The 57,531-nt window shown below is 64.3% G+C and carries 46 protein-coding genes (2 of these 46 only partly in view); 17 read left to right on the top strand and 29 right to left on the bottom strand.

Annotation, left to right across the window (positions count from 1 at the left end; all coding sequences use genetic code 11):
* The 4 genes from QM467_RS12010 to QM467_RS11995 all read right to left on the bottom strand — a co-directional run.
* Positions 1-917, bottom strand: the 5' portion of a protein-coding gene (locus tag QM467_RS12010; protein ID WP_283366564.1) for a hypothetical protein. 82 nt of this gene lie to the left of the window's left edge; 917 of the gene's 999 nt are visible here — the first part of the coding sequence; its start codon is at positions 915-917; the stop codon falls past the left edge of the window.
* A complete protein-coding gene (locus QM467_RS12005) occupies positions 910-2,013 on the bottom strand; it encodes a glycosyltransferase (RefSeq protein ID WP_283366563.1) in 1,104 nt (367 codons plus the stop codon). Before QM467_RS12005 ends, QM467_RS12010 begins: the two co-directional genes overlap by 8 nt.
* Before the next feature lie 228 nt (positions 2,014-2,241).
* A complete protein-coding gene (locus QM467_RS12000; protein ID WP_283366562.1) occupies positions 2,242-2,640 on the bottom strand; it encodes a hypothetical protein in 399 nt (132 codons plus the stop codon).
* A 157-nt stretch (positions 2,641-2,797) separates the two neighbouring features.
* Positions 2,798-4,045: a glycoside hydrolase family 5 protein gene (locus QM467_RS11995; RefSeq protein ID WP_283366561.1), complete on the bottom strand. Its 1,248-nt coding sequence runs from the start codon at positions 4,043-4,045 to the stop codon at positions 2,798-2,800.
* A gap of 449 nt (positions 4,046-4,494) precedes the next feature.
* On the opposite strand from QM467_RS11995, the gene QM467_RS11990 reads away from it, so the two are divergent.
* From QM467_RS11990 to QM467_RS11970, 5 genes are all read left to right on the top strand, one after another.
* A complete protein-coding gene (locus QM467_RS11990) occupies positions 4,495-5,760 on the top strand; it encodes a nucleotide sugar dehydrogenase (protein WP_283366560.1) in 1,266 nt (421 codons plus the stop codon).
* A gap of 45 nt (positions 5,761-5,805) precedes the next feature.
* Positions 5,806-7,062 carry a glycosyltransferase family 4 protein gene (locus QM467_RS11985; protein ID WP_283366559.1) on the top strand — a complete coding sequence of 419 codons (1,257 nt, stop codon included), beginning with the start codon at positions 5,806-5,808 and terminating at the stop codon, positions 7,060-7,062.
* Between the two features lie 235 nt (positions 7,063-7,297).
* Entirely contained in the window at positions 7,298-8,515 is a 1,218-nt protein-coding gene (locus QM467_RS11980) for a polysaccharide biosynthesis/export family protein (protein WP_283366558.1), read from the top strand.
* A gap of 35 nt (positions 8,516-8,550) precedes the next feature.
* Positions 8,551-9,126: a hypothetical protein gene (locus QM467_RS11975; protein WP_283366557.1), complete on the top strand. Its 576-nt coding sequence runs from the start codon at positions 8,551-8,553 to the stop codon at positions 9,124-9,126.
* 61 nt (positions 9,127-9,187) lie between these two features.
* The gene (locus QM467_RS11970; protein ID WP_283366556.1) at positions 9,188-11,434 is read left to right on the top strand and encodes an AAA family ATPase; all 2,247 of its coding nucleotides are present in this window, start codon (positions 9,188-9,190) and stop codon (positions 11,432-11,434) included.
* Between the two features lie 56 nt (positions 11,435-11,490).
* Here QM467_RS11970 and QM467_RS11965 read toward each other — a convergent pair whose 3' ends face one another.
* From QM467_RS11965 to QM467_RS11915, 11 genes are all read right to left on the bottom strand, one after another.
* On the bottom strand, positions 11,491-12,630 hold the full coding sequence (locus tag QM467_RS11965; protein ID WP_283366555.1) for a glycosyltransferase: 1,140 nt from the start codon (positions 12,628-12,630) through the stop codon (positions 11,491-11,493).
* Between the two features lie 112 nt (positions 12,631-12,742).
* Positions 12,743-13,909 carry an acyltransferase family protein gene (locus tag QM467_RS11960; RefSeq protein WP_283366554.1) on the bottom strand — a complete coding sequence of 389 codons (1,167 nt, stop codon included), beginning with the start codon at positions 13,907-13,909 and terminating at the stop codon, positions 12,743-12,745.
* A 107-nt stretch (positions 13,910-14,016) separates the two neighbouring features.
* Positions 14,017-15,567, bottom strand: coding sequence for an O-antigen ligase family protein (locus QM467_RS11955; protein WP_283366553.1), 1,551 nt, complete (start codon positions 15,565-15,567; stop codon positions 14,017-14,019).
* Complete coding sequence (locus QM467_RS11950; RefSeq protein ID WP_283366552.1) at positions 15,564-17,507, bottom strand: heparinase II/III family protein; 1,944 nt, start codon at positions 17,505-17,507, stop codon at positions 15,564-15,566. Before QM467_RS11950 ends, QM467_RS11955 begins: the two co-directional genes overlap by 4 nt.
* 95 nt (positions 17,508-17,602) lie before the next feature.
* The gene (locus tag QM467_RS11945) at positions 17,603-18,988 is read right to left on the bottom strand and encodes an exopolysaccharide biosynthesis polyprenyl glycosylphosphotransferase (RefSeq protein WP_283366551.1); all 1,386 of its coding nucleotides are present in this window, start codon (positions 18,986-18,988) and stop codon (positions 17,603-17,605) included.
* Positions 18,989-19,303: 315 nt separating this feature from the next.
* Positions 19,304-20,410 (bottom strand): glycosyltransferase family 4 protein, encoded by a 1,107-nt coding sequence (locus QM467_RS11940; RefSeq protein ID WP_283366550.1) that lies wholly within the window; start codon positions 20,408-20,410, stop codon positions 19,304-19,306.
* Complete coding sequence (locus tag QM467_RS11935) at positions 20,407-21,903, bottom strand: lipopolysaccharide biosynthesis protein (protein WP_283366549.1); 1,497 nt, start codon at positions 21,901-21,903, stop codon at positions 20,407-20,409. Before QM467_RS11935 ends, QM467_RS11940 begins: the two co-directional genes overlap by 4 nt.
* Positions 21,904-22,057: 154 nt before the next feature.
* Positions 22,058-22,990 carry a class I SAM-dependent methyltransferase gene (locus QM467_RS11930; RefSeq protein ID WP_283366548.1) on the bottom strand — a complete coding sequence of 311 codons (933 nt, stop codon included), beginning with the start codon at positions 22,988-22,990 and terminating at the stop codon, positions 22,058-22,060.
* A gap of 59 nt (positions 22,991-23,049) precedes the next feature.
* Positions 23,050-23,490: a serine O-acetyltransferase gene (locus QM467_RS11925; protein WP_283366586.1), complete on the bottom strand. Its 441-nt coding sequence runs from the start codon at positions 23,488-23,490 to the stop codon at positions 23,050-23,052.
* A gap of 104 nt (positions 23,491-23,594) precedes the next feature.
* The gene (locus tag QM467_RS11920; RefSeq protein ID WP_283366547.1) at positions 23,595-24,641 is read right to left on the bottom strand and encodes a heparin lyase I family protein; all 1,047 of its coding nucleotides are present in this window, start codon (positions 24,639-24,641) and stop codon (positions 23,595-23,597) included.
* A gap of 178 nt (positions 24,642-24,819) precedes the next feature.
* Positions 24,820-25,986, bottom strand: a complete 1,167-nt coding sequence (locus QM467_RS11915) for a nucleotide sugar dehydrogenase (RefSeq protein WP_283366546.1) — start codon at positions 25,984-25,986, stop codon at positions 24,820-24,822.
* 298 nt (positions 25,987-26,284) lie between these two features.
* Here QM467_RS11915 and QM467_RS11910 point away from each other — a divergent pair, with 298 nt between their 5' ends.
* The 3 genes from QM467_RS11910 to QM467_RS11900 all read left to right on the top strand — a co-directional run bounded on the left by QM467_RS11910 (position 26,285) and on the right by QM467_RS11900 (position 30,090).
* On the top strand, positions 26,285-28,225 hold the full coding sequence (locus QM467_RS11910) for a PHA/PHB synthase family protein (protein ID WP_283366545.1): 1,941 nt from the start codon (positions 26,285-26,287) through the stop codon (positions 28,223-28,225).
* Between the two features lie 218 nt (positions 28,226-28,443).
* Positions 28,444-29,625, top strand: a complete 1,182-nt coding sequence (locus QM467_RS11905; protein ID WP_283366544.1) for an NnrS family protein — start codon at positions 28,444-28,446, stop codon at positions 29,623-29,625.
* Between the two features lie 27 nt (positions 29,626-29,652).
* Positions 29,653-30,090, top strand: a complete 438-nt coding sequence (locus QM467_RS11900; RefSeq protein WP_283366543.1) for a hemerythrin domain-containing protein — start codon at positions 29,653-29,655, stop codon at positions 30,088-30,090.
* Between the two features lie 22 nt (positions 30,091-30,112).
* Here QM467_RS11900 and trxA read toward each other — a convergent pair whose 3' ends face one another.
* The 3 genes from trxA to QM467_RS11885 all read right to left on the bottom strand — a co-directional run bounded on the left by trxA (position 30,113) and on the right by QM467_RS11885 (position 34,436).
* Positions 30,113-30,559, bottom strand: a complete 447-nt coding sequence (gene trxA, locus QM467_RS11895) for a thioredoxin (RefSeq protein WP_446737769.1) — start codon at positions 30,557-30,559, stop codon at positions 30,113-30,115.
* Positions 30,560-30,687: 128 nt separating this feature from the next.
* Positions 30,688-30,930: a hypothetical protein gene (locus QM467_RS11890; RefSeq protein WP_283366541.1), complete on the bottom strand. Its 243-nt coding sequence runs from the start codon at positions 30,928-30,930 to the stop codon at positions 30,688-30,690.
* Between the two features lie 104 nt (positions 30,931-31,034).
* The gene (locus QM467_RS11885; protein ID WP_283366540.1) at positions 31,035-34,436 is read right to left on the bottom strand and encodes an acyl-[ACP]--phospholipid O-acyltransferase; all 3,402 of its coding nucleotides are present in this window, start codon (positions 34,434-34,436) and stop codon (positions 31,035-31,037) included.
* Positions 34,437-34,620: 184 nt separating this feature from the next.
* Here QM467_RS11885 and QM467_RS11880 point away from each other — a divergent pair, with 184 nt between their 5' ends.
* Positions 34,621-35,511, top strand: coding sequence for an AEC family transporter (locus QM467_RS11880; RefSeq protein WP_283366539.1), 891 nt, complete (start codon positions 34,621-34,623; stop codon positions 35,509-35,511).
* Here QM467_RS11880 and QM467_RS11875 read toward each other — a convergent pair.
* Positions 35,469-35,951 carry a PAS domain-containing protein gene (locus tag QM467_RS11875; RefSeq protein ID WP_283366538.1) on the bottom strand — a complete coding sequence of 161 codons (483 nt, stop codon included), beginning with the start codon at positions 35,949-35,951 and terminating at the stop codon, positions 35,469-35,471. The genes QM467_RS11880 and QM467_RS11875 overlap by 43 nt on opposite strands.
* Before the next feature lie 131 nt (positions 35,952-36,082).
* Between QM467_RS11875 and QM467_RS11870 the strand changes: the two genes are divergently transcribed.
* Together QM467_RS11870 and menA are read left to right on the top strand one after the other, a co-directional pair.
* Positions 36,083-36,526 carry a type II toxin-antitoxin system RatA family toxin gene (locus tag QM467_RS11870; RefSeq protein WP_283366537.1) on the top strand — a complete coding sequence of 148 codons (444 nt, stop codon included), beginning with the start codon at positions 36,083-36,085 and terminating at the stop codon, positions 36,524-36,526.
* Positions 36,523-37,428 carry a 1,4-dihydroxy-2-naphthoate octaprenyltransferase gene (gene menA, locus QM467_RS11865; RefSeq protein WP_283366536.1) on the top strand — a complete coding sequence of 302 codons (906 nt, stop codon included), beginning with the start codon at positions 36,523-36,525 and terminating at the stop codon, positions 37,426-37,428. The genes QM467_RS11870 and menA overlap by 4 nt, the downstream gene beginning before the upstream one ends.
* Before the next feature lie 26 nt (positions 37,429-37,454).
* On the opposite strand, the gene QM467_RS11860 is transcribed toward menA, so the two are convergent.
* On the bottom strand, positions 37,455-38,720 hold the full coding sequence (locus QM467_RS11860; RefSeq protein ID WP_283366535.1) for a hypothetical protein: 1,266 nt from the start codon (positions 38,718-38,720) through the stop codon (positions 37,455-37,457).
* A 296-nt stretch (positions 38,721-39,016) separates the two neighbouring features.
* On the opposite strand from QM467_RS11860, the gene hpnN reads away from it, so the two are divergent.
* The 3 genes from hpnN to QM467_RS11845 all read left to right on the top strand — a co-directional run bounded on the left by hpnN (position 39,017) and on the right by QM467_RS11845 (position 42,676).
* Positions 39,017-41,623, top strand: a complete 2,607-nt coding sequence (hpnN, locus tag QM467_RS11855; RefSeq protein WP_283366534.1) for a hopanoid transporter HpnN — start codon at positions 39,017-39,019, stop codon at positions 41,621-41,623.
* A gap of 37 nt (positions 41,624-41,660) precedes the next feature.
* A complete protein-coding gene (locus tag QM467_RS11850) occupies positions 41,661-41,891 on the top strand; it encodes a cysteine rich repeat-containing protein (RefSeq protein WP_283366533.1) in 231 nt (76 codons plus the stop codon).
* Between the two features lie 86 nt (positions 41,892-41,977).
* On the top strand, positions 41,978-42,676 hold the full coding sequence (locus QM467_RS11845; protein WP_283366532.1) for a DUF2147 domain-containing protein: 699 nt from the start codon (positions 41,978-41,980) through the stop codon (positions 42,674-42,676).
* Positions 42,677-42,729: 53 nt separating this feature from the next.
* On the opposite strand, the gene QM467_RS11840 is transcribed toward QM467_RS11845, so the two are convergent.
* The 5 genes from QM467_RS11840 to QM467_RS11820 all read right to left on the bottom strand — a co-directional run bounded on the left by QM467_RS11840 (position 42,730) and on the right by QM467_RS11820 (position 48,556).
* Entirely contained in the window at positions 42,730-44,013 is a 1,284-nt protein-coding gene (locus tag QM467_RS11840; RefSeq protein ID WP_283366531.1) for a phosphoribosyltransferase family protein, read from the bottom strand.
* Between the two features lie 91 nt (positions 44,014-44,104).
* Positions 44,105-44,995, bottom strand: coding sequence for a LysR family transcriptional regulator (locus tag QM467_RS11835; protein ID WP_283366530.1), 891 nt, complete (start codon positions 44,993-44,995; stop codon positions 44,105-44,107).
* Positions 44,996-45,021: 26 nt separating this feature from the next.
* Positions 45,022-46,857 (bottom strand): AsmA family protein, encoded by a 1,836-nt coding sequence (locus QM467_RS11830; protein WP_283366529.1) that lies wholly within the window; start codon positions 46,855-46,857, stop codon positions 45,022-45,024.
* Positions 46,858-46,906: 49 nt separating this feature from the next.
* Entirely contained in the window at positions 46,907-48,127 is a 1,221-nt protein-coding gene (locus QM467_RS11825) for a glycosyltransferase family 4 protein (protein ID WP_283366528.1), read from the bottom strand.
* Between the two features lie 48 nt (positions 48,128-48,175).
* Positions 48,176-48,556, bottom strand: a complete 381-nt coding sequence (locus QM467_RS11820; RefSeq protein ID WP_283366527.1) for a DUF423 domain-containing protein — start codon at positions 48,554-48,556, stop codon at positions 48,176-48,178.
* Between the two features lie 70 nt (positions 48,557-48,626).
* On the opposite strand from QM467_RS11820, the gene QM467_RS11815 reads away from it, so the two are divergent.
* Positions 48,627-49,880 carry a glycosyltransferase family 4 protein gene (locus tag QM467_RS11815; RefSeq protein WP_283366526.1) on the top strand — a complete coding sequence of 418 codons (1,254 nt, stop codon included), beginning with the start codon at positions 48,627-48,629 and terminating at the stop codon, positions 49,878-49,880.
* 13 nt (positions 49,881-49,893) lie between these two features.
* Here QM467_RS11815 and QM467_RS11810 read toward each other — a convergent pair whose 3' ends face one another.
* The 4 genes from QM467_RS11810 to QM467_RS11795 all read right to left on the bottom strand — a co-directional run bounded on the left by QM467_RS11810 (position 49,894) and on the right by QM467_RS11795 (position 54,286).
* Positions 49,894-51,066 carry an acyltransferase family protein gene (locus QM467_RS11810; protein WP_283366525.1) on the bottom strand — a complete coding sequence of 391 codons (1,173 nt, stop codon included), beginning with the start codon at positions 51,064-51,066 and terminating at the stop codon, positions 49,894-49,896.
* A gap of 46 nt (positions 51,067-51,112) precedes the next feature.
* Complete coding sequence (locus QM467_RS11805) at positions 51,113-52,411, bottom strand: O-antigen ligase family protein (protein WP_283366524.1); 1,299 nt, start codon at positions 52,409-52,411, stop codon at positions 51,113-51,115.
* Positions 52,408-53,574, bottom strand: coding sequence for a glycosyltransferase (locus QM467_RS11800; protein ID WP_283366523.1), 1,167 nt, complete (start codon positions 53,572-53,574; stop codon positions 52,408-52,410). The genes QM467_RS11805 and QM467_RS11800 overlap by 4 nt, the downstream gene beginning before the upstream one ends.
* 151 nt (positions 53,575-53,725) lie before the next feature.
* On the bottom strand, positions 53,726-54,286 hold the full coding sequence (locus QM467_RS11795) for a polysaccharide biosynthesis/export family protein (RefSeq protein ID WP_283366522.1): 561 nt from the start codon (positions 54,284-54,286) through the stop codon (positions 53,726-53,728).
* Positions 54,287-54,550: 264 nt separating this feature from the next.
* Between QM467_RS11795 and QM467_RS11790 the strand changes: the two genes are divergently transcribed.
* Positions 54,551-57,082, top strand: coding sequence for a Wzz/FepE/Etk N-terminal domain-containing protein (locus QM467_RS11790; RefSeq protein WP_283366521.1), 2,532 nt, complete (start codon positions 54,551-54,553; stop codon positions 57,080-57,082).
* A gap of 38 nt (positions 57,083-57,120) precedes the next feature.
* Positions 57,121-57,531 carry the 5' portion of a glutathione peroxidase gene (locus QM467_RS11785; RefSeq protein WP_283366520.1) on the top strand. The gene runs 69 nt beyond the window's last position, so the window shows 411 of its 480 coding nt (coding positions 1-411); it begins with the start codon at positions 57,121-57,123; its stop codon lies beyond the right edge, outside the window.

The following is a 57,531-nucleotide window of genomic DNA, read 5'->3' as shown; positions in this document are numbered from 1 at the left end:
TCCCGCGCGATCCTTTCGAACAGGATTTCAAGGTCGCGATAGAGCTGCTCGATGCTGTCCGGCGTCGGGAACGCCGGGCTGCCGCCGGGCATGAATTCCGAGCTATGCAGGGTGAACTGGATATAATCGGCGTTCACGGCCCGCTTCCTGTCCACGATCTCCAGCATATCGCCGAGATTGCCCGGCTCGGGCCGCAGCCAGATCAATCGCGGGCCCTTGCGCCCCAGAAGGAGACGCGCGAGGCTCCTGTGCCAGGGACGCTTCTGCTCGATGATCGTCATCGGGACTTCGAGCAGCGGAGAGGCGCCCGCACGAGCGATTGATTCGGGGTCTATCACGTAGGGCGCGCTGGGGAAGGCGCTGTAATCGACGCCGCCATCGCCGCCAGCAAGGCCCGGAGCGCCCGCCCAGGAAACGCCCGGCGTCACCGAGCAATCGACCTCATAGCCGAGCCGGATCAGGCTGCGCGCATAGGAAGCGCATAGCCCCCACCGGCCGGCGCGGTGGCTGGTGATCGCGGTCTGGAACCGGTCTTCGAGAAGGCGGGTCATCAACTCGGCCTTGCGATCGATCAGCTCTGGCGGATATTCGGGCGCGTAAGGCTGGTCCCACCAGTCGCGCGCGCCAAGGGGCTCAACCGGAGGCGTGTCCCAGGCGTGCATATGCATGCCGATTTCCGCCGTTCCACGCGCGAGCGCGTCGCGGGCCATTTCGACGAAGGCGGAATCATTGGCCATTTCGAAATTGGTTAGATAGGTCGGCGAAAAGCCGAATTTTTCGCACAGCGCCTGGAAGCGCGGAAGATAGCGGGCGTTCAGGGTTGTCGCCTGGCGCGGACGCGACCAGACGTCGTCGCCTTCGGTGTCGATCGCTATCAGGAAGACGGGAGGATGCGGAGGCGTCGGCGCTTCAGGCATGGTTTCGCGTGCAAAGCTTCTTGAATTCCTGCTCGTAGTCGGCGGCCATCGAGGCGGTCGAAAAGCGCTCGACGGATAAGCGCGCGTTCCGGGCCAGCCGCGCGCGCGTCGCCGGATCTTCCATGGCGATGATGTTGGCGGCGAATTGTTCGATATCGCCGGGCCGGTGAACCAGGCCATTGAAATCCGGCTTGACCAGTTCAAGGTTCCCGCTGATCGCCGAAACGAGCATCGGCACGCCCGTGGCCAGAAACTCTATCGCCGCGAGCGGAAAGGATTCCGCCGTGCTGCACAGGACGCCTGCGTCGCAGGCGTTGACGAGGCGGTCAATATCGGCGCTGACGCCGTGAAAGATCATTTGGCCCGTGAGTCCGAGATCGCGCGCCAGCGCCTTGGCTTCGTTCTGGGTCGCGCCTTCGCCGACCGCGAGGACCTTGGCGCGCGAACCTAGCGCGCGGGCGCGGGCCAAAGCGCGGATCAGGTCGGCGTGGTTTTTTTCCCGGCGGAAGGCGGCGACAATGCCGATCAGGAAAACGTCTTCGCCGAGGCCCAGTTCGGCGCGGATTTCGCTGCGCTTGCGCTCGGACGGTTGAAACCGCTCGAGATCTACGCCGTTCGGGATAACGCGGACGCGTCGCGCCGTGAGCCCGCGGCCTTCCCAGATCTTCCGCTGGCTCTCGCTCACATAGACAAGCAGATCGGCGAAGCGCGCGCAGACCCGAAACGGCCCTTCCAGATAGCGTTCAAACGGCTGCATTTCCGTCGAGTGGAAGATGCAGGCCAGAGCGGCGCGAGTCCCGAGCATCGCTTTCTCGATGAAGGAAATGATGAAGGGCGTCTGGTTGATGGCGACGATAAGGTCAGGCTTGATGCGTCGCAATAGCCGCCAGATTTCCAGCCAGCCGCCCAGTTCCGACATGCCGCGCAGGTTCAGGCGTATGGCGCGCCGCGCCACGTCCCGGTCCATCAGGGCTTCCGAACAATTTGTCCCATGCGCCACGATGGTGCAGTCGAATCCCGCCTCGATCATTTTCTCGCACAGGACAATCGCATGGATTTCCGCGCCCCCAGCCACGAGGGCCGGCAGAAAAAACAATATCTTCGGCGTTTTGGGGGGGCTCAATCCGGGCATGTTCGCAGAAACGCAAATGGGAAAACAAAATTCGAACGAATCGAGGAAGCCTGCGGCCCAAGCGTCCAGGCGACACTGGGGCTACAGAGTCCAAGAGAAAATCGGATCCCAACGTCCAGGCGGGAGCCGAACATCCATTAGACGATTGGAGGTTAGCATAATTTATCGGCAATATTATTTTTATTCGTAAGGTCACAATAGACAGCATTCCGCATAGGCAAGCATCAGTAATTCCGCCGCCAGGGCAAGGCTCGAGTGACAGCTGAGCGGGAAAAGCCGATCTTCGCCTCGGAGGCCGGCAAAAACCCAATAGTTTCGCCTTTTGCGGGCGAGCAGACCGGGTGGCCTGGAAGCGCTGGTCATGACCAGCAGCCGGATGTCGTTTGTTTCCATGCCGAAATCGGTCGGCGTGAAGGGAACGCCTTCAGCCAGCTCCGCCCACGACCAGACCCCGATCGGGGAAACATCGCGGCGTTGGTTGAGCGCGCGTGTGAGGGCGGCCAGGGTCATTGCCGAAAGACGTCCGTCGGCGGCTTTGACGAATTCGCGCGCGTCGTCGATCGGGCGGCTGCTCGAAGCGTTCTTGTTCATGGTTCCCGGACAGCCTTTCGCCGACATCTGCACAATTCATGGCGGCGATTGAACGGCGGCAGGCTTGCCGGAAGCTTTTGGGATGGATGCGCGGCGCGGGAGGCCGAGGGCTTTCAGCGCGGGCGGGCGTCTTTCGACGCCTCTCTGAGAAACGGGGTCAGGCGTTCAGGCCGAGCGCCCCAATCAGTTCCTGGTGCATGGTTCCGGCGGGGTCGATGAGCTCCATGCCGCCATAGCCCTTGTAAGCCCAATAGGCCCAGGGAAACCCCATGGCTTCCGAGGTCTGCCGGACGGCGGCGAGCCAACTCACGCGGTCCTGGCCCAGGGGGCGGCCATTGGACGAGAAAACGCATCCGAATTCGCCAAGCACGACGCGATCGGCCGGAATGGAGTTTCGCTTGGCCCATTGCGCGACTTCCTCGAAATCGCTGCGGATGCGCGCGGCGTTGTGGCCGGCGGCGAGATATTGATCGAGCAGAAATTTCGTCCGCGTCAGGGCGTCGGCCCGCTCGGCCGCGCTCAGGCGGGGATTCGCCGCCACCAATCGTTCGGCCTGGCTGTAAACCGTCGCGACATTATCGGCTCGGGCCGGCCAGGCGAGATCATGGCAATAGCTCGTGACGTCATTCTCCACGCCCTGATGGGTGAAGCTGTGAGGCTCATAATAATGGAACGTGTAAAGCACATTGCTTGACCGGAAGGGCGCGAGGTCGAGGCCGATCAGCGCCTTGCGGTCGCTCCACATGACGCCTTCGAGCATCAGCGGAAGATTGGGCGCGGCGGCGCGGGCGCTCGCATGGAGCGCCTCCAGCATCGGCTGCCAGCGGGGCGCATCCGATAATTTGTCGAGCCCGGGCTCGTTCATGAGTTCGAACACGATCCGGTCGGGCGGAAAATCCTTCAGGATCGCGGCGACCTGTCCAACCATGCGCAGATAGGCGGCGAAGGCCTCGGCCCCGGGCTGGACCAGCGCCGAGGGCTGATAGGCCGGATTGACACGGACGGGATGCAGATCGACCACGACCGCAAAACCGGCGGCGTTCAGCCGCGCGACCAGCGAACGGATTCGGTCCGCAAGAAGTTGCCGTCGGTCGCCTTCAGAGACGATGAGAATGCTGGGGTCGACCGTCACGCGAATGAAATCGAATCCAAGCGCCTTGAGCCGGCGCAACTCGTCGTCGCTGGTCTTGTGAACGTCATTCGCGAAAGGCGGCCAGACATAGTCGAGCCGGCCGTTCCGGCTCGTCGTCTCGGGCCAGTTGAGCGGATGATGGAAGTTGACGCCTCGACGCAGGAGGGGCGCCCGGACCGGGCCGGAGCCCTCCGCCGCCGCGGGAGAGGTCGCCAACGCCGCCGCGGCGGCGAAAAAACCCAGAGACTGGCGGCGTGTAAGACCCGATGTCATGTTCCAGTTCCTTGCATTATTTAGCCTCCGCGCGGGCGAAGGCCAATTGAGGCTCCATCTCGGAGAGCATATGGCGGCTAGATAACGTAAAGTTTTATTCAAAAATTATAATCTGTTCTGGAGAGACCCCTGTCATTATTATTTTATATATGTCTCAATTTTGGCACGCTGACGTGTTTTCCACATTTATGCGCTTCCTTCGTGCAAAAAGTCATGTTTTTAATCGTGCCGTTGCGCTGGGATTGTGCTAATGCGAAGGGGATTGTGCAAATGCGAGAAGGGAGCTGAAGCTTGAACATGTGAGCCACGCCTGTTCGCCTTCTGACGGCAGGGCCAAGCTCCGCCGCGGCGCTCGCGCGGCGAACCGCAGCGTATCGAACTGCGACCCTTGGCGCGGTTCGGGCGCACAGAGAAAAACGATTCTTTCGCGACCTGGACGAGAAGCTTCGATGAAGATTGCAATCTATGGATTAGGATATGTCGGACTTACGGCCACAGCTTGCCTGACGGCTGAAGGCCACAGCGTCGTCGGCGTCGATGTGAGCGAAAAGAAGGTGAGGGAGACCAATGCGGGGCTCTCGCCGATCAAGGAGCCTGGCCTTGAAGAACTGCTCAAGAAGGCCGTCGATGCGGGATTGCTGCGTTGCGTCACCGATGGTTCCGACCATCTGCGCGATAGCGACATGGCGATCGTCTGCGTCGGCACGCCGAGCGGTCCGGACGGCTCCCATAACATGTCCTATATCGCCGAGGTCAGCCGCCAGATCGCGGCCTCGATCGAGTCCGGCCGCAAGCAGCCGCTGACGGTCGTTTATCGCAGCACGATCCGTCCCGGCACGACCGAGGAACTGATTCGCCCGATCTTCGAATCGACGGTCAGGGGCGATGCCGGCAAACTGTTCGAGCTGGTCTATAACCCTGAATTCCTGCGCGAATCCACGGCCATCGAAGATTATTTCCATCCGCCCAAGATCGTTGTCGGCACCCATGACGGATTGCCGAACGCGCGCATGGACGAGTTGCACAAGAACCTCGACGCGAAGGTGTTCTACACCCAATATCGCGAAGCCGAGATCACCAAATTCGTCGACAACTCCTTCCACGCGGTCAAGGTCGCTTTCGCCAACGAGATTGGCCGCGTCTGCATGCAACTCGGCATCAGCGCCAGGAAGGTGCACGAGATCTTCATCTCGGACAGGAAGCTGAACATCTCGCCCTATTACCTGCGTCCGGGCGGCGCCTTTGGCGGCTCCTGCCTGCCCAAGGACGTTCGCGCGCTGCAGTTCATCGCCGCGGATGTCGGCGCGCATTCGCGCCTGATCGACTCGCTCCTGCGCTCCAATGACGCGCACAAGCACTTCCTGTTCGAGCATGTCACCACCGGACTCGCGCCCGGCGCCTCGGTGCTGATGCTCGGGCTGGCGTTCAAGAACGATAGCGACGACCTGCGCGAGAGCCCGAAAGTCGATATGGCGCGCAAGCTGCTCAGCGCGGGCTTTGCGTTGTCCGTCTACGATCCCCATCTGGAGCCGGACCATCTCGTCGGCCAGAATCTCGGCTATACCTTCCTTCATCTTCCGACTCTGCCGAAATTGCTTGTTTCCGCCGAGAAGATCGCGGCGACGCATTACGACGTCGTCGTCGACATGAACGGTATGGCCGGCGCCCTGACCCTCGACTGCGATCGCTTCGTCGATCTCAACTGCCTGCAATAGGAGGGACGACTCTTGGTCGGCAACTCAAGTTCTGGAAGAGAGATCATGAGCAGCGCATCCGTCGAACAGATCCGGTCGGGGGTTCTCGCGGGACGAAAGATCCTGATCATCGTCGAGAATCTTCCGCTGCCCTTCGACCGGCGCGTCTGGCTTGAGGCGCGCACGCTGAAAGAGGCGGGCGCGGAAGTGTCGATCATTTGCCCGACCGGCAAGGGCTATGAAGCGGCCGAAGAGGTGATCGAGGGCATTCACATCCATCGGCACCCCTTGCCTGTCGAGGCCGACTCCGCCGGGGGCTATCTGCGGGAATATCTCGCCGCCCTCGCCGCGGAGACCCGTCTCGCCTGGAAGATCTTCTTCAAGCGCGGTTTCGACGTCATCCAGGGCTGCAATCCGCCGGACCTGATTTTTCTGGTCGCCCTCCCGTTCAAATTGCTGGGCCGGAAATTCATCTTCGATCATCACGACATCAATCCCGAGCTCTATGAAGCGAAATTCGGGCGCCGGGATTTCTTCTGGCGGCTGCTGCGGCTTGTCGAGCGCCTGACGTTCATGACAGCGGATGTGTCAATCGCCACCAACCAGAGCTATCGCTCGATCGCGATCGAGCGCGGCAAGATGGCGCCGGAGAAGGTCTTCGTCGTCAGGTCGGGCCCCGATATCGAAAAGATCAAGCCGACGCCGCCGAATCCCGCTTGCAAGCGCGGTCGCGATTATCTCGTCGGCTATGTCGGCGTGATGGGCGACCAGGAAGGCATCGACCTGCTTCTGGAATCTGTGCGCCACATTGTGTTCGATCTCGGCCGAACCGACATCCAGTTCACGCTGGCGGGCTCCGGCCCCAGCCTGGAGGCCTTGAAGGCGCTGAGCAAGGCGCTGAAGGTCGACGATTACGTTGAATTCCGCGGCCGCATCCCCGACGCGGAACTGTTCGAGCTGCTCTCGACGGCGGACGTTTGCGTCAATCCCGACCGCGTCAACCCGATGAACGATCTGTCGACCATGAACAAGATCATGGAATACATGGCCTTCAGCAAACCGATTGTTCAGTTTGACGTCAAGGAAGGCCGTTATTCCGCGCAACAGGCGTCGCTTTACGCGGCGAAAAACGATCCGATCGACTTCGCCGACAAGATCGTCGCCTTGCTCGCCGACGAAAACCTGCGCAACGAAATGGGTCAATTCGGGCGGCGTCGCGTCGTCGAGGAACTGTCCTGGCGGCGGCAGAAGGCGCCCCTCCTTCAGGCCTATCTGACAACCGGGGCGAAAGCCGCGCCCGAGCAGGTCTTGCAGGACGTATGAGATGCGGGAGACGTCGCGCCCCGTGGACTTTCCTGCCTCCTGCGCGCGCGGGCCGGTCTTCGGTCGGCCAATTTCAAGAACTTACGCAATTCGGGGCTACCGGCTTGCGGCGCAATATGGCAAAGATACCGCAGCGCAGCAAATTGTTAACATCTCCACCGAAGCGCGGTTGATGTTGGCTCCCGCGGCGCCTGAACCGAACTCACGAGCAGTAACAGCGAAGTTGCGAGACCAGATGAATTTCCGATGGGCCTATTGGTTCGACAGAGTGATCCTTGGCGGACTCGTCTTCGCGCTTTCGGCGTGTTCGGCAGTCGCGCCGCTCGTCCCCAAGGATGGGCCGAGCGCCGATTCCGTCCGCTTTTACGCACAGGGCAAGGCCCCCGAGCCGGCGGCGAAGCCGCCCTATGTCCTGGTGGGGCTCAATCCGGCCAATGTCCAGGTCGTCAATGCGGTGGATGAAAGCGAGGGGCTGGGACGATTCTTCGGGAAGGGCTCCGGCAATTCCAAAGTGGCGATCGGCGTAGGCGACGTCCTCTCGGTCACGGTGTTCGAAGCCCAGTCGGGCGGGCTGTTCCTGCCGGCGGATTCGACTCAGCGCCAGGGCAATTACACGCCCATTCCGAACCAGCAGGTCGACTCGAGCGGCAATATCAACATTCCTTTCATCGGCCCCGTTCGCATCGCCGGAATGACCCCGGACGAAGCGTCGCGGATGATCGCCAAACGGCTCAATGGCCGGGCCATCGAGCCGCAGGTCGTCGTCAGCATGGTGGAGCGCCGGAGCAGCGCGATCAGCGTTCTCGGCGAGGTCAGCGGTCCGACGCGCTTTTTCCTCGATCCCGGCGGCATCAGGCTGCTCGACGCCATTGCGCGCGCTGGCGGCGCCAAGCGGCTTCCGTTCGAGACGGTCGTCACAGTTCAGCGCCGCGGCTCTGTCGGCAAGGTTCTGCTCAGCTCCGTCATCAAGAATCCGTCGCGGAACATCAATCTCGAGGCCGGCGACACCATCGAGCTGACCTACCGGCCCAAGGTCTTCATGGCCTTCGGCTCGACGGTGCAGGTTCAGCAGGGCGTCGGCTATTCGCGGCGCTTTCCTTTCGAATCCGAGAACATGACGCTGGCTGAAGGCTTGTCGCGGGCGGGCGGCCTCGATCAGGCGCGCGCCGACGCCAAGTCGGTATTCCTGCTGCGGCTCGAACGTCGCGACGTTCTGGCTCAGATGAACGTCGATACGGCTGGCTATCCGTCGGATCTCGTTCCGACCGTTTATGCGGTCGATCTGAGTTCCTCGGACGGCTTCTTCGAAATGAACCAGATGCAGATGCGCGGCCAGGACATGATCCTGGCGACCGATGCGCCGATGGCCGACGCGACCAAACTGCTCGCCTTCATCGGCCTGGGCACGAATATTTTCTATCAGGCCGCCTATTCGGCGCAGAACCTCCATTGATGGATCTCGAAAGCCGGAACAAAGGGAGTGTGTGTTTGCGTCAGTTCGTCCGGTCGCGAAAGCCTTTCGGAGGCGCGCCAGCCGAGATCCTGCTGGCGCTTGGCTTTGCCCTCGTTCCGGCGGCCGCGCGGGCGGACACGCCATGCGACGGCGCCATGAGCCCGCTTGCCGTTCAGCAATTCATAGACCGGCCATACAGTCTGCTTCAGGATCCCTTGCTGAGGGATCCTGAGGAATTGACCGCAAAAATCCGCAAATATGCGTTGGAGGGCGCGCCCGCCGTCGCGGCGGTCGTCAAGCTGGCGGCGTCGGCGCGCGAGGACCAGCGCAGGTCGATCGCCAGGGGGCTCGCGCGCGCCGCCACGGACTGCCGCGCCGTCAATCCGACGGTGAGCCGCCTGATCGTCGAGCAGGTCGGGCGCGCCGTCGATCCTGGATTGCGGAGGGCCTTTTTTGATGCGCTGCCGGATCGGGATCCCCCGCCGCCCTCGGGCGCCGGCGCGGAGGCCGATCGATCCAGAAAATTCTTGTCGATTTCGCCCGGATCGGACGGCAGGCCGCCTTCGCTCAGCAATCCGTTTGAACCGCTCAACCCTCTGAAACTACGCTGAACCCGTTTTCGCCGGACGTCGGACAACGCCGTCCGGTTGAAGCCCAGGAAAGCCGAAGCTGATGCTCCAGGTCACTAACTCATCCGTATCGTCATCCGAAAGGTCGAGCGATAGCCGTTTCGTCCCGCAACTCGATGCGCTGGGACTGCTGCGCATCGTTTACCGGCAATGGCCGACGATCCTGACCGGCGTGGCGATCTGCTTCGTGTTCGCCATTCTCTATCTCTTTCTCGCTCAACCGAAATATTCGGCGAGCTTCCTGATCTATATCGATCCGCGACAGGCGCAGTCTCTGGGCAAGCAGGAAATTTCGATGAGCGGCCCGCCAGACCCGGGCATCATCGAAAGCCAGGTCGAAATCCTCAAGTCGGAAAGCGTCGCATTGACCGCCGTGCGCCTTCTGGAGGAGCGCGCGAAGGCGGGCGGCGGCGCGTCCGAGGATGAAGGCCCCGGCCTCGTCCAGCGGATCGTAAGCGCTCTTTCCTTCGGTGCGTCCTCGCCGCCGCCAACCAGGGAAGAGATCCAGCACGCCGCCGCGGAAGCCTTGCTTTTGCGGCTCAAGGTCAAGCGTATCGGCCTGACCTATGTGATCGAGGCCAGCTATTGGGCGCGTTCGCCGGAAGCCGCCGCGGCTGGCGCGCAGGCGATCGCCGACGCCTATGTCGAAAGCGAGATGAGCGCCAAGTTTCAGGCGACGCAAAAGGCGACCAGCTGGATGCAGGAGCGCATCCGGGAATTGCGCGATCAGGCTTCGATCGCCGATCGCAAGCTGCTTCAGTACAAGGCGCAGCACAATATCGTCGAGACCGGCCATGGCTTGATGAATGAGCAGCAGCTTGCCGACGTCAACAGCCAACTCGGCGTCGCCCGCGCCGCCACGGCCGAAGCCAAGGCGCGTCTGGAGCGTCTCAATGCGCTCAACCGCGGCGACATCGTCAACGGCTCCGTCTCCGACGCCTTGCGCAGCGACATCATCACGCGCCTGCGCGCGCAATATCTGGATTACGAGAACAAGCAGGCCGAACTCATCACCAAATACGGCCAGGCCCACGGCGCCGTGCAGAATCTCGAAAAGCAGAAGGAGCAAATCAAGCGCACCATCGAAGCCGAACTCGACCGGATCGGCGAGAGCGCGCGCAGCGAATATGAGATCGCGCTGGCGCGCGAACGTGGAACGCAGGAAAATCTGGACAAGCTGGTGGCCCAGCAGGCGCGTACAGGCGAGTCGCAGGTGCAATTGCGCGATCTGGAAAGCTCCGCGCAAACCTATCGCAGCATCTACGACACCTTCTTCCAGCAGTTCGAAGTGGCGGTGAAGCAACAGAGCTTCCCGGTTTCCGACGCGCGCGTCGTGACCGCGCCGTTCCCGCCAGACAAACCGAACTGGCCCAAGGCGATCATCGTTCTTCCGCTGGGCGTTTTCGCCGGCGCCTTCCTGGGCTTTTTCTTCGCTCTAGTCCGCGAGTTCCTCGGCAACAACTTCCGCCTGGGCGACGACGTCATCAATTATGCCGGCTTCGACTGCCTTGGCATCTTGCCAAATCTCGCGCTCGAAACGAACAAGAAGCGCACGGCGCTGGGCCGGCCAGGCCAGTTGGGCGGCAACAACGCCTTCGTGCGGCATTCCGTGAACGCGCCATTCTCCCGTTTCACCGAGACGTTGAGAAATGTGAAGGTGACGATCGACAGCAACAAGGAGCAGGGCGGGGCGGTCGTGGTCGGCATCGTGTCCTCGGTGCCGAAGGAAGGCAAGACGACCTTCTCGGCCAATATGGCGCTGATGACCGCGAAAATGGGAACCCGCACCCTGCTGATCGACGGCGACCTTCACAATCCTTCGCTTACACGCACTTTGGCGCCGCAGGCGCAAATCGGTTCTGTCGAGGTCCTGCAGGGCGCGATTCCACTGGCGGGCGCCCTTTTGAGGGACGAAGAGAGCGGGCTCGAATTCCTGCCCTCGATCGTCCGCGTGCGCGAAAGCAATATCGTGGCGCTGCTGAACTCCGGCGCGATGGTGCAATTGCTGGATCAAGCGCGTCAGAACTATGATTATATCTATATCGATCTGCCGCCGGTCGTCCCTGTCGTCGACGCCAAGGCTTTCGCGCATCGGGTCGATCAGTTCGTCTTCGTGATCGAGTGGGGCGTCACCACGCGCGACGTCGTGCGCGACGCGCTCGAAGGGGCGGACATCTTGCGGCAGAAGGTCGTCGGCGGCGTGCTGAACAAGGCCGACCCGGCTGAACTCAAGCGCTTCGAAGCCTATAAGGGCCGCTATTACGGAAGCTATTACGTCGACGAGAACTAGCGCGCCGTCAGGCTGGAGACGGGCCTCTTACGGGCCCGTTCGCCCGGCCTATGGCTTCAATTCGCCAGAACGCGCTGGAAGAGCCGATCATATTGATCAATCATGCCGTCGAGCGAAAACCTCTCGATGGAGGAGCGGGCATTGGCGGTCAGCGCCGCGCGGCGCTCGTCCTGAGCCAGTTCAGCAATACGATCCGCGAGCTGGTCGCGCCGGCCGACTTCATAGAGCAATCCGTTGTGGCCATGTTCGACGATTTCGCTGACGCCGCCGACGTCGGAGGCGATCATGGGGCGGCCGCAGGACAGGAATTCAATCGCCGCGATGGGGAAGGTCTCCATCAGGCTGCAGAGAACGCCAACGTCGCAGGCCGCCATGAACGGCCTGGGGTCGGTTTGCTCGCCGACCATGAACACCCTGTCCTCGAGATCGAGCTCCCGCACTTTCGCCTGGACGGCGGCGAAATTCTGTCCGCCGCCGACGAGGATGACCTTGACCGGAACGCCGCGCGCCCGCAGGTCCGCGGCGGCCTCGACGATCTGGGCTTGATTTTTCTCGTCGCGGAAGGTCGCGACGACGCCGACGACATAATCCTCATCGCCGATCTTCAGTGATGCGCGGATGGTCCGCCGCGCGTCGGGCGGCGGGCCGCCCTTGCTGGAATCCACACCGTTGTAAACGACTTCGGTCGCGCGCGCGGCGATGCCGCGTTCGCTCCACATGCGCTTCTGGTTCCGGCTCACATAGACGATGGCGTCGCAGAAGGGCGACAGGCGGCGGAAGGTCGAGATCAGGTGCTGCTCGCGCTTCTGCATTTCCATCGTGTGGAAAATGCAGACAATCTTGGCCTTGGTGGCGAAGAACCAGCGACAGATGATGCCGATGATCAGGGGTGTCTGGTTGACCGCGACGATCAGGTCCGGCTGCAGCCGCCGCAGCGCCCGCCAGGTCTTGAACCAGCCGCCGATTTCCGACATGCCCTTGATGTCGAGGAAGATGGGATTTTGTGCGCCGGGAGCCCGCATCATGGCTTCCGAGCGCTTCAGGCCATGCAGGAGAAGGTCCGACGGCTGGCCACGTTGCGCCAATCCCTCGCGCAATTGCACCATGTGGGTTTCGGCGCCGCCCATCGGCAGCCCGCTGCAAAAGAACAGGATCTTTTTTCGATCGGAATGGTCGGCGGAACCCTGTACTTGCATCAAAAGTCCTCAAGCGCGGCGGCAGCCGGATTTAACAGAGCGGGCCGCTTCCAATCCACGCGATCTTGGCGGCGTTCGGCGTTTTCGAAGGGGGATCGAGCAGGGCGCGACGTCAATTGGCGTGAGAGCCGAAGCGCTTGCGCCAACGAACGGCGGGATTGTAAATGGCGACATGCGACAGCCACGCGACCAGAAAGGTCGCCGCTGCGGCCGCGATCGCAAAACCAGCGCCCCGCCATGTTCCCGCTGTCTCCGCCGCTGACGGGAACGACCATTCCATGAATTTCAGCACGTCGAGGTGCCAGAGATAGGCCGCATAGGACATGCGGCCCATCCAGCGCATTGGCCGCCAGTCCAGGGCGCTCAGGATGACATTCGCCCCTGGTGGCAGGAACAGTCCCGCGGAGAAAATCATCAGGCCCACGCCCTGAAGGGAATAACGCAGGGTTTCCCGAAACAGCTGGTGCTGGCGCAGGGCGAGCGTCAGCCCGATCAGGCCGAGGCCGAGCACGACCAGCGCCAGGTTCCGGCCCCGCAGCCATGCCGCGACGGAAGCGCCATGCGTCCACATCAGGAATGCGGCCAGACAGCCATAGGCGATGGAGTCGAGCCGGGTCTCGGTCGCGATATAGGCATATTGCGCGTCGTTGAAGCGCAGCATCACGAAGCAGCGCCAGAGCAGCGCCGCGAGACAGACCATCGTCAGGGCCGCCATGAATTTCCTTTCGCTGCGAATGGTCGAGACGACCAGCAGCGGGTAGAGCAGATAGAAATGCTGCTCGACCGCCAGCGACCAGAGATGCGGCCAGCGGATGTCCGGCGAAAAATAGCCGGAGAGGGCGAAGATCTCCAGATAATTGGTGACATAAAAAACAGCGCCGAACAGGTCCGCCGGACGCGGCAGGCCGATGTAAAGCGCCCCGGCAAGGCCCGAGACGACGATGAGGCCGAGCAATTCCGGCGCGAGACGCAAGATGCGGCGCATCAGGAAGGCGCCGATCGCAAGATGGCCGGTTCGGGCGACTTCGCGCATCATCAGGGTGGTGATGAGGAAGCCGCTGAGAAAGAAGAAGGTGGTGACGCCGAGCGCGCCGGGGACGATTTTCCCATAGCCATAATGGGAAAACATGACGAGCAGGACGGAAATGGCGCGAAGTCCGTCAAGGCCCGGCAATTCGCCGCGCGCAAGCGCAGGAATCGTCGAGGCGCGGAGAGGAGCCGCCTCAAGGGCCGCATCGCTGCCTGTCTTTGCCTTTTCGTCGTAAATGTCGGTGGTCATTCAGACTGCTTTCTTGATCGAGTCCGCGTCGGGTCGGCGTCCGTCCGGTCGACGCGGCGTTCCGGAAGGACCCCGAACGATCGCGCATCGATTCTGATTGCTCTCATTCATCCCGGAAAGGCGTCGCCTGAACTCCGGTCTGATGCTGGCGGGTCCAGCGCCAATCTGCGGCCATGCTCGCGATCCAGCGCGAGACGCTCGCGCTTTTTCTTCCAGCTCTTGGCCAGTTTCGCCTCGGCGCGAGCGACGTCGAGCGGCGATTTCTGGATCGCCATGAACATGAAAAAGGCAGAGAAGGCGATGACGCCGTCATAACCCGTCGCGATCAGGGCGGTCGCGTCGACCATCGACTGGATGGAGGTGGCGATGACGATCAGGAACATGGTTTCCAGCGCCAGCCGCTCCTTGCCGGCGACGTGCGGAATCCAGTTGGCCGCGTTTCGTATGCCGAAGAACAGCGGGATCAGGAAGAAGATCAGGCCGAAAATGCCGAGGTCGAGCCAGATTCCGAGATAGCCGTTTTCGGGGCCAAGCTCCTCGTTCGCCATCTTGAAGGTGTAGTCGCGGAATTCCTGCCCGCCGAGATTTTGGTAGCCGCCGCCAAGCCAGGGACGTTGCTGGATGAAATCGACGGCCAGGCCCCAGAGCTCGGTGCGTCCGGTCAATGTGGCGTCGCGTTCGAGCAGGGCGAAAATCGTATCGGCCCCCACATAGAAGATGGCGCCGAACAAGGCTGCGCAGAAAATGGAGATCAGCATGACAAGTGTCGGCGAGAACACTTTCAGGAGGTGGATGATGCCGACCGCGACGACGAGGAAAAAGGCGATGACGATGGACGTCGAGCTTTTGGCGAAGATGAGGCAGACGATGCCGGCAAGGCCGCCCAATGTCGCGACCCATTTTTCATAGCCGGTGAACAGCCCTCGGCCCGAAAACAGCAGGACCGATCCGAACGAGGCCCAGAAGCCCAGCGCATTCTTATGCGCGAAAATCCCGCGCCAGCGGCCGGCATGGCTGGACTGATAGGCTTCGGTGCCGGTGTGAATGCCGATGCTCGGCGCGAAGACGGCGAGCAGGAGGCTGAAAATCAGCACCCAGGCGATGATCAGCAGGGTGAGCCGCGTGACCTGGACGATGCCGAGGCGCAGGGACAGGGCCGGCAAGGCCATCCAGAGGAACAGCAAGCCGCTCGCCGAGATCAGGACGGTGCGGGTTTCAGTCGACCAGGCGGCCGAGGCGAGCGCGAGCAGGGCGAAAGGGGCGAAAAGCGCCGGGATGCGGCCGACCAGCCATCCGAAGCCCATGCGCAGCCCCAGCCCGGCCATGACCAGCATGCAGACCAGCAGGCGCACATAGGGCAGCGCCGCGCCAATGGGGTCGCTCACCTCGGCGCCGCGCTGGACATAGGTTTTGTTGAAGATGACGTCGCGGCCAAGGGAGGCGTAGGCGATGTAGATCGCGACGAACAGGGCGCTGAGAATGAGTTTCTCGGTCGGCCCCATCGTCAGGTCGAGCTTGGTGCTGGAATGTCGGAAGGCGCCGGCAAAACTGACGAAAGCCGGGCTTTGTCCTCGTCTCGCACGGCTGGAGGGAGATGCGGCCATCGCATCGGGTCTTTCCGGCCGCATACGCGTCTGCTTGGGCGTCCGGGCGGTCATTCGGGCCTCCAGCTCAAATTCGTCTCCAGCCCTTCGACCGGGATGGACCCGCGCCAGATGAGCCGATCTGCGGCAAGCTTCGTCCCGAAACAGGGCGAGACCCAGCCGCCTTCGCCGAGGGCGCCGGCCTTGATCACCCGCGTTTCGCCGGGTCGGGAGAAGGCGATGGTCACGAGCGTGACGCCGTTCCTTTGAACGCGCCATTCCTGTCCGGACCCATTGATCTCGAGATCCGGCGCGGCCTGTAGCGAGACGAGCGCGGCTGGGGGCTTCGCCGATCCAACCAGGCGATCGACGATCCGGACTCCCGCGTCCTGCGCGGAAACCTCCCGCCGATGCTCGAGGCCATAACGGCCGACATAGCCGTCATGACTTGCCGCGAGCGACCAGTTGGCGCCGCCGGCGCTTTGGTCGAGCCGCGCTCTCGCCTTGGCGCCCCAGTTGAACGGCCCTGCGATGACGCTTTGGTCGGCGCCGTCGAGGCAAAGCGTGTTATGCGCGGGCGTGCCGCGGAACCAGTCGCGCCAGGCGCCGCCAGAATGATAAAGATAGGTGCCTGGGTCGACGAAAATATCCTCATCGTCGAGCGCCAGCGTGAAGGCGTTGGCGTCCGCGTGCCCATGGGCGGCGATGGACAGATAGCCCAGCGGTCCATGATCCAGCATGAAGCGCAGCTTCTTGCCCGCGCGGGTTTCGCGCACGATAGTGTAGCCGCCTTCGGCGAAAGTTTTCAGGCCCTGTGGCTGCGGCTGCAAATTTTCCGCGTTTTTGTCGCGATAAAGGGCGTCGCGCAATTCCGGCGCGTCGCGGCCCAAAGGCGCATTCAAAGGCAAGCCGAACCGACGGCAAACAAGGCGCGCTACCGAGGCCGGATAGGCGTATTCGCGGGCTGAACAGAGCGAAAGGACGCGTCCTTCGTCGTCGTCGCCGATATTGGGAACGCCCCCGCGCGCATCGCTCATCCAGGCGATCCAGCCGGCGAAGGCGATCAGTCTTTCGCCAACTTCGGGCGCGAGCGGCCTGTCCGCGGCGCGTCCCAGCCAGTCGGCGGCCAGCAGCATTTCCGCTGTGAAGGCGCCATAGGTCGGCGATTGCTCGGCGCTGACGCCATCGGAGAAGATTTGCAGCCTCGCTTCTTTCTCCAGCACCTGCCGCGCACGCGCGTCGGCGAGATCGGGCAGGACGCAGCCGATGGCGAATTCGCCCAGGGCCTCGGCGACCAGATGGTTGTTGGCGGAAGAAAAGCGCGACGGATAGCGGGCCAGCCAGAAGAAATGGGCGCGCAGGATTTCTTCTGCCTGATCCAGCGTTTCCTTTCCGAGCGATCCGCCGCAAAGCAGGATGGCGAAAATGACGGAAAAGGCGCGCAGCGCGAGTTCGATGCCCGAATTCCAGGCTATGCCGCGAAAGGGCGGGTTGGCCTCGCGCCAGCTCGCAATCGCGCGGCGGATGGCGGCGAGGGCGGCCTTGTCGTCGAACAGGGCCGCCGCCGCCGCGAGCGGTTGAAGGAACTGGAGGCGGTTGAGATCCCAGACATATTTGACGTCGCCGAGCTTGCGCTCGTGCCGGTATGGGATATCGAAGCAATAATGGTCAGGGCCGGGCCAGAGGCCGCCGCTGACGGGATCGAGGCGCCAAAGCTCGATCGGGAAAAGATCGTCCGTGGCGCGCTTGGGCCAGGCGACGCCGTGGGCCTCGAAATGTCCATTCAGGACGTTGTCGGCCGCGGCGCGAATGGCCTGCGCCAGGTCGCCGTCCACGCCACGGATGAAATCCTGCGCTGCAGCGTGCGGCCAGCACAAGGCGCCTTTCGACGCAAAGGCCTCCCAGCCGAAAGCGCGCCGGCGCGCCGTCCGCTTGCGCTGCGCTTCGAGCGTCCGATGCAAAACCTCAGGCAGGCTCATATTGGCCAGCCGCCGAACATACCACCCGATCGACATTCCCGGTCTCCAATTTACCCCAAAAAACGGGATCGGGAGCGTCGGCTCCTCCGTTGGTCTTGAGCCTCCGATGAAAAAAGGCGTCTCAGTAGAGTTTAGAATGCGGAAGGATCGTTGATCACGAGCCAGGCCGTCCTGAAAATGATCTTGATGTCGAGCCAGGTCGACCAGTTTTCAATATATTCTATATCATGCGCTACGCGCTGCCTGACCTTTTCGATGGAGTCGAGCTGGCCACGATAGCCGCAAACTTGCGCCCAACCCGTCAGGCCAGGCTTTACCCTGTGGCGGGCCGCATATTCTTCGGCCAGTTCTTCGAGGGATTTGCCCTCGGTGCGGGTGTGCACGGCGTGCGGACGCGGCCCGACGATCGACATCGACCCCTGCAGCACGTTGAAAAGTTGCGGCAGCTCGTCGAGGCTGGTCTTGCGGATGAAACGTCCCACGCGAGTGACGCGCGGATCGTTGCGGCTCGTCTGGATCGACGCCGTGAAGTCCGACTTGTCGCTGTACATCGAGCGGAATTTCCACAGCTCGAACAGCATCCCGTTGAAGCCGGTGCGCTTCTGACGGAAAATCACGGGGCCCTTGCTCTCGAGCCGGATCGCAATGGCCACCGCCGCCATGATCGGCGCCGTGAGCAGGATGAGGGCCGAGGCGAGAACGACGTCCTGCGTGCGCTTGAGCCAGAGGCCCCAGCGGTCGATCGGCCGGTCCACGGCGGTGATGGAAACCAGGTCGCCGAATCGGCTGACGCCGAGATGATTGGCGCGGATCCGGCGCTCGTCGGCGATGACATAGACGCGCATCGAATAGAATCGCAGCTTCGAGAGTTGCTGCAGAATGAGCGGCGCATCGACCCAGAGAACGCGAATGTAGATCGAGTCGATTTCTTCGCTGACATAGGAATCGATGAGATCGGGCAATTCGTCGACGGCGTTCAGGCGCGTCGAGCGCGCGATCTTGACGATGTAATCCGTCGATTCATCGATCTCCTCGGCGGTGAGGGGATCGCAATAGAGGGACGCCGAGACGGCTTTCAGGACGTAATCGCCTGACCGCAGCCGGCTATGAACATCCGCAAGCGCGACGAGGCGGAATGCGATCATCGAAAGGAGGCTGAAAAGGGAAAAAACGTAAAACCATGCATGGGAATAGCTGAAATCGACATTCAGCGCCTTGAATACGGCCAGCATGGTGACAAAGGTGAAGGTGATCGATTTGAAAACAGTTTTGATCGAATGGCCGGTCTGGAAGATCTTGTCGCTGTCATAGGCGTCGAAGGAGCGCGCCAACAGTCCGTGCAACACCAGAAAATTGATCGCCACACCGGCCAGAGTGGCCTTGTTGATGGGGCCGGCGAATTCGAAGCCGTTTTCGACACCGGCCGCCAGAACGCAACTTGCTGCGATCAGCACGAAATCAGCGACGACAAAAAGAGCGACCCAGTTCTCTGGCGTGATGCGACGGCCAATTTTCATATTTTCGCCAGTATATGTCATCTCTGGCGACAAAGCGCCCTCCCGTTCATCGAAGGAAGGTAGAAATGACATCCGGATACCCATCATATCACCGTCCTATGCTTCGAGACATACTGAAAGAGCAGGTCGCCATTTCATGACGCCGTGCCTTGAGGCGACCTCAGGTGTGACGAGGCCAGCCGAGATGCTCCAGACTTGGTGAATAATTCGCTGACGCCTTCATACTCCTTTCTTTGCAGTGCGAAAAGTCATTTCGCTGCAATGCAAAAAGCCTTCCAGAATCTGGGTGAACGGGCCGGACACATAATATTCAGGTTAACATATTGTTATTTCAGAAAAGTTTAGCAGTCGTTCCGCGACATTGCCCCAGTCGTAGGTCGTGTCCGCCGAGGCGCGGGCGCCGGCGGCGAGGCTTTCCCGGAAGGGCCGGTCGGTCAACACGCGCTCCAGCGCCGCCGCGAGTTCGCCCGCATCTCCGGCCGGCACAAGGAGGCCGTTTACCGAATCGATGACCGAATCGGCCAGACCGCCGGCGCGCGAGGCGACGACCGGCCGGCCATTGCCGAAAGCGGCGGCGACGACGCCGCTTTGCGTTGCGTTCAGATAAGGCGTGACAACGACGTCGGCGCGCTGGAATTCGGTCGAAGCCTCGGCAGGCGTCAGGAAGGTGTTGAGGATTTCGATGTCTTGCCGGCCCTCGATTCGGGAAGCGAGGCGGTCAAGCTCCGGGCCGCGCCCGGCGATGACCAGTTTGAAGGCGACGCCGCGCCGCGCCAGCATGTCGACGGCGTCGAGCAGGATTCCGAGTCCCTTGTACGCCTCCATGCGGCCAAACATCAGGATGCGGCCCGGTTCGGGCGGTGTGGCCGGGGCGTCCGCCGGCGGCGTCAGGATGACGGCGTGGGTGGTTTCGACGATTGGCTTGCCCGCGCCCATTTCCCTGACCAATTGGTCGCGGCAAAAGGCGCCGTGCACATGATAGGCGCGGGCGACATTCCGGATCGCCGCCCGGTTCTTCGCGTTGTCGATGACATATTGCGTGTCCGCGCCGGTATGGGGCGAGGGATCATGGACCGTCAGCAGCATGGGATAGAGCCGGCCGTTCACGCGGCAAACCCAGGCTGTCAGGGCGTCGATTTGCTCTTGCACCAGCAGGACGTCCGGTCGAAACCGCAGGAGCTCGGCGGTGATCCGGGTCAGGGATTTGATCCGGTTCGAGCGACCGACGGAGTCGAAGGCGACGACCCGCAGTCTTTCCGGCTTATGACCGAACAGATCGGCGTCGATTTCGCGCTGCTGGTTCATGCGGTCGAGGAACAGCAGCACGTCGGCGCGCCCGGCGCAGGCGCATGCCAGGCGGAAGGAATATTCGGCGAAATGCGGGGCGAAAATCGCGATCCGCCGGACGGGCCGTTGACTCACTTCATGTCTCCTTGAGCAGGGAGCGGGTTGCCCTTTCGGGCGACTGCGCCGGGCCTGATGAACAGCGCGAACGCGCAGGCGCCGAAGAGCAGGCCATAGAGGCAGCAGGCGAGGAAGGTCGTGAGCAGGTCGCGTCCGCCGACCAGATCGCCCGCATATTGGGCGGCATGGGCAAGCCCAAACGCCAGCGGCGCGGGGACCAGATCGAGCCAGCGTCCGGGAACCGCCCCGGTCACGCGGGTCACAAGAATGAAGCGCGCGACATTGACGAGCGTAAAGGTGAAGGCGACCGCGCTCGCCGCCGCGATCGTTCCATATTTCGGTATGAAAAGCGCGCACAGCGCCACGAGCACGACGCCGCCGGCAGTCAGAATCGCGTTTTCGGCGCGATGGCGGCCCGTCATCGAGAGGGAATAGCCCATCGGCGCCAGCGTGGCGCTGATGACCTGGCCGAGCGGCAGAAGGAAGCAGATCGCCGCGGAAAAATGGAAGCTTGATCCGAAGACCAGATCGAGCCGCTGGCCGAAGACCGCGATGCCGCCGAACAGGAAGCCGGAGACGGGAGCGGCCTTCATCAGGTATTGATTGAGTTCGCGGACGACTCCCGCCTGATCGCCGCTGTGAAAAGCCTTTGAAATATTGGGGCCGAGCGACTGGCTCGCCGCCATGGGGAAGATGGCGGTGAGCTGCGCCACCATCGACAGGGCGGCGTATTCGCCGATGTCCTTGGCCTGGGTGGTGGCGCCGAGGAACATGATGTCCGCCGAGCGCATGAGCGAATAGACGAAGATCGACAGGCACATCCAGGCGGATTCCTGCAGCACGTCCATGGCGCCCGCGCGATGCACGGCGGCGGGAGGCGGCGCCGAGTCCGCCGCCTCGGGACGGCTGCGGCTCATGTCGATCAGGATCAGGACCGCCGTGACGACGATTTGCAGCGTGTTGATCGCCACGACGGTTTCGATGCGCGGAGAACAGACTGCCGCCAGGGGCACCAGCACGAGGCGGATGCCAGACTGGAGATAAGGCCCCATCAGGGCGTAGCGCTTCGCCTGGCCCCTGGCGCGATAGACGGCGTTAAGGATCGCCGTGTCCGTCGCGAAGGGAAGGGCGAGGAAGGTGACGATAAAGAGCAGGTTGATATTGTCGAAGCGATAGACCTTGCCCAGCAGGCCGGTTTCCGCGCCGGCGAAGACCAGCAGCGCAAGGGTGGTCGAGACCGCGAGGGCGATCAGGCGCAATCTGAGGATGACGGCGGCCTTTCCTTCGGCGTCGCCATCGTCCCTTCCGCAATATTTCAGCAGCGCCGCATCGAGGCCGAGAGGGGACACGGTCGCGACCATCATGAAGATGCTGCGCAGAAGATTGACGACGCCATAGCCGTCCGCGCTGAGCATGCGGGCGATGATCGTGGAGGTGGCGACGCCAACCGCCAGCTGCACGAGCTGGCCGCCCATGACCACCGCAACATCGCCCTTGAGCAGACGCAACATTCACAACCGCCTTATCTTCAAACTTACAAGCGCCGCGGCCGAAACACGGCCACGCCATGCTCCTCGCTCCGATTTGCGAGGCGCGGCCTCAAGAGGTCTTCCAAAATCAAGGACTGCGCCAATGTCCGGCCCAGTCGGCAAGGCAGGCGTCGATTTACGTGGGGCGCGTCTTCTCGGCAACGATCCACACGGCGTCGGCAGCGAGCAAACGCCGGGCGAGTTTGCGGAAGCGCCGCTTCTGTTCCTGAGAGCGGGCGAATTTCGATTCGAGGCGCTCGATGGCCAGCTGGTAACGAAGAAAAAGCGGCGAGGCCAGCGCGACGCCCAGCCGCCCGGAGGCCAGCACGGCGGAAACCCGGTCGAATCCCGCCCGCAGGCAGAGCGAATGCATGAGGGCGTAATCGGGCTCGCACAGATGGAGAAAGACCGCCTCGTCGAGGCCGAAGATTTCGGAAAGGTCGCGCGGGCCGCCCGATCGGTGCGGGGCGCGCAGAATATAGCGGCCGCCGCTGGCCAGGACCTTCCGCGCCTCGGAGAGATGGGTCAAGTGGTCGTCGGGATGCAGATGTTCGAAGACCTGATCGGAAAAAACCGCGTCAAAGCCGTTTTCGGCGACGAAATGCGAGAGATTGACGCCATCGGTCTGCAGCCATTCGACGCCTTCGCCGTTTGGAACGCATTTCTCGCCGCGCTCGCGGGTGACTTCCGAGCCATAGGCTTGAAACCCGCGCGCGGCGAGATGGCGGATGAGGCCGCCGCCGCCGCTGCCGATTTCCAGGATCTTGCGCGCCGGGCCGAGAAGGCGGCGCCAGATCTCGTAATCCCGGTCGTTGGCGAGCGATTCATTGGTCCGATGCCATGGCAGTTCGCTGAACAGCCGGCCATAGGCCTCCGAGAACTCCGACCAGCGGTTTTCCGGAGTCGATCGCAAAAGGCGGTCGGTCAACTCGCCTTCGAGACGCGCCTGGGCCTTCAATTCGTCGAGCCCGACATCCGGGCCCCAGACGCGCCGGTAGCGCGCGACGATTTCGTCCTCGCTCAATCTGGCAAAAAGCTGTGACCGGTCCGGCAAAGCTGTCGACTGCATGTTCCTCCTCGTCGGTCGCCCCGCGCAAACATCGCTTGCGCCGATCCAGGGCTTTCAAGTCAGTGCTGGTAGGCGTCGATTTCGATCCCGGTCCGCTTGACGACTCCTGGCACGCCGACGACCAGACTGCGCGGCGGCACGTCGGAAAGAACCACGGCGTTCGCGCCGATCACCGATCCTTCGCCGACGGTGATGGGTCCGATGATGCGCGCGCCTGCGTGGACAATGACCCCGCGTTCGAGATGCGGCGCGCCGATGATCGGCGCCCGCCCGCCCAGCACGACATGGACGCCGATCTCACAATTATCGTCGATCACCGAAGCGCCGTTGATCACAACGCCGAGGCCGCTGTGATGAAAAAATACGTTCTTGCCGATGCTGGCGCGTCCAGGCAAGGACGCCGCGAAGAGAATCCTTGAGACAAGGTCGACAATCCGCGACAAAAGCTTGAGTCCCCGCGTGTCGAGAGCATGAGAAACGGAATGAATGGCGCCGATCACTTGCAATTTAATTATCCTCATCATTCATCGTCTGAATGACATCTAGAAGACGAGTGGCGAATTCAAGTCAAGGGGCGTCGTCATTGGCCGTCCTGTGGCAAGGCTCAGCTTCCGAAGCCAACGTCCTTGAAATGAAGCTGCAAAAAGACGTTCGGCGGAGGGTCGCCCTCGAACTTTCCGGCGTAGAGGCCGAATTTGACATAGGACCCGATGAGTTGAGGACCTCCCGCGAAGGGGGTGTTCCGCAGGTCGTCCACATAGGAATAGCCTGTCGGAAGCCCCTTCTCGTCCGCGAGGACGGCGCCGTCCAGAGATACGAAGACCGCGCCCGCCCGGCCGTGACCGTCGCGAAAGCGAAATTCGATTTCATGCCATTCGCCCCGCGAAAAGGGCGCCGAGATCCCGATCTGCCTGTGCGGAGCGAAGCGCTTGATCCATTTCGGCCCATCGGGACCGTTTGACTGGAGGCCGGTTGGCGGGTCGATCTCCGGTTCGCGCATCGGGACCGCCGCGGTCTCGCCGGAAACGGCCAGTTCCTCGCCTTTCGGGCCCTGGACGATTGCGATCGCGAAAGGAGGAGACGCCTCGACAAAGGCGCCATCGGCATAGCGCATGTCGGCCTGGTGGATCTGGGCGATGATGATCCAGTCGAGGCCCGAAATCACGCTGGAGGCGTCGAGCCGGACCTTGAATTTCAGGTGGATTTCGGCGTCTTCGGAAAAACGCTCGCGGCCGCAGAATTCCGCCCGGATCTTCCGCGTCGGGTCGAACCACGCCCGGTTCCCTGCGCGCGCGGCGATCGAAACGATCCCGTCCGGCTGGATCGCTAAGCTTCCGGTCTCGCCCGGCCAGCCATGATAGCTGGTCTGGACGTTCCATCGCGCGCCGCCGTAATCGACGGCGACGCCGTCGGGCGGCGTTTGCGTTCCGTCAGCGGCGGCGATGGACGCGCAGCGCCCGGATCCGGCGGGATTGGCGCAGGCAGACGCAGATGAGCAGCCGAGCGCGGCCATTTGATCGAGGTAAGCGCGATTTTCCGTCGCAATCGCCGTTTCGCGGAAGTCTGGCGGCAGAATCGCAGCCGCCTCGATATGGAGTCCATGCGCGAGATTGACGGCGAGCATGGCGGCTTCGAGCAAGGACTGCCCCATCTGTCACCTCGCCTTTGCTGCAATGCCACACGAGCTTTCGCGGTGCAGCTAAACTCAACTTTCCAGCCAAGGCAACCAGTCGCCGGCGCGATCGCGGCGCGTCGTTAATAGCGCCAATTCCTGTCATTAACCGCGTGCGATCGGACGGGCGCTCCATTCCGTCCGGCGTCGATGGGCGTCAATCTGCGCCGAACAGGTCGCGCGTATAGATCTTGTCCGCGACATCGGCGAGAACATCGGATCGGCGATTGCAGAGGATGATATCGGCCTCGCGCTTGAAGGCGTCGAGATCGCTGACGACGCGGGAGCGGAAGAATTCAACTTCCTTCAGCGCCGGCTCGTAGACGATGACCTCGATGCCCTTGGCCTTGATCCGCTTCATGATCCCCTGGATGCTCGACGAGCGGAAATTGTCCGAGCCGGCCTTCATGACGAGGCGGTAGATGCCCACAACCCCGGGATTGCGCTGGATGATGGCGTCCGCGATGAAATCCTTGCGCGTCGAGTTGGACGCGACGATCGCCTGGATGAGATTCTGCGGAATTTCACGGTAATTGGCGAGAAGCTGCTTGGTGTCCTTGGGCAGGCAATAGCCGCCATAGCCGAAGGACGGATTATTGTAGTAATCGCCGATGCGCGGATCGAGGCAGACGCCGTCAATGATCTGGCGCGTATCGAGGGCATGCGCCATGGCGTAGCTGTCCAGCTCGTTGAAGAAGGACACCCGCATCGCCAGGAAGGTGTTGGCGAAGAGCTTGATCGCCTCCGCCTCATTGGAATTGGTCAGGAGGGTGGGCACGTCGGTCTTGACCGCGCCCTCCCTGAGCAGGTTCACGAAAATTTCGGCGCGCTCCGACTTCTCGCCGACGACGATCCGCGAGGGATGCAGATTGTCATAGAGCGCCCGGCCTTCGCGCAGGAATTCCGGAGAAAAGATGATCTGGCTGTTGCCGAGAGTCTCGCTCAAATGCTTCGTATAGCCCACCGGCACGGTCGATTTGATGACGATCGTGGCCGTGGAATTGATCGCCGTCACTTCCGCGATCGCGGCTTCGACGGACGAGGTGTCGAACACGTTCGTTTTCGGGTCGTAATCGGTCGGCGTCGCGATGACGACATAGTCGGCCCCCTTATAGGCCTCGCGCGCGTCGAGCGTCGCCGTCAGGTCGAGCGCGGCGGTCGCCAGCGCTTCCTGCAGTTCCGGATCGGCGAAAGGGGCTTCGTTGCGGAGCAGTTTCGCCACTTTTTCCGGTGAAATATCGCGCACCGCGACCTTGTGCCTTTTGGCGAGCAGGACAGCGATGGAGAGGCCGACGTAGCCCATGCCTGCGACAGCGATTTTCATGCGGGCCTTTCCAAGGTTTGCCGATCGGGCCGGGTCCGCGCCGGATGTCGGCCGCCGCCCGGTTTGCGCGTGCCTCAATACCACAGGATCGGCGCGAGGCGCCGCGTTAAAATGACGGTTTCAAACGCCGTTGACGAGCGCTTTCCCTGGAATGAAACGTCGCGTCGATGGGTCGGCGTTCTCGGAAAGGACAATTTGATCCCCCTTATTGCCGGTTCCGAATATTCATGCTGGGATCCGGGCGGTTCGCGCCATGCGGCGCGCGCGAGGTGGAGCGAGAACGATGCGGAAACCGATCATGAGCGCTGAAGCTCCGTCGCCAAATGGCGCGCGGCGGCGCGCGCGGACAAAGGCCCCGGCGGCAATCGCGCCAGCTGAGGCCGCCGCGGGCGGCGCGCTCGCGCCTGTCCAGGTCACGAAGCGCCCGATCTCCGCGTCTCTCGCTATTCCGGCGGCCAATGTTGCGGTCCGACCGCTGGAGCGGAGCGTGCCGCCGCGCGCCGCTGGAACCGAAAAGACCGATCCGCCGGCTGCGCTCGATCGCCTGCTGCATGCGGGCCTCGCGCGCTACACCATGGGGCTGTCCCCGGCGTCGTTGTGGCTGGCCTATGCCGATTGGGCGTCGCATTTTCTGGCTTCCCCGGCCAAGCAGCAGCAATTGGCGCAAAAAGGGCTTCGCAAGGCCATCCGTTTCGCCAACCATGTTGCGCGCGCCTGCGGCAACCCCGCTGGCGAACCCTGCATCGAGCCTCTGCCGCAGGATTCGCGCTTCAAGAGCGAAGCGTGGAGCAAGCCGCCGTTCTGCTTCTTCCAGCAATGGTTTCTTCTCAACCAGCAATGGTGGCACAATGCGACGACCGGGATCGGCGGCGTCTCGCCGCATCACGAGCAGGTCGTCAATTTCATGGGGCGGCAGGCGCTCGACGTGGTCTCGCCGGTCAATTTCATCGCCACCAATCCGGACGTTCTCCAGGCCACGCTCGCGGAAGGCGGGCAGAACCTCATTCGCGGCGCGATGAATTTCTGGGCCGATTGGGAGCGGGAGGCGGGCGGCAAGCCGCCTATCGGCGCCGAGAAATTCCGCCCCGGCGAAGCGGTCGCTGCGACCCCCGGCGCGGTGGTCTATCGCAATCGTCTGATCGAACTCATTCAATACAAGCCGGCGACGACCGAGGTTCAGGCCGAGCCGGTGCTGTTCGTCCCGGCCTGGATCATGAAATATTACATTCTCGACCTCTCGCCGGGGAATTCGCTGGTCAAATATCTGGTCGATCGCGGCCATACAGTCTTCATGATTTCCTGGCGCAATCCGGACGCCGAAGACCGCGATCTCGGCTTCGACGACTATCTGCGCCTCGGCGTGCTGGAGGCGCTCAAGGCCATCCAGGCCATCGTCCCGGGCCAGCAGGTCAATGCGGTCGGCTATTGCCTCGGCGGCACGTTGCTGTCGATCGCCGCCGCCTGGCTCGCCGAGCAGGGCAGCGAGGCGCTCAATTCCGTGACGCTCTTCGCGGCGCAGACGGATTTCACCGAAGCGGGCGAGTTGACCCTGTTCATCGACGACAGCCAGCTGAGCTTCCTCGAAGACGTCATGTGGGAGCAGGGCTATCTCGACGCCAAACAGATGGCTGGAACCTTCCAGCTGTTACGGTCGAGCGACCTCATCGGCTCGCGCATCGTGCAGGAATATCTGCTGGGCCGCCGCGCGCCGATGAACGATCTGATGGCGTGGAACGCTGACGGCACCCGCTTGCCCTATCGCATGCACAGCGAATATCTGCGCCGACTTTTCCTCGACAACGACCTGTTCGAGGGTCGCTATCGCGTCGAGGGCGGCGAGCCCATTTCTCTCGGCGATATTCGCGCGCCGCTGTTCGTGGTCGCGACGGAAAAGGACCATGTCGCGCCGTGGCGCTCGGTGTACAAGATCAACCTGCTGGAGGATGTCGACACGACCTTCGTGTTGACGAGCGGCGGCCACAACGCCGGGATCGTCAGCGAGCCGGGCCACAAGGGCCGCAGCTATCGCGCATCCCACCGCCCGGCGGGCGCGCAATACGCCAGTCCCGATAGCTGGCGCGACGCCGCCAAAGTCGAGCAGGGCTCGTGGTGGCCGGCCTGGGTGGCCTGGCTGGAGCGGCAATCGCACGGCCGTGCGGAGCCGCCGCCGCTGGGCGCGCCGGAAAAGGGCTATCCAGTCCTTGAAGCGGCGCCGGGGAGCTACGTGCTACAGCCCTGAGACGGCGCTGGGCCTAAAGCGATCCCGAAGCTGTGTTTGGGCGCGACGAAGAGCCCGGGAATATGCGCGCCCTCCGGCTTTGGGCATGGAGCCCGCTGGCGCGAGTTCAGGTCGAGTGGCTCCATGCAAACGCCCCTGAAAACGCCGATTGTTTGTCCGCGCACAAGGTCGCGAAGACCCGGAAGGTTTAGCCGAGGGAGCGCAACCAGGGAAATGTCATGTCCGAAATCAGAAGCCGACGTCGCTATGCCGGGCCAGCCTTGTTCAGCTATGGCTTCCGGCCGTTCTTCCTTGCCGGCGCGCTTTGGGCGGTCGTCGCGGTCATGGTCTGGCTGCCGCAATATTTCGGAGAACTGACCCTCGCCAACGCTTTCCAGCCCATGGATTGGCACGCCCATGAGGCTTTGTTCGGCTATGGCGCCGCTGTTGTGGCCGGCTTTCTCCTGACCGCCGTGCCGAACTGGACCGGCCGTCTGCCATTGCAGGGGCGTCCGCTGCTGCTGCTCTTTTCGGTCTGGCTTGCGGGCCGCGTGGCGGTGGCGCTATCGGGCCAGATTGGGTGGGCGCTGGCGGCGCTGGTCGATTGCGCCTTTCTCGCGCTGCTCTGCGCCGCCATGGCGCGCGAAATTCTTGCTGGCAAGAACAAGCGAAATCTGCGGGTGCTGATCGTCGTCACGCTGCTTCTCGTCGCCAATGCCGCCTTTCATATCGAGGCGCATCTGACCGGCGACGCCGCGCATGGCCGGCGCTTCGCTCTTGCGGTCATCATCGCGCTCATCATGCTGATTGGCGGCCGCATCGTGCCGAGCTTCACCCATACTTTTCTTCAGCGTCGCGGCGCAGGGCGGCTGCCGCAGACCTTCGTGCGCTTCGACGGAATTTGCATGGCTGTTTCTGTCGCTTCGCTGATCGGCTGGGTGCTGGCGCCCGAGAACAGGGCGGTCGGATTGGCCCTGATCGCGGCTGGCCTCCTGAATGCCGCGCGGCTGGCGCGCTGGGCGGGCGACCGAGCCGCGGGCGATCCGCTGGTGGCGATCCTGCACCTTGCTTTTCTTTTCGTGCCGATCGGCTTCGTGCTGAGCGGGCTGGCCGCCTTTGTTCCGGCGGTTCCGGCGAGCGCCGGAATCCACGCCTGGGGCGTGGGCGCGATCGGCGGAATGACTCTCGCCGTGATGACGCGCGCCAGCCTCGGCCATACCGGGCGCGCGCTGCATGCGGGATGGGGAACGAAATTCGTCTACGCCGCCGTGTTGCTCGCCGCCGCCACGCGGATCTGTGCGGCCCTGGCGCCGCAGGCGAGCTTCGTCCTGCTCCACGTCGCCGCTTTCGCCTGGGTCGCGGCTTTTCTAGGCTTCGCCCTCGTCTATGGCCCGGCTTTGCTGCGGCCCCGCCTTGACTGACCGGTCCCATTCGCTGAAGAGGATCGCATGAAACTGCCCCAATTGCTCCAATTGCCTCAATTGCCTCAATTGCCTTTGGGCGTCCGCGTCATGGACGAGGACCATTACGCCCTTGAACAGATGTTCGCCCGCACGCCGAAGATCGCGGACGACGGCCTGACGGCGCATCTCGACGCCATTGTCGCGGAACTGGCCGCGCATTTCGCGCGCGAGGAGGCGGAAATGGAGCGGGTCGGCGTCCCGGTCCTGCCGTGTCATCGCGGGCAGCATGCCGCGCTGCTCGCCGAAGCGGAGGCGCTGCGCGAGGCCTTCGCGCTGGCCGAGCCACGAATGCGCCGGCATCTGATCGGCTTCACGCTGGCGCAGAAGATGGCGAATCATATCGCCAGCGTCGATCAGATTTCTTCGCAGTTTTTCGACGAAAAGATCGATTATTCGAAAATGGAGTCCTGCGGCGCCGCCTGAGCCATCGGGGGACGGCGCGGGATCAGGCGCGCTGCATGTGGCTCTGCGCCCAGTGGACGATCGCATTGGCGTTGGTCGCTCCCGCCTGGCGCGCGATTTCCTTGCCTTCCGAGATCATGACGAGCGTCGGGATGCTGCGGATGGAAAAACGTGCGGCGGTTTCGCGCAGCTTTTCCGTATCGACCTTGATGAAACGCGCCGACGCGTCAAGCTGCCTGGCGGCGGCGGCGAATTGCGGCGCCATCGCCTTGCACGGTCCGCACCATGCCGCCCAGAAGTCGACGACGATCGGCAGGCTGCTGCGCGCCACATGTTGCTGGAAAGCGGCGTCGTCCCTCGCCTCGATAACGCCCGGAAACAGCGGCGCGCCGCAGGCGCCGCAATCGGGCCGCGACCCGCCCGCGAGCTTTTCCCGGCCGGCGCGGTTCACCTTGCCGCATTGCGGGCATACCACCAGAATATCGCTCAACATCCGTCTCCGTCGGGGTTCCGGCGCCGCAGGCGCGCGCTTTTACGGCCTGTCTTGCCAATCCGGGCGGAGATATTCACTCGGGCCGGAACATTCCATATCCGGTCCTCGCGAATTCGGACGAAGCGCTAGGAATGGAGGTCGTGCGGCGCGTCATCCGGCAGTTCAGCCAATGTCTGCACAATTTCGCGGCAGTCGTGATCGGCCTTTTCGGCGTCGAGCGACGCCCGGACCTGATCGGCAAGGGGGGCGCCGTTTCGCTTCAGCCATTCGACGCGGGCGGCGTGATGGCTGGATATTTCCGCATATTTATCTGCTTTGCGGCGGAGATAGCTGCTTCTTTTGGCCTGGAACTGGATAATCTCACACATGGCTCGCCTCTCTCATTCCATGTGTGCAGCGCAGCAAAATCGGCGCCACTTTTCTCAAGAAATCCTTATTTTTGATCCGTAACGCCTTGTTGGGGTGGCGACCGCTAAGCGGCGCCTGCCTGATCGGCCAGCCGGGCCAAGACCAGGGTGGTCAAGGCCGGGTAATCCGTCTTGCCAGAGCCAAGCAGCGGCAGCTTGTCGATCACCAGCACCTGCGCCGGGAACATCAGCTCTGACGCGCCTTGCGCCTTCGCCGCCGCCATGAAATCGGCGCGGCTGGCGCCCGGATGATCCGTGCAGAGGATGATCCTTTCGCCCTTGCGCGGATCGGGCAGGGCGACCGTGGCCAGTTTGGCGTCAGGCCAGCGGAGCGCGGCGAGAGTCTCCACCGCCGCAAGCGAGATCATCTCGCCGCCGACCTTGGCGAAGCGCTTGGCGCGGCCCTTGATGGCGACAAAACCCTGCGCGTCGATGGCCACGATGTCGCCGGTGTCGTGCCAGCCCTCCGGCGGCGGCTCCAGCACACCCGGCCGCTCGGCGCGCAGATAGCCGAGCATGATATTGGGGCCGCGCACATGCAGGCGCGCGCCGTCGTCGATGCCCGCGATTTTTTCGAGCTTCGGCTCCACGCCCGGACATAGCCGCCCCACCGTTCCGAAGCGGTTGAACATCGGCGTGTTGAGGGCGAGGATGGGCGAGGTTTCGGTCACGCCATAGCCTTCGAGCAGGCGCAGGCCGAACTTCTCCGCATAGAGCCGGCGGGTGGATTCCTTCACCGCCTCCGCGCCCGCGATGATGTAGCGCAGCGAGCGCAGGTCGTAAGGGTGGGCCGAGCGGGCGTAGCCGTTGAGCAGCGTATCGGTGCCAAACAGGATGGTGGCGTTGGTCGCGTAGATCAGCTCCGGAATCACGCGATAATGCAGCGGCGAGGGATAAAGATAGATCGGCACGCCCGAAACCAGCGGCAGGACGAGGCCGCCCGTCAGGCCGAAGGAATGGAAAATCGGCAGCACGTTGAACAGCCGGTCGTCGCGGCCGAAATCGATCCGCGAGGCGGCCTGCGCCACATTGGACAAAAGGTTCCGATGCGACAGCACGACGCCCTTGGGCGCGCCCTCCGAGCCGGAGGTGAACAGGATGACCGCGCGATCTTGAGGTTTGGCCGGAACGATCGGCGCGCCGCAGCGGACAAAGGCGTGCAGCTTTTCGAAGGTCGAGATCTTGTCGCGCAGGTCCTCCAGATAGAGGAAGTCGATCTTTTCGCCGACGCGCTCGACCAGATTTTGCAGCTTGGCCTTTTCGATGAAGGCATAGGACGTGACGATGGTCTTCACTTCCGCCGCCGCGCAGGCGGAAAGGACATTGGCCGGACCGGCGCTGAAATTGATCATCGCGGGCGGGCGGTTGGCGGAGACAAGGCCCAGAAAGGCCGCGCCGGCGCCATTGGCGTTGGGCAGCATCAGGCCGATGGATTGGCCTGCGGGAGCGAGAGGCGCGAATTGCTCGCCGAGCAGGCGCGCCCCGATCAGCAGCTTGCGATAGGACAGGGCGGGGGAGGCCGGGTCCTCCAGTGCGATCCGGCCCATGCCGTGCTTGCGCGCCGCCGCCGCGACGGCGGTGAAGATCGTCTGGTCGAGATCGGCGGTGCGGAAAAAGAGATCGGACATGATCTCATAGAGCGCGGCGCCCGCCGCCTGCCGCCGCGCCTTGCCGCGCAGGTTTGCGTCCACCTTGAGTTCGACCGGCTCCAGAAAGGTCAAGGTGACCTTGTGCAGCAGGCGGCGCGGGGCCTGACGGCGCGAAAGGCGCGAAAAGATCGAGGACTCCAGCCCTTCAATGCGGGCGGGGACGACCTTGCGGCCGGATTTTTCCGCGATCAGTCCGGCGCCGTCATAGACCTTCATCAGCGTGCCGGTGACGGTGAGGCGGCCCTCTGGAAAGATGATAAGGGTCTCGCCATTGCGGACGGCGTGGATCAGGCTGCGCGTGGCCATCGGCTTGGTCGGATCGAGCGGAATGGCGCGCACAAAATGCAGGAAGGGCTTCACCCACCAGCGCTGCGCAATGCTGGAATCGATGGCGAAGACCGGATCATGGTCGAGCACCGAGAGCGCCAGCGCCGCGTCGAGAAAGCTGACATGGTTGAGCGCGATGATCGCGTTGGGGCCCGCCTTGGCGATATTGTCGCGGCCCTTCACCTCAAGGCGGTAAAAGGCGACGAACAGGATCGAGAGGAAATCGCGCATCGGGTTCGTCGGCAGCCGCGCCAGCATCCAGACGGCGCTGATCGCCGCGACGAGCGCCATCAGGCCAAACACGCCATCGAGGCCGAGGCCGCCGGCCTGGAGCAGCGCGACGGCGAACGCGCCGACGACCATGAAGGCGGCGTTGAGAATATTGATGGCGGCGACGACGCGCGCGCGCTTTTCAATCGGCGCCCAGGCCTGCGCGGCGGAAAAGCTCGGCACCGCCAGCACGCCGCCCGCCAGGGCCATGCCCGCGAGATCGAAACTCACGCGCCAGGCGGCGGGGTTCTGGAAAAAGGCGCTGACGCTCAACTGCGTGGCGGCAGGCGGCATGGAATGGAGGGCGAACGCAAGTTCGGCGGAGAAAAAGCCCAGGGCCAGGGTCGCCAGCGGCGCGGGCAGCAGCATGATGCGGCCGCTGCACAGGAAGGAGCCCAGCCCTGAGCCCAGCGCGACCGAAATCGCGAAGACTCCGAGATAGATGCTGACCACCATCTCCTCGCCGCCCATGCGCATTTTGATCATCGGCGGCAGGACGGACAGGGCGATGGCGCCGAACATCCAGAACAGGCTGACCATCACGCCCGCGCGCCAAAGTCGCTTATCGGCCCAGAGATCGCTCAGGAGGTCGCGGGTGGAACGGAAGATGTTGGAATCGATGCGCAGGTCCGGCGCTTCGTTTCCGGTCGGCGGAATGAAGCGGCTGGCGACATAGCAGGCCAGCGCGACCAGCAGCATGGCGGCGGAAATTTTGGTCGGGTCGCCGCCGTCGCGCGAGGCGAGCGCGGCCACGATCGTGCCGAGCAGGATGGCGATGAAGGTCGCGCCCTCGATCAGGGCGTTGCCCGCGGGCAGTTCCGATTTTTCGAGATGGTCCGGCAGGATGCCGTATTTGATGGGGCCGAACAGGGTCGAGATGATCCCGAACAGGGCCAAAGCGCCAAAAAGCAGCGGCACGGATTGCTCGACGAAACCAACCACGGCGACCAAAGCGGCGACGCATTCGGCCAGCTTCAGCCTTTGCGCGATCATCGCCTTGTCGTAGCGGTCGGCCAGCTGGCCGCCGAGGCCGGACAGGATGAAAAAGGGCAGGATGAACACCGCGCCCGCCAGAGTGATCAGGGATTCCGCATGGGGCCCCGACAATTTGTACATGATCAGGAAGATCAGCGCGTTCTTCAGGAAATTGTCGTTGAAGGCGGAGAGGAATTGCGTCCAGAACAGGGGCGCGAAACGTTTTTGGGCCAGAAGCGAAAACATAAGACTCTCCGAGGACGGGCGCGATTAGGCCCCGCCGATCGTAAAAAAACAATCCGCCCTCCGGCGGCTTGCAGCCGCGCCGCCGCGGGCGCTAGGTTTGCGGGGCTGAATCGGCGCGCGGGCGCCGGGCGGCAAATTTCACCAGCGGCGAGGGCGCCTTGTCCGAAATTCCGGCGTTTTGGCCATGGGCGTGACGCTGCTCGCCTCGCTTGCGGGGATCGCCGCGCCAGTCATGCTCGTCACGGGCGCCGGCTATGTCTGGCGCTGGCGCGGGCTGCCATTCGATCATGAATTCGTCACGCGCATCGTCACGCGGCTGGGCGCGCCGGCGCTGGTTTTCGTGACGCTGTCAAAGACGCAGTTCGCCCTGTCCGATCTGTGGCGCATGGGCGGGGCGAGCCTCGCCTGCCTGATCCTCTTCGCCCTCATTGCGGCGCCGGCCTTGCGTCTCGCGGGCCTGTCGCAGCGGGTCTATCTGCCGTCGCTGGTCTTTCCCAATATCGGCAACATGGGCCTGCCGATCTGCCTGTTCGCGTTCGGCCAGCGCGGCCTCGCGCTGGCGATGATCTATTTTACGGTCACGACCATCGGCCAATTCAGCTTCGGCCCAGCGATCGCGCGCGGCAAGGTCACGCTGGGCGGGTTGTTTCGCGCGCCCTTTCTTTACGCCGCAATCGTGGCCGTGGTCTGCGCCCAGATCGGCTTTGTCGGGCCGAAATGGCTGACCGACACGCTGACCATGGTCGGCAATGTCACCATCCCACTGATGCTGCTCGGCCTTGGCGCCGCACTGGCGGAATTCCGCGCCACCAACAAGGCGCGGCAGACGGTTCTGGCTTTGTCGCGGATCGGAATGGGCGTCGCGGGCGGGGCCTTCGTCGCCTGGCTGTTCGGCATGAGCGGAATCGAGCGCGGCGTGCTGATCGTGCAAAGCTCCATGCCGGTGGCGGTGTTCAACTATCTCTTCGCCCGGATGTATGGCGCCGATCCCGATGAGGTCGCCGGCCTCGTCCTGCTCTCGACGCTCGCCTCTTACGTCACGCTGCCGCTGGTCGTCGCCTTCGCCATGAGCTGAGCGGCGCGCTCCAGTTCGGCGAGCCTTTTCCGCAGCGCGCGGCTTTCCTCGAAACGCGCGGTGACATCGCGCATGATCGCCGCCATTCCCTCGGGCGCGCCGGAGGCGTCGCGCATCAGCACGATGCTGAATTCGATCGAGATGCGCCGCCCGTCGCGGGTGAGGGCGGGAACGGCGAGGAGCTCGCCCGCGCCATAGCGCGTCTCTCCAGTCGCCATGGTCTTGCGGAAGCCCTCGTCATGCCGCGCGCGCAGCGAATCCGGAATGATGATCTCCAGCGGCTTGCCGACCGCCTCCTCCTGCGCGAAGCCGAAGATGCGTTCGGCGCCGGGGTTCCAGAACGTGATGATCCCGTCGCGATCCACGGCGAGAATGGCGTCGCCGCCGGTGGCGAGCAAGGCTTCGGCGAGCAGGGAATGGGCGACTTGTTCGAGACTCATGGCGCGCTCGCTGTTCGAAGAATCCTGGCGCTGGGCGGAGGGCTTGCCCGAGGTTACAATTCCCGCGCGCCCGGAAAGTTGCGCTTCCGCAAATAGCACGGATCTTCGGTTGGAGCGGCGAAAGGAGAGCGATGCGGCGCAAATTCACGAAATTCTTCCCGCATGACGCGCCGTCAAGACTATTCGCTCTCGTCAACGACATCGAATCCTATCCGGCGTTCATCCCCCATTGCCGACGCGCGCGCATCCTTTCGCGCGACGGCGGGGTGCGGCGGGTGGAGAACGCCTTCGGACTAGGGCCGTTGCGCCTATCCTTCGTCAGCGAGGCGCGTGAAGATCCGCCGCGCGAACTGGTGATCCAGTCACGGCTGGGGGCGCTCCGCGCCTTCCGCCTGCGCTGGCTGTTCGAGCCGGAGGGCGAGGGCTGCCTTTTGTCCTGCGACCTCGATCTGGAATTTTCTTCCTCCGTCCTGAACGCGCTGGCGCCGCTCGCCGCGAGCGAGTTCGAGCGCAGTGTGATAGTGGCTTTCGAGCGCCGCGCCGCCGCGTTGCGGCTGCAAAAGGAACCGACATGAGCGTGAGCCAAAGCCCGGACCTCCCGTCGCGCCTCCGCGTCTGGATCGCCGCCGCACGGCCGCGCACGCTCTCCATGGCGCTGGCGCCGGTCTTCGTCGGCGCCTGTTTCGCTCACGCTTTTGCGGGCCGGGTGTATTTTCCTCCAATATTTGTCGCGGCGCTTTCCGCCATGTGCATCCAGATCGCGACCAATCTGTTCAATGACGCCGGGGATTTCGAGCGCGGCGGCGACGGGCCCGACCGCCTCGGCCCGAAACGCGCCGCCGCCAGCGGCCTGCTCGCGCCGGGCGAGATCAAGCGTGCGGCTTTCGGCTGTTTCGCGCTCGCCGCGCTCGGCGGACTCTATCTGGCCGTCGTCGGCGGGTGGCCGATCGTGGCGCTTGGCGCGCTTTCGCTCCTGTCCGGCTGGGCCTACGCCTGCGGTCCGGCGCCGATTTCCTACACGCCGCTTGGCGAATTATTCGTCATCGCCTTTTTCGGTTTCGGCGCCGTGGGCGGGACCTATTGGCTCGCTGCGGGCGCGCTCGCGCCCGAGCCAATGCTGGCGGGGCTCGCGCTCGGCCTGTTCGCGGCGGGCGTGCTGATGGTCAATAATGTCCGGGACGCCGCCGCCGACGCCCGCGTCGGGCGCCGGACCCTGGCCATTGTCGCCGGTCCGCGCGCTTCACGCATCTTGTTCGCGGCCATGATGGCGGGGCCCTTCCTTTTGCTCGGCGTGCTGATCGCCCTCGCGCCGCAGCGCACGCTCTGGCTCGCCTTTGGCGCGGCGCCTTTAGCCTTGGCGCAGGCAAAAAGACTTTACGCCACGCCCCCGGGGCAGGAGCTGAACGCCGTGCTGGCGCGCACAGCCCAGACCCAGGCGCTGTTCGCGTTCCTGCTCGGCCTTGGCGCCCTGGCCTGAACGTTATGCGCCGCTGAGGACGAGTGCTAATCCGCCGCCGCGATTTCGCTCCACAGGCTGAAGGCTTCCAGCAGATCGTCCGCCAGAGGCTGGAAGGCGGCGGCGAAATTGCGGCCTTCGCTCAAACGTTCCGCCACGTCATTGACCGGCGGCGCGCTCAGGGAGAGGCGCAGGGCCTTCATGGCGCCGATGCGCAAGGGCGCCCCGACGTGAACCGGCCGTCCGCGCGCCGCCCAGCCGCCGCGACGGGCGCCGGGTTCCGCGAGGGCGCGGCGCAAGGGTTCGGTCTTGAGCGGGCGGCCCCGCTCGTCGAAGGTCAGGATTGGGAAGATCATGCGCGATTCCTCCGCGCGCCAGCCATCGTCGATCAGCTTCAGCGCGGGCGCTCCGGCAAGGTGGCGGCGGATTTCGCGCGCGAAGGCGGCGGCGATTTTCGCGCGCGGCTCAGGCGCGAGCGCGAAAAATGTTTCCAGCTCCGCCAGCGCGCATTCCCAGCGCAGACCGAGGCCAAGATCGGCGAGCGCGGAAAATTCGCCGCGCATGCGGTCGCGCAGGTGCGGCGGCCAGTCCATCGCGGCCGAACGCGTGGCGACGAGGTCCGGAAGCGCGAAAGTTTCAATCCGCTCAGCCAATCCGGGGGGAAGCAGCAGCGCGGCGGCGCCCGGAGGCGCGCCCGCGAAGGTCGAGCCCGAAAGCAGAACGGCGAAGTCCGCGCGAAGATCCGCAGCGATGCGCTGCGGGGCGCAACGCATCTGGCGCGCGTCGATCAGGACCAGCACCCGACCGGGAAAGGACGCGGCAATGGCCTCGGCGGCGGCGCGCGTCGGGCCAGCCAGCCCGCTTTCCGAACAATCGGCCAGATGGAGGGCGACGTCGCGGCCTTGTGCGATCGCTTCGGCGGCCAGACGCGCCGCCTCGGCGTCGACTGCGTCGGCGTCCCGGGGCAGGCCGTAGCGGTCGCGGAGCGCAAAGGCCGGGTTGTTTGGCTCGGAGTCTCCGGGACGTTCGGGCGAGGCCGCCGCGATGCGGACGACCGGCCGCGCCAGCGCGGCGCGCGCAAGGGCGTCGAAAATATCTTCGGCCCCGGACTCGGACCGGGCCAGAATGGCGTCGCAGCCGGGCGCGCCAAACAGAGCTGCAATACGTCCGCGCAGCTCTTCGAACCATTGGGGCAGGGGACGCGCGGCGCCTGTCGTCAGGCCTGCGAAAGCGGCTTCCGCCGCCGCATGGCCTCGGGCCGCCGGAGCCATGGCCTCGCAGCCGGAGAGCCAGATATCTCCAGAGCCGCCCATTCTTTCGTAGGGGGCAAACAGGAAATGATCCAACGCGGCGCGCGACCCGGCGGGGGCCGAATCCGCCCTGGGGTCTCGCGCGCGCGATGAAAAAACGGGATGTTGCAATGCTTGGGTTCGGCTTTTCACGGAATTCCGACCAGACGCCGCCAAGGGCGCGAACTTTCCTGTAACCCGTGGGCGCCTTCGGATTGGTTAACATTTCCCGCCGCGACGCGCGCCGCGCAGGCGAGGCCCAATCTTTCCGCGCGCTTTCGCTTGATTTCGCACGTTTATTACGCAACTCTCCCGCGCCCATGCTTACCACGACCATCGTCCGAATCGTCGAATTTTGCGTCCGCCATGCGCGCGGCGTGACGGTGGCGTTTTTGTTGCTCGGACTGGGCGCGGGCTTCTACACGGCAGCCCATTTCAACATCAATTCGGACGTCAACGACCTCCTTTCCAACGATCTCGCCTGGCGCAAGCGCGAAAAGGCTTTCGAGAACGCCTTCCACCGCCTGAAAATGCTTTACGCGGTGGTCGAGGCGCCAACGCCGGAGCTGACGGCGCAAGCCTCGACCGCGCTGGCGAACCGGCTGGCGGAGGACAAGGCGCATTTCTCGGACGTCGCCTATATCGCGGGCCTGCCCTTTTTCGCTCAGAACGGCCTGCTGTTCCTGCCGACCGACGCTTTGCGCGAAACCCTGGACGGGTTGGAGCAGGGGACGCCCCTTATTCAGGATCTCGCGTCGGACATGAGCCTGGTCGGGCTTGTCGCCGGGCTGGAGGACGGCCTGCTCGGCGTCACGTCCAACCGGGTGAAGCTCGACCAGATGACCGGGCTGCTGGAGGCCGCGGCAACCACCGTCGAGGCCGTCAACGCCGGCCATCCCGCGACCTTCTCCTGGCGGGTCGTCACGCAAGGGCGCCCCGCCACGCCGGGCGAATTGCGCGGCGTAATTCAGCTGCGTCCGGCGATGGATTATTCGTCCGTGCAGCCGGGCCTCGCCGCCAGCATGAGATTGCGCGAGGCCGCAGCCGAAATTCTTCCCGCCTATGGGGCGAATGTGCGCCTGACCGGCCCGGTCGCCATGGCCGACGAGGAATTTGGAACCATCAAGGAGCACGCCGCGCGCGACGGAACCATCACGGCGGCGATCGTCCTGTTCATCCTCTGGCGCGCGCTGCGCTCGGGCCGCCTCATCCTTGCGGTCGGAATCAATCTTCTCGTCGGCCTCGCCGTCACCGCCGCGCTCGGGCTGGCTATGGTCGGCTCGTTCAATCTGATCTCCGTCTATTTCGCGGTGCTGTTCGTCGGCATCGGCGTGGATTTCGGCATTCAGTTCAGCGTCCGCTACCGGGCCGAGCGCCATGAGATCGACGATCTTGGCGCCGCCATTTCGCGCGCTGCGCTCTATTTTGGCGCGCCGCTGACCCTCGCCGGACTGGCGACAGCGGCGGGCTTCATGTCTTTCCTGCCGACGGACTACAAGGGCGTGTCGGAGCTCGGCCAGATCGCGGGCGTCGGCATGCTGGTCGCTTTCGCGGTGAGCGTGACCTTCCTGCCGGCGCTGATCGCCCTGTTCAACCCTCCCGGCGAGCCGGAGCCGCTCGGCTTTGCGCAGCTTGCGCCGGTCGACAGATTCATGTCGCGCCATCGCGTCGGCATCATAGCAGGCACGGCTCTGGTCGTCGTCGCGGGCCTGCCGCTGCTTTTTTGGCTGCGTTTCGACTTCAACCCGATCAATCTGCGCGATCCGCACACCGAATCGGTCGCCACTTTTCTCGAACTCGCGCGCGACCCGGACAATGGCGTCTATGCCGTCCAGGCCATCGCGCCGACCCTCGAACAGGCCGACAAGATCGCCGCCGAGTTGGCGGCGCTGCCCGACGTCGCTGAGGCGCGCACGCTTTCCAGCTTCATCCCCCGCGATCAAGAGCAGAAGCTCGCCCTGATCGCCAAGGCGGCGACCAAACTGCTGCCGGCGCTGGAGCCTAAAACGCCGCAGGCGCCTATGGTCGACGCCGAAAATATCGACGCCTTGAAGGAGGCGGCGGAACAGCTGGTCGAGGCCGCCGACGCCCCGCAGAACGCGGCGCAGAAAACCGGCGGCGCGGCGGCGCGGCGGCTCGCGGCCGCGTTGGAGACGCTTGCGTCGGCCCCGCCGGACAGGCGCGAGGCGGCCCGGGCGGCTCTGGTCGATCCACTGGCCTTCGACTTCGCCAATCTCCGCAAGGCCTTGCGCCCGCAGGTCGTCACCCGCGAGAACCTGCCCGAGGTGTTGGTGCGCGACTGGATGACGCCCGCCGGCGGCGCCCGCATTTCGGCCACGCCCAAGGACAATTCAGGCGATCCGAACAATCTGCGCTCCTTCGCGCGCGCCGTGCTCAAGGTCGAGCCGGAGGCCATTCTGGGGCCGGTGTCGATTCTGGAAGCGGGCGACACCGTCGTCAGCGCCTTCGTCGAGGCCGGGGCGCTGGCGCTCGTCTCGATCGCTGTCATTCTGATGCTGGTGCTCAAGAAGCCGCGAGACGTGGCGTTGACGCTCATCCCGCTGGCGCTTGCGGGCGTCGTGACCATGGAGATCATGGTCCTGATCGGCATGCCGCTGAATTTCGCCAATATCATCGCGTTGCCGCTTCTGCTCGGCGTCGGCGTCGCCTTCAAGATTTATTACATCATGGCGTGGCGGCAGGGGCAGACAGACCTGCTCCAGACCAGCCTGACCCGCGCGGTGATCTTTTCAGCGGCCACCACAGCGACCGCCTTCGGCAGTCTGTGGTTTTCCAGTCATCCCGGCACGTCCAGCATGGGAAAATTGCTGGCCTTGTCGCTGGCCTGCACTTTGGCCGCCGCCGTTTTGTTCCAGCCCATCCTGATGGGCAAGCCCCCGAAAGCCGAACGCCCAGAGAATGTCTGAATTCGGCTTTAAACGTGCAAGAATTGGAGGAAGATTCATGAAGATTCGGGTTGTGGCGTTTTCACTCGCGTTACTGAGCCTTTCCGGCGGCGCCGCCTTCGCCGGCGGAACCAAGGAACAAGACGCCGCCTGCCGTCCGGACGTTCGCAAATTCTGTCACAAGATTGCGCCGGACGCCGGCGACGGCGCCTTTCTCTCCTGCCTGCAGGAGAACAGAGCCAAATTGTCCAAGCCTTGCCGCGAGATGCTCGAAAGCAATGGCGTTTGATTTTTTTGTCCCCGTCTGAATTTTTCCATGGATCGCTGGCAGGATCGCGCATCCTCCGCGTCGCGCAGAACCTCAGGAGAGCGCTCATGCGCCCAACATCAGGCTCCAAACAAAACGCGCGGCTTCCGCGCGCCTTTTCCGGTCTTGGCGTTACGCTCGGGCTGTCGCTTGGCGTTTCTCTCGGCGCAACCGCGCTGATGCTGACGACGGGCTTTTCCGCCGTCGCGGAGACGGTTAAGCCCCCGCCGGCCGCTGCCGCCGCACATGTGGAAGGCCCGCTGCTCACAGGTTTCTGGCAGGCCTATAATGATGACGGGCGCCCCGGCGGCGTGTTCTATTTCTATGAAAAAAACGGGTTTTATGAGGGTCGCCTGGTCAAGGCCGTGACCTATCCGGAGGAGCCGCCGGACGATCCGTTGTGCAAGGCCTGCACCGGCGAAAAGAAGAACCAGCCGATGATGGGTCTCGTGATCGTCTATGGCATGAAGCGCCATGGCGCCGCGAAATATGAGGACGGGCATATCCTCGATCCGCGCGACGGCAAGGTCTGGAGCGCAGAGCTCGACGTCACCCCGGACAACAAGAAGCTCAACCTGCGCGGCTATATCGGTACGCCTTTGCTGGGCCAGACCCGCGTCTGGACGCGCCTGCCCGACGAGACGATGGCGCCTGCGGATATTCCCGGCGAGCCGATCGCGGCGCTGGGCGGCGTTCAGGGCAAGAAACCCGTGGCGACCCCGGCGGCGGCGCCGGCAGCGAAACCGGCGGCGTCCAAGGCGCAATAACGGCCAATATTGGCGCTCCGGCGTCGGGGTCCGGCGCAGGAAGCGCGTCCGCGTCAGCTCCCGCTCTTGAACTCCTCCATCAGCGCGACGACCTCGGCGTCATCGAGCTGGTGGAATTCGCGGTAGAACTGGCCGACGCCATAGAAATCCGCCGGCGCAGCGAGGCAGACGACCTCGTCCACAATGCCGCCAAGGCGCTCCAGCGAGTCGGGCGGCGCGACGGGAACGGCCAGAATCAGTTTTTGCGGCATGCGGCGTCTGAGCGCGTGGATCGCAGCCTCCATGCTTGCTCCCGTCGCGATGCCGTCATCGACCAGTATCGCGGTCCGGCCGCGCGCGGAGATGGGCGGCGCGTCGCCGAGATAGGCGGCGCGGCGGCGCTCGATCTCCGCAAATTCGGGCGCCGCGAGAAGGCGGATTTCGGCTTCGCCGATCCCAAGCGCGTGCGCGATCTCCCGGTTGATGATAATTTCCGGCTTGTCGCCGTTCACGGCGGCGCCGAGCGCAAGCTCACGATTTTGCGGCGCCCCGATCTTGCGCGCCAATATGAGGTCAAGCGGCGCGCCAAGCGAGCGAGCGATCTCGGCGCCGACTGGAACGCCGCCGCGCGGCAGGGCGTAAACGACAGGGCGGGAGGGCGCCCGCCGGACGAGGGCGTTGGCGAGAATGAGGCCCGCCGCAACCCGGTCGCGGAACAGAACCGGGCGGGGGCGCAGATGGCGGTTGAACCATTCGGCGGCGGCCGCCAGAACCTGCTCCAGCGCGCCCGGCTCCTCGAATAAATGGCTGGCGCCGGGAACCAGTTTCAATTCCGTCGGCCCGAGGCATTGTCTCTGCGCGGCGCGATTGAGCTCCAGAACCTCGCGATCCTCGCCGCCGACGATGAACAGCGCGGGCGCGGACAGGGCGCCGAGCCAGGTTTCGGCAAGGTCCGGCCGACCGCCGCGCGAAACCAGCGCGGAGACCTCGTCTTTGCGGGCGACCGTGGCGTGAATCGCGGCCGCCGCTCCGGTGCTGGCGCCGAATAGCCCGATCGGCGCGGCGAAGACCCTTTCGTCATGGCGCGCCCAGTCGATCGCCTCGGCCATGCGCGCGCCGAGCAGAGGGATATCGAAGACATTGCGCCGGTCGCGCGCTTCCTCCTCCGAGAGAAGATCAAACAGCAAAGTGGCGTAGCCGGCGGCGTTGAGGGCTTCGGCGACGCGGCGATTACGCGGGCTGAAGCGGCTCGACCCGGAGCCATGAGCGAAAATGATGAGGCCGCGCCGATCGGGCGGCAGGGCGAGGTCGCCGGGCAGGGCTTCGCGCCCGAGGAGGATTTCGACATGCGGCGTCACGGCGGTCCTCCGGGGAAAGCGAAGCGATTGAACCACAAGCGCTCGGGCGCGGGCAATGTTCCGATTTTTTCCGGCTTTGCGGCTTGAGGCTTCAATCGGGCGGGGGTAAAGGCGTCGCTGTCTGCATCAGCTTTCGCGCCAGCGGCGGCGCCGGGTTTCGGTCGGCGACGACAAGCCCGACCATGCGACGCGCTTCCGGCTCGATCAGCTTCAGCGCCTTGACGCCCTGTGGCGGTCCGAACAGTTCCAGCACTTGCGTCGACGCGATGCTGTTGACGCCGGGCAAAGCCGCATGGGTGCAGAGATTGAAGATGGAGTTGGTTTCCATCGCCGGCTTGAGCGTTTTGCCGATCGAGCGGAAAATGCCGTCGATGATGCGGCGGTTCTGCATGTCGCCCGTGAGCAGGCAGAGCTTCAGCTCGGCCGCCTCGGCCCAGGTGATCGACGTGCGGTCGCCGAGCGGGCCGTCGGCGCGGGTCAGCAGGCAATAGGTTTCCGCATAGATCGGCTTGGCCACGACGCCGGGCAGCGGTTCGTTGTCGAGATAGGTCATGCCGGCGTCGAGTTCGAAATTCGCCAGCCGCTCCAGGATCTGCCCCGAGGTCAGCGACAGCACTTCGAGCGTCACCGTCGGACAGGCGGCGCAGAAGGGCGCCGTGACATGGACAGCGAGCGGCAAGGCGGTGGGAATGACGCCGAACCGCAGCTTGCCGGTCAACCCATCGCGCGCCTCGGCGACTTCTGCGCGCATCATCTCGATTTCGACGAGCACGCGGCGCACGCGGGAAAGGACGATCTCGCCCTCCGCCGTCAGGCCCTGAAAGCGCGGGTCGCGTTCGATCAGAAGCACGCCGAGTTCGTCCTCCAGTTGCGCGACGGCGGAGGAGAGGGTCGGCTGCGAGACATTGCAAAGCTCCGCCGCGCGGCGGAAATGCTTTTCGCGCGCGAGGGCGTCCAGATATTCGAATTGCCGAATGAACATGGCGAGCCCCGGTGAAGCACCTTGTTTTAGTTTTGCGGCGGTGGCGTTGGCGTCGGCGTGGGCGTGGGCGTGAGCGCAGGCTTGGGCAGCAGCGGCGCCGCGGCGTCCGAACGCCGGATCAGGCCGAGGGCGTCGGGGGTCAGCGCCGCGTCGTCCCAGCCGCCGGACAAGGCGAAGCCAATTTGCAGCGGCTTGCCGTCGGGCGCGGCGGCCGGCGCGCGGGTGGCGATGGCGTGCAGATCCACCGTGCGATCAGGGATCTGCGCCCGCGCCGAGAAGGCGACGGTGGTGTGATCGTCGCGCGCCAGACCGTCCTCAATCTCGGCCTGGCCCTGGACGATATTGAATTTCGCGGACAGGCGGTCGAATGAGGTGCGCCCTGAGCGCAATTCGACGCCGGCGGAAAGCGGCTGCCGCTCCAGCCGCCGGAAGGCGAGTCCGAGGTCGATGCCATAGATCTCGCCCGATTCCACCGTAAAGTCGCCGCGCGCATCAAGCCGGCTGGCGAGATCGTAGAAGGAATCGCCGCCAGTCTCGAAACTGACATTCGCGAGCGCGGCGCCGGAAAGCGACTGGCGCCTGAACACGTCCCAGAACAAGGCGGCGACGTCGATCTTTTCGGCTGAGGCGGAGCCGCGCACATCAACTCCCTCGGGGCTTTCGGCGATGATCGCGCGAGCGTGGGCGAGGCCGGAATAGGCCGATGCTCCGGCGAGCGACAGGTCGAGCCTGCCGTTTTTGAGGATCGCCGAAACGGCGACATTGTCGGCCTGGAAGTCGCCCAGACGCGCATGGCTCGCGGAAAGGCGCAGGTCGAGGTCCGCCGCGCCGAGATGGGAGGGGGTGAAATTGTCGCGGCTCCACTGTCCGCCGGAAATCGGGGCGGGAACATTCTCGAACATCGGGGCGAGATTGACGTCGGACCCGGCCAGGGTCGCGGCGATCAGCGGCCTCTGCCCGTCGAGCCGGACGGAGGCGGCGCCGTCGAGCGAGTTGCCGTCGACAGTGATGGCGATCGGCGCGATCGAAAAGAGGCTTTGATCGAGCGTCGCGTCGCCCTTGATCGAGAAATTGCGATAATGGCCCGGCAGCGGCAGGGTGAGGCCGAACCATTGCGTGACCTGGCGCAGAGACGGCGCGACCCCAGCTATCCTGCCCCGGAAATGCAGCTTGGGCGCCAAGGCAAAGGCGCCGTTCATATTGATCTGCACGGCCTCGCCATCGGCGCGCAAGGTGATGGGGCTTTCCTCGCCGCGCGGAAGATTGTCGGGCTTGGCGACCCAGAGGGCGAAGCGGGTCGGCGCGCGGTCGTCGCCGAGCAAGGGCAGCACGCAATGTCCGGTGAGTGCAACCGGCGCGCTGGCGCGGCTGAATTCGAGCCGCGCTTCGCAAAAATCGGCGATCATTTCGGGCTTTTCGCCCGCGCCGCGGCGCAAAAGCGCTCGGCCATTGGTCACTTCGATGTCGCCCGGCGGCGTCCGCAACATGCCCGGAAGGCCCGCGCCGAGCATCGAGCGCGAGGGGTCGAGGGTGACGACGGCGTCGGCGAGGGTCACCCGGGCGAGGTCGAGCCGCCGCGTGAACAGGCCGGCGAGGCCGAGGTCGACGCGCAGGCTCGACGCCGTGACGGCCGCGAGGCCGTCGTCGAAATCGAGACTGACGTCATAGATACGGATATGGGGTCGCGGCAGCATCGCGAAGACCGAGCGTCCGTGCGAGACCAGCCGCGCGTTGGACGCGGATTTGATTGCCCTCTCGATGGCGTCGATCTGCGCGCTTTGCGAGACGGTCCAGGGAGCGGCGGCCAGCGCGACCAGTGCGGCGACGACGGCGGCCAGAACCCATCTGATGTTGAATTTCATGGCGACAAGATAATCATCCGCGCCGCCGCGGCAATCGGCAAATGCGAATTTACATCCCTGCGCCTGATCGCGATGGGTCGCGATCGGGGATTCCCTCGCATAAGCGGCCAGCTCCGAGGGGCTGGCGCTTTTGCGATGATCTCAGGAAAGGGGCCGCGCGGGCGAGTTCTTCGTCCACGATTCCCTTGAACGCCGTGCGGAAAGCCTCGGCGGAGAAGCGTTCGGCGTTGGTGCGGCAGTTTTCGGGCGTGAAGCGGCCGGCGGCGGCCTCGAAGCGTCCCACGGCCTCGACAATGGCCTCTTCGCTCTGGCTGTCGAAGAAAATCCCGGTCGGGCTTTCGTCCGCCAGCCCGCTCACGGTCTCCAGCGCGCCGCCGCGGCCAAAGGCGATCACCGGCGCGCCACAGGCCTGGGCCTCGACCGGCATGATGCCGAAATCCTCCTCCGCCGCGAAGACGAAGGCCTTGGCGCGGCGCATGTGGTCGCGCAGGGCCGCGTCGCCGAGATAGCCGAGCACGGTGATATTCGAGGTCGCGAGCCGGCGCACCAGCGGCAGTTCCGGCCCGTCGCCGATGACGATCAGCTTCTTGTCCGGCATGCGGGCGAAGGCGCTGACGATCAAGGCCATGCGCTTGTAAGGCGCCATGCGGGAGGCCGCGAGATAGAAGTCCTCGCGCTGCGCGGAGAACGGCATGGCGGCGACATCGACCGGGGGATACACGACATCGGCCTTGCGGCGATAGACCTTGGCGATGCGCCGCGCGATATAGGCCGAATTGGCGATCATGCGCTCGGGGCCATTGGCGGTGCGCAGGTCCCAGATGCGAAGGTAATGCAGCAGCAGCCGGGCCAATGCCGAGCGAACGCCGCGCGTGAGGCCGGATTCGACCAGATAGGTGTGTTGCAGGTCCCAGGCGTAGCGCATGGGCGAATGGATGTAGGAGATGTGGATCTGGTTCGGCCCGGTGATCACGCCCTTCGCGACGGCGTGGGACGAGGAGATGACCAGATCATAGCCGGAAAGGTCGAATTGCTCGATCGCCAGCGGCATCAGCGGCATGAACGAACGGTGGCGGGTCTTGGCGCCCCAGAGGTTCTGCAGGAAGGAGGTCGTGACCTTGCGGCCGCGCAGCATGTCGTCCTGGCCGGGCGGCAAGGCGCAGATCAAGGTGAACAGATCGGCCTCCGGATAAAGCCGGAGGATTTCCTCCACGACCTTTTCGGAGCCCGCGCGCGTCACCAGCCATTCATGAACAATCGCGACTTTCATCCCGGACCCGTGGGTGGAGCGGCTGGGACGATAACGCCTCGCCGTTAATTAACGGTAGCGCCGCGAAAGCCCTGTCATTCCAGCGAGAAACGCGACGAGCCAGCCTAGGATCAGGATCGTTCCGCCGGTCGGCGCGGCCATCGGAAAGAGGCGCGCGCCGCGCAGCGTCAGCAAGGCGACGTCGGACGAAAACAGCGCGGCTCCCACGGCGAGGGCGACGGCCGAGGCAAGCCAGAGCCGGGCGACCGGTTCGCCTGGCCGCGCGCGGGGCGTCAAAGCGAGCAGCGCCGCCGCATGGGCCAGCAGGATCAGGGCGACGGCGTTCAGATGCTCGCCGCCCGGCAGATGCGCCGCGGCGGCCGCCGCCGCGACGCCGCAAGCTCCGAACAGGCCTGCGCAAGCATTAAGAACGCCGAGGGCTTTATTCATGTCCAATTAGCCTTCCGAAAATTCTTGTCAGCGATAATCCGCGCACCAACGCCGCGCGGCGGGAGCATTCATGAGCGAAACGGGTTCCTGCATCAATATCGTCATCGCGATCGATCACGCCTCGATCACGGGCGGGCAGGCCAAGGTCGCGCTCGAAAGCGCGCTCGGGCTGAAGCGTGCGGGCTACAACCCGATCGTCTTCGCGGCCGCCGCGCCGGTCGATCCGCGCCTCGCCGAGGAAGGCGTGGAGGTGGTCTGCCTCCACCAGCCCGATCTGCTCGGCAGTTCGTCCAAAGGCGCCGCCGCCGTGCAGGGCGTGTGGAATTTCCATGCCGCCGCCGAAATGGGGAGGCTGCTTGACCGCCTGCCGCGCGAAAACACCATCGTCCACGTGCATGGCTGGGCCAAGGCCCTTTCGGCCGCCATCGCGCAGCCGATCAGGCGCTCGGGCCTGCCAGCCCTTTATACGATGCACGAATATTTCATGTTCTGTCCCAATGGCGGCTTCTACAATTTCCCCGACAATCATGTCTGCAAGCTGGAGCCGCTCTCAGCAGCCTGCTGGGCGACCCACTGCGACTCCCGCGCCTATACGCAGAAGCTCTGGCGCAACCTCCGGCAGGTCGTGATGGAGCGCGTCGCCGGGCTGCCCCGGACCTTCGAGGATTTCATCCTGATCTCGCGCTTCCAGGCGGGGGTGGTGTCGCGGCGACTGCCGGAGGGCGCGCGCGTCCATTCCGTCTCCAATCCGATCGATTGCCTCGATCTGGGCCGCAAGACCACGCCAGCAACTGGAAATTTTCTGTTCGTCGGGCGGCTCTCGACCGAAAAAGGCCTGTTCCTCTTCGCGGAGGCCGCGCGAAAGGCGGGCGTCACGCCGGTTTTCGCCGGCGACGGTCCCGCCGCCGCGCAATTGCGCGAGAGATATCCGGAGGCGCGGCTGCTGGGCTGGAAATCGGCCGGCGAGATCAAATTGCTGATGCGCCGCGCGCGCGCGCTGGTCTTTCCGTCCCTGTGGTACGAGGGCCAGCCGCTGACCGTGCTGGAGGCCAAGGCCATGGCCACGCCCGTCATCGTCTCCGACGGCTGCGCGGGCCGCGAGGAAGTTGATGATGGCGAGACGGGGCTGTGGTTCGAGAGCGCCAATGTGGAGTCGCTGGCGCGGGCTCTGGTCAAGGCCAAGGACGATGCTCTCGTGGCGTCGATGTCGGACGCCAGCTATGACCGGTTCTGGGTCGACCCGCCGACGCTGGAGCGTCATGTGAGGCGCGTCGGCGCGATCTATCACGAGATACTCGGGCGGCGCCGCGCGACGGCGGCGTGATCCAGCGCCGCTTTCAGCTCACGCGCGCCCCTGCCTCGCTCAGATTCGGCGCGGGTTCCCTGACCAGATGCCGCCGGAGGCTCAAGGCCGGCTTTTCGATGAAGATCCATGAGGACATGGCGAATAACGCCGTCGCGCCGATCACCAGCGGCAGGATGATCGCATATTGGGTCAGATGGCTGAAATCGCGCAGGGCGGGCAGAAGGAAATAGACCGAGGCCTGCGTCAGCGGAAATCCATAGAGATAGGTTCCGTAGGACAGATCCATTTTCAGCAGCCGGTCGAACCAGCCAAAGCCCGCCATGCCGATATAGACCATGCAATAGGCGAGGAAGACGCCCGCCACGCATTGCAGGACTCCCAGCAGCATCAACGCCCAATAAACCCCCGCCGCCCCGAGGAAAAAAAGCGGATGGAGCGGGATCAGGTCGGCGTTTGCGAAAAAAGCCGCCCCCACGACGAACAGAAAGACGATGAACCAAGGCGTGAAATGGGTCGAATCCGCCCTGACCGGGAGGAGGTCGGGCGCCGCTATTTCCAGAAGCTGGAACGCGATCAGGGCCGCGAGCGTGAGCGCGCCCAGCAGCCGCCTTTTGCTGGTCAGTCCGCTGGCCAGCATCGCCAGCATGAGCAAATAGCAGCCAAGTTCGGGCGGCAGCGTCCAAAGGTTGGCGTTGACGAGATCGGGCCAGGGATTGTGGAGGAAGACTCCGGGCAGCGTGAAAGTCACTTCTCCGACGATATTGCCGAAATAGCGAAAAAACTGGGGATCGCTGAAATAGGCCCTGAGCGGCAATTCCGTCACGAGCGGCCCGAGGATCAGCGCCGACAAGGCGACCTCGACGGAAAGCGCCGGCAGCAGGCGCAGCGCGCGATTGCCGAAAAACGTCTTGATGTCCGGGGCGCGCGCCGCGCTTGCGAAGACCAGAAATCCGCTGAGCGCGAAAAAGAGCCCGACCAGTGAAAAAAGGGCGGGCCGGCTCAATTCCACCAGCAGCAGCCCGGGCGAAAGATGAGAGGATAGCTGCTCGCCGATGGGAGCGCCTTTCACATAACCGGGCGTCGCGCCTTGCACGCCGAAAACGGCGATGCGGCAATGATGCGCGACGATGATCAGCGAAAGGGCATGCCGGAGGAAGTGAAATCCCGGACCAATGCCTTTGTTGGCGATGAGATCTTCATTCAACCATCTCAGTTTCAACGGCATGGCGCACCTGAACCCGATCTTGCTGCTAATGCGGGATCTGTTCGGCGCCCGGCAGCTCCGGGCGCTCGCCAGCTTGCGCGAGGCCTTCGCGCAACCAGCGTTGCCGGGCGGCCTCGATGCCCCACACGGCGCCGAGCGAGACGTAGAACATGCGCCAATGGTCGATATCGATCTGGAGGCCCTGCATGAAAAACACGAAGGTCGCGGCAAAGAGCACCTGCGCCGGGCGCATGAAGGGGTGGCGCGTCAGGCATTGGCGGAAGCCGACGAAAAAGGTCGAGAACGCCAATGCGATGAAGGCGAAGCCGCCGAGCCAGCCGTTCGAGGCGAAGGCGTTGATATAGGAATTATGCGGCTCCAGCCCGAAGGTCAGGCGGAAGCGCAGCGGCCCGAAGCCGTTGGGCAGGTCGAATAGCATCGGGATCGAACGGAGCTGGTTGCCGAAACGCCCGTTCGGGCCGCCGTCGTAATCCTGCGTCAGGGCCGCGCGCTCGAAGAAGAAGTCGCGCACGCTTTCAATGCTGAGCGCGCCCATCAAGCCGATCGCGCCGATGACAAAAACCGCTGACGCGCCGGCCATGATGCGCAGGCGCAGGGCGCGGCTGTCGGTGGTCTTGAACAGGAAGGCGACGACCATGACGAGGGACACGATGGTCGCCCCCCAGGAGCCGCGCGAAAAGGTCAGAAAGAGCGCGGTGACGATGAGGGCGAGGCTCGGAACGACCAGCCACGAGCGGCGGGTTCGGCCCAGCAGCAGGAGCTGCACCAGATAAAGCACGCCGGTGACGAGATAGGAGCCCAGCACATTGGGGTCTTTGAACGGCGCCATGGCGCGTCCGCTCAGCGTCCAGTCGCTGTCGTCGCCCAAGGCGCCGGACCAGCCGGCGACCGCAATCACCGCCGCGAGGACGCAGGAGGCCGCATAGCCGTTCAGCAGCAGTTCGGCGCGCCGCGAGGTCTCCTGCGACAGGAAAAGAGCGAAAAACAGGCCAGTCGTGGTGATGAACAAGGTGTGATGCATGAAGCTGACGGGGTCTTCCTCATGCCAATAGGGGATCAGCGCGATGTAGCCGCCAAGCGTCCAGAGCGACAGGAACAGCGCCATGGGCAGGATCGCGCGATGCACGGTGAAGCCGCCGGCCGCCCAGAGCGCGATGGTGATCAGGATCAGGATGTCGTAAGGCGAGGGTTCGATGAAGACCACCGAGCCGCTGAACATGGTCAGCCAGAAGAAGACGTTGAGAAGCTTGCGGTAATCGAGGCTCCAACGCAGGGCTGCTCGGGGCGCAGCCAAATCGGCCCCGGTGAAGTCGGCGCCGGTCATGGCTTCGCCTCGGCGAGAGAGGGGCCGTCCCGGCGCGCCAGCGCCAGTTCATAGGCGGCGAGAATGCAATCCGCCATGACCTTGACGCTGAAATGGCTCGCCACATGGCGCGACAGAACGGCGCGCTCGGCCGCCGCCTTGGCCTCGTCCTGGCCCAACGCGGCGAGCATCGCGCGGGCCAGCGTCTCCGGCTGGTCGCGCGGGACCAGCTTGTCGCGCAAGGGTCCGAAAATCTCGCCGACGCCGCCAACATCGGTGGCGATGACGGTCTTGTCGGCGGCGATCGCCTCCATCACGATATAGGGCAGGGATTCGGCGCGACTCGGCGCCACCACGATCCGGCCGAGCGTGAAGGCGTCGCGCGCCGGCAGCACGCCGTAAAATCCGACATGGGCGTTCAGGCCCAATTGTTCGACGAGGGCCGCGAGCTTTTGGGATTCGCAGCCCGAGCCGACGACGACCAGCCGCGGCGTCGCCTGGCCGCCCGCATGGATCGCGGCGAGAGCCTGGATCAGCACGTCGACGCCCTTGAAGCTCGAAAGCTCGCCGACATAGACGAATTCCGCGCCGTCCAGTCCCGCCGGGGCGGGTGCGAATTCCTCCGGCCGCAATCCGTTCTTGGCGACGCATTGCAGCGCCCGTGTAGGGCCGACGCTCGCGGCATAGCGCCCGGCGATGTAATCGCTCTCGAACAGCAGCAGGTCGGTCCGGCGCGCCGCCAGCCGTTCGACCGCGAGATAGAGATCGTGGCCGCGCCGGGGATGAAAGCTGCCGCCATGCGGCGTATAGACCCGCAGCGGGCGCCCGGGGCAGGGCAGGAAGCGGGTCGCCCGGGTATAGAGGCCGCCCTTCGAGCCGTGGCCGTGAACGACGTCGGGCCTCAGCCGCCCGATTTCGCGCCAGACGCGCAGGATCGCGGCGACGTCGCCGGGATGCGGCTCCCGCCGCATGGGAATGCGCGTCGCGCCGAGCCGGAGCGCGGGAGCGAGCCGCGCGAGCTGGCTCCTGGCCTGTTCGCCGCCGGTGGTCGAGTCCATGATCAGGCCGACTTCATGGCCGCGTCGCGCCTGCTCCGACGCGAGGTCCAGAACATGCCGAAACAGGCCGCCGACAGGCGCCCGCAACACATGCAGGATGCGTAAGCTCCGCTCGCGAGGATTCATGAGGCCCGGATTCCACAATCCCGCCTCTTGTAGCCGACGAATCTTAAAAAAGAGGCCCGGCGTCTCGGAGGCGGAAAGGGCGTTTCCACAAAGCTCACGTCAATGATGATAATATATCTGTAACTTACTGATATTCATAAAAAAATGTCTATCAGAAAAACCGCTCCTGAATGTAGATCGTGTCGCCGGGGCGGATGGGCATGTTCATCGGAGCGTCTGCTGTGACGGTGCGGCCGTCCCGGGTGCGGGTGATCTGGGCCATGTCCTTGCGGGCGCGCGGGGTATAGCCGCCAGCAATCGCCACGGCGGTTTCGACGCTCATGCCGTTGACGAAGGGATATTGGCCGGAGGTGGTCACTTCGCCGAGGATGAAGAAGGGGCGGTAGGCTTCGACCTCGACGGAAACGCGCGGCTCGCGCACATAGCCGTTGCGCAGGCGCGTCTCGATCTCGCGGGCGAGTTGGGCGGGGGTGCGGCCCGTCGCGGGCACGACGCCGATCAGCGGCATGGCGATCTGGCCAGAGCTGTCCACCGCGAAGGAATTGCTGAGCGAATCCTGGCCAAACACGATCACGCGCAGCCGGTCGCCGGGGCCGAGCGTATAAGGCGTGTCCGCATAGGCTTGGAAGCCCGCCGGATTCCGGCGCGCATCGGCGCAACCCTGGAGCAGGGCCGACAAGGCGAGACAGACAATGAGCAGGGATCGGCGCATTTTTTCGACCTGAATCGGCGCCGCATCGCCGCGGCCACGTCGAGAACCTAACCTTTCATGGTTAACAAAGCTTTGCCTTTAACGTTTTGAACAGCTTTCCAATTCCGGCGGGCTGTTTGCTAACAATCGGAAAGGAAATGGAAAATTCGGCCTGTTGGTTTGTGTGCGGCGCAAAAACTCGCCGGTATGCGCAATCCGAACCTTTTGGTTAACCTGACCTCAACCATGCGCCCCTAGATTTTCGCATGGTTAATGGAGTGTGCGATGGGCGCGCGGGAATTCGATTCTGAGGCAGTCGGCGGACGTGGGGAAATCGACCTCAACGGCGTCACGGCGGCGCTCGGCCGCAACAAGCGGCTCATTGCGCAGGCGACGCTCGGCGCCGCCGCGGCGGCGCTCCTGTTCTGCCTCGTGGTCAGCCCGCGCTATATGGCGGAAGCGCGCATCCTCGTCGAAAATCAGGAAAGCTATTTCACCAGCGCGGCGCCCGAAGGATCGCGCGACGCCAATGCGCCGCAGGATTTCGACGCCGAGGCGATCAACAGCCAGATCCAGCTTCTCACGTCGCGCGATCTGGCCCGCAAGGCCGTTCAGAAGCTCGGCCTCAAGGGCAATCCGGAATTCGATCCCGACGCTTCCTTCCTGTCCTCCCTGATGCGTCCGCTGGCCTTGTTCGGGCTGGGCGGGAGGTCGCTCGACCAGCAGCCCGACGACCGCCTGCTGACCAATTTCATCGACCATCTCACGGTGATGTCGCCGTCCAAGACGCGCGTGCTTCAGATCGAGTTCACCTCGCGCGATCCGGACCTCGCCGCGCGCGGCGCCAATGTCGTCGCCGAACTTTATATCGACCTGAAATCGCAGGCGAAGCGCGAGGGCGCCCACCAGGCCGCGCAAGCGCTGCGGCCGCTGATGGGCTCGCTCGAGACGCGCGTCGCCGAAGCCGACGCCAGGATGGAGGCGTTCCGCGCCCGCACCGGCCTCTATGAGAGCAGCGAAAACACCTCCGTGCCGACCCAGCAGCTGGGCGAGATCGCGACCAAGCTCGCCGAGGCCCGCGCGGCGCAATCGGAGGCCGAAGCCAAGGCGCGCGGCCTGCGTGATCTGCTGAAACAGGGCCGCCTTGGCGACGCCGGCGAAATTTCCAGCAATGATCTGGTGCGGCGAATCGCGGAGCAGCGCGTCGCGGTGCGTTCTCAGCTCGCGCTGGAATCGCGGACGCTGCTGCCCGCCCATCCGCTCATCAAGGGCCTTGAGGCGCAATTGTCGGATATTGAGACGCAGCTTCGCGCGGCGGTTGAAAAGGCCGCGCGCGGCCAGGACAATGACGCCCGCGTCGCCGCGACCCGGGTCGCCAATCTCACCGCCCTGCTCGAAGAGCAAAAGGGCGCGGTTGGCGCCTCGAACGCCGACGCCGCACAATTGCGGGAGCTGCAGCGCGACGCCAAGATCCTGAAGGACCAACTCGCGAGCGTCGCCGCAAAATATCAGGCCGCCCTGTCGCGGGACGTCGCCGATTCGGCGCCGCCGGACGCGCGCATCATTTCCCGCGCTCTGGCGCCGAGCCAGCCGGTCTTCCCGAAGAAGCTGCCGATCACGATTTTCGGAGCGATCGCGGGCCTGTTCTTCTCCTCGGCCTATGTCGTGGCGCGGGAGCTGTCCGGCGAACGGGCGCGAACCGAACCGAAGCGCGAGCGCGCCCGGATCGAGCCGGAAAGCGAAAAGAGGACTGTCCGGGCCGCGATCAAGCCGGCGCTTGCCCCCGAGCGCGAGATCGCCGCTCCGGCGAAGGCGTCGCCCGGCGAAGGCTTCGGCGCTCCTTCGGGCGCGGCCTCCGCGCCGGAGCCCGTCGGCGATTCCACGATCGCGGGGCTGAAAAAGGCTGTTTTCGGCTTCGGTATGGAGCGCCCCCCTATCGAAAAGACCAAGGCGGACAGCTTGCTGATCCGGGTCAAGCAGGCCGTGTCCGAATATGCGGCGCCGGCCAAAACGCTCGCTCCAGCCGCGTCAAGCGAATCGCGGCCTGCGCCCACGCTCCGGGAAACGTCTGCGCCGGCCCGGATCGCGCCTCAAGCCGAGCCGCAAATTGTCGCTAAGGCCACGGTCCCGGCAGCGCCTCAAGCGGTCGCGCAGGTTGCGCCCGAGGCGGCGGTCGAGCCCGAGCCTAAGGCGGCGCCCGACGTCATGGTCAAACTGGCGCCGCGTCCGCGCAATGCGGCCTCGCGCGCCCTTGTCGAGCGGATCTCGGCCGCCCGCGCCGGCGGCGGGGCCAAGGTTCTGGTCGCCAGCGCCGCCGAATCGGCCTCCGCCTGCGCCAGCCTCGCGCTCGCCCGCGCCATGGCGCGAGAGGGCCGCGCCATTCTGGTCCAGATCGACCATGCCGACGCATCCCTTGCCGACGCCCTCGCGTCCGCCGACGGCCGCGACGAATTCGATGAGGCCCAGCCCGGCCTTGCGCAATTGCTGCATGGCGAAGCCTCCTTCGCCGAAGCGATCTATCGCGACGGCGCCTCGCGCCTGCACATCATCCAGTCGGGTGGCGCGGTCGGCGACGAATCCGGCGATCTCGACCTGATCCTCGACGCGCTGCAATCGACCTATGATTTTGTGCTGGTCGCGTCGGGCTGGAACTCGGAGGCGGCGCGGATTTCCGCCGATGCCGACCTGACCGTGATTTTCGCGGAGGACGGCACCGCGCGCGATTTCCTGCACGACGATTTCGCTGCGGCGGGCGCCCGGGCGATTCTGCTCGCCGGCGTCGATTCCCTTGGTGAAATCGTCGAAATGGCGGCATGATCCGCGGCAGGACATATTGCCTGCCGGGAGAACGCATGATGACCGAATTCGCCGATATCGAAGTCCGCACCATCGACGGCGAAAACAAGAAAATGGCGGATTACGACGGCAGGGTTCTGCTGATCGTCAATGTCGCCAGCAAATGCGGCTTCACCCCGCAATATGCCGGGCTGGAGGCGCTGCAGCAGCGTTTTTTCACGCGCGGCTTCGATGTTCTGGGCTTTCCCTGCGACCAGTTCGGCCATCAGGAACCGGGCGACGAGGTGGAAATCAAGAATTTCTGCGAGTTGAATTATGACGTCAGTTTTCCGCTGTTCGCCAAGATCGAGGTGAACGGCGCCAACGCCCATCCGCTCTATCGCCATCTCAAGAAGGCGGCGCCGGGCCTGCTTGGCACCGAGGCGATCAAGTGGAATTTCACCAAATTCCTGGTCGGGCGGGACGGCAAG

This window comes from Rhodoblastus sp. 17X3, from assembly GCF_030056575.1.
Lineage (GTDB): Bacteria > Pseudomonadota > Alphaproteobacteria > Rhizobiales > Beijerinckiaceae > Rhodoblastus.
This window is presented reverse-complemented; position numbering and strand designations above follow the sequence as displayed.

Excerpts from the sequence above, each read along its gene's own strand:
- QM467_RS11795 (WP_283366522.1), bottom strand. The coding sequence starts at position 54,286 with ATGCGCCGATCCCTGCTCATTGTCTGTCTCGCCTTGTCGGCCCTGCTC.
- QM467_RS11965 (WP_283366555.1), bottom strand. The coding sequence starts at position 12,630 with ATGCAAGTACAGGGTTCCGCCGACCATTCCGATCGAAAAAAGATCCTG.
- QM467_RS11825 (WP_283366528.1), bottom strand. The coding sequence starts at position 48,127 with ATGAAAGTCGCGATTGTTCATGAATGGCTGGTGACGCGCGCGGGCTCC.
- QM467_RS11875 (WP_283366538.1), bottom strand. The coding sequence starts at position 35,951 with ATGAGTCTCGAACAAGTCGCCCATTCCCTGCTCGCCGAAGCCTTGCTC.
- QM467_RS11890 (WP_283366541.1), bottom strand. The coding sequence starts at position 30,930 with ATGTGTGAGATTATCCAGTTCCAGGCCAAAAGAAGCAGCTATCTCCGC.
- hpnN (WP_283366534.1), top strand. The coding sequence starts at position 39,017 with ATGCTTACCACGACCATCGTCCGAATCGTCGAATTTTGCGTCCGCCAT.
- QM467_RS11930 (WP_283366548.1), bottom strand. The coding sequence starts at position 22,990 with ATGCAGTCGACAGCTTTGCCGGACCGGTCACAGCTTTTTGCCAGATTG.
- QM467_RS11880 (WP_283366539.1), top strand. The coding sequence starts at position 34,621 with ATGGGCGTGACGCTGCTCGCCTCGCTTGCGGGGATCGCCGCGCCAGTC.
- QM467_RS11905 (WP_283366544.1), top strand. The coding sequence starts at position 28,444 with ATGTCCGAAATCAGAAGCCGACGTCGCTATGCCGGGCCAGCCTTGTTC.
- QM467_RS11945 (WP_283366551.1), bottom strand. The coding sequence starts at position 18,988 with ATGAAAATTGGCCGTCGCATCACGCCAGAGAACTGGGTCGCTCTTTTT.
- QM467_RS11995 (WP_283366561.1), bottom strand. The coding sequence starts at position 4,045 with ATGACATCGGGTCTTACACGCCGCCAGTCTCTGGGTTTTTTCGCCGCC.
- QM467_RS11820 (WP_283366527.1), bottom strand. The coding sequence starts at position 48,556 with ATGAATAAAGCCCTCGGCGTTCTTAATGCTTGCGCAGGCCTGTTCGGA.
- QM467_RS11830 (WP_283366529.1), bottom strand. The coding sequence starts at position 46,857 with ATGAAATTCAACATCAGATGGGTTCTGGCCGCCGTCGTCGCCGCACTG.
- QM467_RS11970 (WP_283366556.1), top strand. The coding sequence starts at position 9,188 with ATGCTCCAGGTCACTAACTCATCCGTATCGTCATCCGAAAGGTCGAGC.
- QM467_RS11955 (WP_283366553.1), bottom strand. The coding sequence starts at position 15,567 with ATGACCGCCCGGACGCCCAAGCAGACGCGTATGCGGCCGGAAAGACCC.
- QM467_RS11805 (WP_283366524.1), bottom strand. The coding sequence starts at position 52,411 with ATGACCGGCGCCGACTTCACCGGGGCCGATTTGGCTGCGCCCCGAGCA.
- QM467_RS11990 (WP_283366560.1), top strand. The coding sequence starts at position 4,495 with ATGAAGATTGCAATCTATGGATTAGGATATGTCGGACTTACGGCCACA.
- QM467_RS11900 (WP_283366543.1), top strand. The coding sequence starts at position 29,653 with ATGAAACTGCCCCAATTGCTCCAATTGCCTCAATTGCCTCAATTGCCT.
- QM467_RS11950 (WP_283366552.1), bottom strand. The coding sequence starts at position 17,507 with ATGTCGATCGGGTGGTATGTTCGGCGGCTGGCCAATATGAGCCTGCCT.
- QM467_RS11985 (WP_283366559.1), top strand. The coding sequence starts at position 5,806 with ATGAGCAGCGCATCCGTCGAACAGATCCGGTCGGGGGTTCTCGCGGGA.
- QM467_RS11870 (WP_283366537.1), top strand. The coding sequence starts at position 36,083 with ATGCGGCGCAAATTCACGAAATTCTTCCCGCATGACGCGCCGTCAAGA.
- QM467_RS11910 (WP_283366545.1), top strand. The coding sequence starts at position 26,285 with ATGAGCGCTGAAGCTCCGTCGCCAAATGGCGCGCGGCGGCGCGCGCGG.
- QM467_RS11835 (WP_283366530.1), bottom strand. The coding sequence starts at position 44,995 with ATGTTCATTCGGCAATTCGAATATCTGGACGCCCTCGCGCGCGAAAAG.
- QM467_RS11800 (WP_283366523.1), bottom strand. The coding sequence starts at position 53,574 with ATGAATCCTCGCGAGCGGAGCTTACGCATCCTGCATGTGTTGCGGGCG.
- QM467_RS11960 (WP_283366554.1), bottom strand. The coding sequence starts at position 13,909 with ATGACCACCGACATTTACGACGAAAAGGCAAAGACAGGCAGCGATGCG.
- QM467_RS11815 (WP_283366526.1), top strand. The coding sequence starts at position 48,627 with ATGAGCGAAACGGGTTCCTGCATCAATATCGTCATCGCGATCGATCAC.
- QM467_RS11850 (WP_283366533.1), top strand. The coding sequence starts at position 41,661 with ATGAAGATTCGGGTTGTGGCGTTTTCACTCGCGTTACTGAGCCTTTCC.
- QM467_RS12000 (WP_283366562.1), bottom strand. The coding sequence starts at position 2,640 with ATGAACAAGAACGCTTCGAGCAGCCGCCCGATCGACGACGCGCGCGAA.
- menA (WP_283366536.1), top strand. The coding sequence starts at position 36,523 with ATGAGCGTGAGCCAAAGCCCGGACCTCCCGTCGCGCCTCCGCGTCTGG.
- QM467_RS11915 (WP_283366546.1), bottom strand. The coding sequence starts at position 25,986 with ATGAAAATCGCTGTCGCAGGCATGGGCTACGTCGGCCTCTCCATCGCT.
- QM467_RS11935 (WP_283366549.1), bottom strand. The coding sequence starts at position 21,903 with ATGTTGCGTCTGCTCAAGGGCGATGTTGCGGTGGTCATGGGCGGCCAG.
- QM467_RS11980 (WP_283366558.1), top strand. The coding sequence starts at position 7,298 with ATGAATTTCCGATGGGCCTATTGGTTCGACAGAGTGATCCTTGGCGGA.
- QM467_RS11885 (WP_283366540.1), bottom strand. The coding sequence starts at position 34,436 with ATGTTTTCGCTTCTGGCCCAAAAACGTTTCGCGCCCCTGTTCTGGACG.
- QM467_RS11790 (WP_283366521.1), top strand. The coding sequence starts at position 54,551 with ATGGGCGCGCGGGAATTCGATTCTGAGGCAGTCGGCGGACGTGGGGAA.
- QM467_RS11860 (WP_283366535.1), bottom strand. The coding sequence starts at position 38,720 with ATGGGCGGCTCTGGAGATATCTGGCTCTCCGGCTGCGAGGCCATGGCT.
- QM467_RS11920 (WP_283366547.1), bottom strand. The coding sequence starts at position 24,641 with ATGGGGCAGTCCTTGCTCGAAGCCGCCATGCTCGCCGTCAATCTCGCG.
- QM467_RS11845 (WP_283366532.1), top strand. The coding sequence starts at position 41,978 with ATGCGCCCAACATCAGGCTCCAAACAAAACGCGCGGCTTCCGCGCGCC.